The 57,671-nt window shown below is 74.6% G+C and carries 44 protein-coding genes and 5 tRNA genes (1 of these 49 cut by a window edge); 12 read left to right on the forward strand and 37 right to left on the reverse strand.

Annotation, left to right across the window (positions count from 1 at the left end; genetic code table 11):
* Positions 1–474, reverse strand: coding sequence for a pantetheine-phosphate adenylyltransferase (gene coaD, locus AUV08_RS07310; RefSeq protein WP_044659154.1), 474 nt, complete (start codon positions 472–474; stop codon positions 1–3).
* 132 nt (positions 475–606) lie between these two features.
* Between coaD and AUV08_RS07315 the strand changes: the two genes are divergently transcribed.
* A complete protein-coding gene (locus AUV08_RS07315) occupies positions 607–1,860 on the forward strand; it encodes an aminotransferase class I/II-fold pyridoxal phosphate-dependent enzyme (protein ID WP_061867856.1) in 1,254 nt (417 codons plus the stop codon).
* Positions 1,861–2,064: 204 nt separating this feature from the next.
* Here the strand turns inward: AUV08_RS07315 and rsmD are convergent, their stop codons facing one another.
* From rsmD to AUV08_RS07335, 4 genes are read right to left on the reverse strand one after another with little or no spacing between them, the layout of a single operon-like run.
* The gene (gene rsmD / locus AUV08_RS07320; protein ID WP_020621716.1) at positions 2,065–2,628 is read right to left on the reverse strand and encodes a 16S rRNA (guanine(966)-N(2))-methyltransferase RsmD; all 564 of its coding nucleotides are present in this window, start codon (positions 2,626–2,628) and stop codon (positions 2,065–2,067) included.
* A 3-nt stretch (positions 2,629–2,631) separates the two neighbouring features.
* The gene (locus AUV08_RS07325; protein ID WP_061867857.1) at positions 2,632–4,824 is read right to left on the reverse strand and encodes an ATP-dependent DNA helicase RecG; all 2,193 of its coding nucleotides are present in this window, start codon (positions 4,822–4,824) and stop codon (positions 2,632–2,634) included.
* Positions 4,814–5,854, reverse strand: a complete 1,041-nt coding sequence (locus tag AUV08_RS07330) for a DAK2 domain-containing protein (RefSeq protein ID WP_061867858.1) — start codon at positions 5,852–5,854, stop codon at positions 4,814–4,816. The genes AUV08_RS07325 and AUV08_RS07330 overlap by 11 nt, the downstream gene beginning before the upstream one ends.
* The gene (locus AUV08_RS07335; protein WP_061867859.1) at positions 5,851–6,975 is read right to left on the reverse strand and encodes an LCP family protein; all 1,125 of its coding nucleotides are present in this window, start codon (positions 6,973–6,975) and stop codon (positions 5,851–5,853) included. The genes AUV08_RS07330 and AUV08_RS07335 overlap by 4 nt, the downstream gene beginning before the upstream one ends.
* Before the next feature lie 89 nt (positions 6,976–7,064).
* On the opposite strand from AUV08_RS07335, the gene AUV08_RS07340 reads away from it, so the two are divergent.
* On the forward strand, positions 7,065–7,544 hold the full coding sequence (locus AUV08_RS07340; protein ID WP_036312910.1) for a DUF3515 family protein: 480 nt from the start codon (positions 7,065–7,067) through the stop codon (positions 7,542–7,544).
* Positions 7,545–7,572: 28 nt separating this feature from the next.
* Here AUV08_RS07340 and AUV08_RS07345 read toward each other — a convergent pair whose 3' ends face one another.
* From AUV08_RS07345 to leuC, 6 genes are all read right to left on the reverse strand, one after another.
* Entirely contained in the window at positions 7,573–8,712 is a 1,140-nt protein-coding gene (locus tag AUV08_RS07345; RefSeq protein WP_061867860.1) for a D-alanine--D-alanine ligase family protein, read from the reverse strand.
* Positions 8,709–9,746 (reverse strand): NAD(P)H-dependent glycerol-3-phosphate dehydrogenase, encoded by a 1,038-nt coding sequence (locus AUV08_RS07350; RefSeq protein WP_036382068.1) that lies wholly within the window; start codon positions 9,744–9,746, stop codon positions 8,709–8,711. Before AUV08_RS07350 ends, AUV08_RS07345 begins: the two co-directional genes overlap by 4 nt.
* The gene (locus tag AUV08_RS07355) at positions 9,743–10,399 is read right to left on the reverse strand and encodes a 1-acyl-sn-glycerol-3-phosphate acyltransferase (protein WP_231862131.1); all 657 of its coding nucleotides are present in this window, start codon (positions 10,397–10,399) and stop codon (positions 9,743–9,745) included. The genes AUV08_RS07350 and AUV08_RS07355 overlap by 4 nt, the downstream gene beginning before the upstream one ends.
* A gap of 98 nt (positions 10,400–10,497) precedes the next feature.
* The gene (murA, locus tag AUV08_RS07360) at positions 10,498–11,826 is read right to left on the reverse strand and encodes a UDP-N-acetylglucosamine 1-carboxyvinyltransferase (RefSeq protein ID WP_002856412.1); all 1,329 of its coding nucleotides are present in this window, start codon (positions 11,824–11,826) and stop codon (positions 10,498–10,500) included.
* A gap of 172 nt (positions 11,827–11,998) precedes the next feature.
* Complete coding sequence (leuD, locus tag AUV08_RS07365) at positions 11,999–12,604, reverse strand: 3-isopropylmalate dehydratase small subunit (RefSeq protein ID WP_036338085.1); 606 nt, start codon at positions 12,602–12,604, stop codon at positions 11,999–12,001.
* A gap of 3 nt (positions 12,605–12,607) precedes the next feature.
* Complete coding sequence (gene leuC, locus AUV08_RS07370) at positions 12,608–14,062, reverse strand: 3-isopropylmalate dehydratase large subunit (protein ID WP_060973445.1); 1,455 nt, start codon at positions 14,060–14,062, stop codon at positions 12,608–12,610.
* 229 nt (positions 14,063–14,291) lie between these two features.
* On the opposite strand from leuC, the gene AUV08_RS07375 reads away from it, so the two are divergent.
* Both AUV08_RS07375 and AUV08_RS07380 read left to right on the forward strand, forming a co-directional pair.
* A complete protein-coding gene (locus AUV08_RS07375; RefSeq protein ID WP_002856418.1) occupies positions 14,292–15,068 on the forward strand; it encodes an IclR family transcriptional regulator in 777 nt (258 codons plus the stop codon).
* A 123-nt stretch (positions 15,069–15,191) separates the two neighbouring features.
* On the forward strand, positions 15,192–16,658 hold the full coding sequence (locus AUV08_RS07380; protein ID WP_061867861.1) for a UDP-glucose/GDP-mannose dehydrogenase family protein: 1,467 nt from the start codon (positions 15,192–15,194) through the stop codon (positions 16,656–16,658).
* A 27-nt stretch (positions 16,659–16,685) separates the two neighbouring features.
* On the opposite strand, the gene AUV08_RS07385 is transcribed toward AUV08_RS07380, so the two are convergent.
* The 22 genes from AUV08_RS07385 to ilvD form a co-directional block, all read right to left on the reverse strand.
* The gene (locus tag AUV08_RS07385) at positions 16,686–17,834 is read right to left on the reverse strand and encodes a thiamine-monophosphate kinase (RefSeq protein WP_061867862.1); all 1,149 of its coding nucleotides are present in this window, start codon (positions 17,832–17,834) and stop codon (positions 16,686–16,688) included.
* A complete protein-coding gene (locus tag AUV08_RS07390) occupies positions 17,831–19,591 on the reverse strand; it encodes a GTPase (RefSeq protein ID WP_061867863.1) in 1,761 nt (586 codons plus the stop codon). Before AUV08_RS07390 ends, AUV08_RS07385 begins: the two co-directional genes overlap by 4 nt.
* A complete protein-coding gene (locus AUV08_RS07395) occupies positions 19,588–21,396 on the reverse strand; it encodes a dynamin family protein (RefSeq protein WP_061867926.1) in 1,809 nt (602 codons plus the stop codon). Before AUV08_RS07395 ends, AUV08_RS07390 begins: the two co-directional genes overlap by 4 nt.
* Before the next feature lie 106 nt (positions 21,397–21,502).
* A tRNA-Glu gene (locus tag AUV08_RS07400) sits at positions 21,503–21,575 on the reverse strand.
* Between the two features lie 129 nt (positions 21,576–21,704).
* Positions 21,705–21,777 (reverse strand) — tRNA-Glu (locus tag AUV08_RS07405).
* A 55-nt stretch (positions 21,778–21,832) separates the two neighbouring features.
* A tRNA-Gln gene (locus AUV08_RS07410) sits at positions 21,833–21,904 on the reverse strand.
* A gap of 119 nt (positions 21,905–22,023) precedes the next feature.
* A complete protein-coding gene (locus AUV08_RS07415) occupies positions 22,024–22,821 on the reverse strand; it encodes an HAD family hydrolase (protein WP_061867864.1) in 798 nt (265 codons plus the stop codon).
* A complete protein-coding gene (gene gltX, locus AUV08_RS07420; RefSeq protein WP_061867865.1) occupies positions 22,818–24,395 on the reverse strand; it encodes a glutamate--tRNA ligase in 1,578 nt (525 codons plus the stop codon). The genes AUV08_RS07415 and gltX overlap by 4 nt, the downstream gene beginning before the upstream one ends.
* Before the next feature lie 49 nt (positions 24,396–24,444).
* Complete coding sequence (locus tag AUV08_RS07425; RefSeq protein ID WP_036338067.1) at positions 24,445–25,239, reverse strand: fumarylacetoacetate hydrolase family protein; 795 nt, start codon at positions 25,237–25,239, stop codon at positions 24,445–24,447.
* A 188-nt stretch (positions 25,240–25,427) separates the two neighbouring features.
* Complete coding sequence (locus tag AUV08_RS07430; protein WP_061867866.1) at positions 25,428–25,673, reverse strand: YbdD/YjiX family protein; 246 nt, start codon at positions 25,671–25,673, stop codon at positions 25,428–25,430.
* Between the two features lies 1 nt (position 25,674).
* A complete protein-coding gene (locus AUV08_RS07435; RefSeq protein ID WP_061873169.1) occupies positions 25,675–27,936 on the reverse strand; it encodes a carbon starvation CstA family protein in 2,262 nt (753 codons plus the stop codon).
* Between the two features lie 25 nt (positions 27,937–27,961).
* Positions 27,962–29,011, reverse strand: a complete 1,050-nt coding sequence (locus tag AUV08_RS07440; protein ID WP_061867927.1) for a branched-chain amino acid aminotransferase — start codon at positions 29,009–29,011, stop codon at positions 27,962–27,964.
* A 187-nt stretch (positions 29,012–29,198) separates the two neighbouring features.
* The gene (locus AUV08_RS07445; protein ID WP_061867868.1) at positions 29,199–30,275 is read right to left on the reverse strand and encodes a 3-isopropylmalate dehydrogenase; all 1,077 of its coding nucleotides are present in this window, start codon (positions 30,273–30,275) and stop codon (positions 29,199–29,201) included.
* Positions 30,276–30,346: 71 nt separating this feature from the next.
* Positions 30,347–31,972 (reverse strand): methionine--tRNA ligase, encoded by a 1,626-nt coding sequence (metG, locus tag AUV08_RS07450; protein ID WP_061867869.1) that lies wholly within the window; start codon positions 31,970–31,972, stop codon positions 30,347–30,349.
* Positions 31,973–31,983: 11 nt separating this feature from the next.
* Positions 31,984–32,823: a hypothetical protein gene (locus tag AUV08_RS07455; RefSeq protein ID WP_231862132.1), complete on the reverse strand. Its 840-nt coding sequence runs from the start codon at positions 32,821–32,823 to the stop codon at positions 31,984–31,986.
* 64 nt (positions 32,824–32,887) lie between these two features.
* Positions 32,888–34,483: a phosphoglycerate dehydrogenase gene (gene serA, locus AUV08_RS07460; protein ID WP_044659180.1), complete on the reverse strand. Its 1,596-nt coding sequence runs from the start codon at positions 34,481–34,483 to the stop codon at positions 32,888–32,890.
* Between the two features lie 149 nt (positions 34,484–34,632).
* The gene (ilvC, locus tag AUV08_RS07465) at positions 34,633–35,664 is read right to left on the reverse strand and encodes a ketol-acid reductoisomerase (RefSeq protein WP_036338342.1); all 1,032 of its coding nucleotides are present in this window, start codon (positions 35,662–35,664) and stop codon (positions 34,633–34,635) included.
* Positions 35,665–35,700: 36 nt separating this feature from the next.
* Positions 35,701–36,210 carry an acetolactate synthase small subunit gene (ilvN, locus tag AUV08_RS07470; RefSeq protein WP_002854209.1) on the reverse strand — a complete coding sequence of 170 codons (510 nt, stop codon included), beginning with the start codon at positions 36,208–36,210 and terminating at the stop codon, positions 35,701–35,703.
* 12 nt (positions 36,211–36,222) lie between these two features.
* Positions 36,223–38,124 (reverse strand): acetolactate synthase large subunit, encoded by a 1,902-nt coding sequence (locus tag AUV08_RS07475; RefSeq protein ID WP_061873170.1) that lies wholly within the window; start codon positions 38,122–38,124, stop codon positions 36,223–36,225.
* A gap of 291 nt (positions 38,125–38,415) precedes the next feature.
* Positions 38,416–39,570: an N-acetylglucosamine-6-phosphate deacetylase gene (locus tag AUV08_RS07480; RefSeq protein ID WP_036313124.1), complete on the reverse strand. Its 1,155-nt coding sequence runs from the start codon at positions 39,568–39,570 to the stop codon at positions 38,416–38,418.
* Between the two features lie 110 nt (positions 39,571–39,680).
* Entirely contained in the window at positions 39,681–40,466 is a 786-nt protein-coding gene (gene nagB / locus AUV08_RS07485; protein ID WP_036312968.1) for a glucosamine-6-phosphate deaminase, read from the reverse strand.
* Positions 40,467–40,569: 103 nt separating this feature from the next.
* Positions 40,570–42,297 (reverse strand): dihydroxy-acid dehydratase, encoded by a 1,728-nt coding sequence (gene ilvD, locus AUV08_RS07490; protein ID WP_036312970.1) that lies wholly within the window; start codon positions 42,295–42,297, stop codon positions 40,570–40,572.
* A 104-nt stretch (positions 42,298–42,401) separates the two neighbouring features.
* Between ilvD and AUV08_RS07495 the strand changes: the two genes are divergently transcribed.
* From AUV08_RS07495 to AUV08_RS07525, 7 genes are all read left to right on the forward strand, one after another.
* Positions 42,402–42,950: a hypothetical protein gene (locus AUV08_RS07495; RefSeq protein ID WP_036312973.1), complete on the forward strand. Its 549-nt coding sequence runs from the start codon at positions 42,402–42,404 to the stop codon at positions 42,948–42,950.
* Between the two features lie 67 nt (positions 42,951–43,017).
* Positions 43,018–43,090, forward strand: a tRNA-Lys gene (locus AUV08_RS07500).
* A gap of 86 nt (positions 43,091–43,176) precedes the next feature.
* The gene (bcp, locus tag AUV08_RS07505) at positions 43,177–43,665 is read left to right on the forward strand and encodes a thioredoxin-dependent thiol peroxidase (RefSeq protein WP_010078986.1); all 489 of its coding nucleotides are present in this window, start codon (positions 43,177–43,179) and stop codon (positions 43,663–43,665) included.
* Positions 43,666–43,732: 67 nt separating this feature from the next.
* Positions 43,733–43,813, forward strand: a tRNA-Leu gene (locus tag AUV08_RS07510).
* A 48-nt stretch (positions 43,814–43,861) separates the two neighbouring features.
* A complete protein-coding gene (locus AUV08_RS07515) occupies positions 43,862–45,526 on the forward strand; it encodes an ABC transporter substrate-binding protein (protein ID WP_036312976.1) in 1,665 nt (554 codons plus the stop codon).
* A 99-nt stretch (positions 45,527–45,625) separates the two neighbouring features.
* Positions 45,626–47,116 carry a malate:quinone oxidoreductase gene (locus AUV08_RS07520; protein WP_205805183.1) on the forward strand — a complete coding sequence of 497 codons (1,491 nt, stop codon included), beginning with the start codon at positions 45,626–45,628 and terminating at the stop codon, positions 47,114–47,116.
* A 7-nt stretch (positions 47,117–47,123) separates the two neighbouring features.
* A complete protein-coding gene (locus AUV08_RS07525; protein WP_036312982.1) occupies positions 47,124–50,357 on the forward strand; it encodes an efflux RND transporter permease subunit in 3,234 nt (1,077 codons plus the stop codon).
* 46 nt (positions 50,358–50,403) lie between these two features.
* Here the strand turns inward: AUV08_RS07525 and AUV08_RS07530 are convergent, their stop codons facing one another.
* Together AUV08_RS07530 and AUV08_RS07535 are read right to left on the reverse strand one after the other, a co-directional pair.
* Positions 50,404–53,448 (reverse strand): AAA family ATPase, encoded by a 3,045-nt coding sequence (locus tag AUV08_RS07530; RefSeq protein ID WP_036312986.1) that lies wholly within the window; start codon positions 53,446–53,448, stop codon positions 50,404–50,406.
* Positions 53,445–54,668, reverse strand: coding sequence for an exonuclease SbcCD subunit D (locus AUV08_RS07535; protein WP_036312989.1), 1,224 nt, complete (start codon positions 54,666–54,668; stop codon positions 53,445–53,447). Before AUV08_RS07535 ends, AUV08_RS07530 begins: the two co-directional genes overlap by 4 nt.
* Before the next feature lie 66 nt (positions 54,669–54,734).
* On the opposite strand from AUV08_RS07535, the gene AUV08_RS07540 reads away from it, so the two are divergent.
* Positions 54,735–55,889: an ADP-ribosylglycohydrolase family protein gene (locus tag AUV08_RS07540; RefSeq protein ID WP_036312992.1), complete on the forward strand. Its 1,155-nt coding sequence runs from the start codon at positions 54,735–54,737 to the stop codon at positions 55,887–55,889.
* 5 nt (positions 55,890–55,894) lie between these two features.
* Here AUV08_RS07540 and AUV08_RS07545 read toward each other — a convergent pair whose 3' ends face one another.
* Both AUV08_RS07545 and AUV08_RS07550 read right to left on the reverse strand, forming a co-directional pair.
* Entirely contained in the window at positions 55,895–57,040 is a 1,146-nt protein-coding gene (locus AUV08_RS07545; protein ID WP_036312995.1) for an exonuclease domain-containing protein, read from the reverse strand.
* Positions 57,037–57,671, reverse strand: partial view of a non-canonical purine NTP pyrophosphatase gene (locus AUV08_RS07550; RefSeq protein ID WP_036312997.1) — the 3' portion only. Its footprint extends 55 nt past the window's final position; only the last 635 of its 690 coding nucleotides appear in the window; its start codon lies off the right edge, out of view; its stop codon occupies positions 57,037–57,039. Before AUV08_RS07550 ends, AUV08_RS07545 begins: the two co-directional genes overlap by 4 nt.

A 57,671-nucleotide genomic window follows, 5' to 3' on the forward strand; every position in this document is an offset into this window, starting at 1 on the left:
TCAGGCCCCGCCGTCGAGGCCGCGCAGGACCGCGGCCGGGACGAACTCGGCGACGTCGCCGCCGAGTCCGTGGACCTCCTTGATGAGCGAGGAGGACACGTGGGTGTACCGGGTGTCGGCCGGGAGGTAGACCGTCTCGACCCCGGTGAGGTGGCGGTTCATCGCGGCCATCGGGGCCTCGAACTCGAGGTCGGCGCCGCCGCGCAGCCCCTTGACGATCGCGTCCGCGCCGATCTGCCGGCAGAACTCGGCCAGCAGGCCCGGGCCCATGGGCCGGACCACGACACCGGCGAGGGAGGACACCGTCGCCTCGATCATGGCGATGCGCTCGTCCACGCTGAAGCGGTACGTCTTGGCCGGGTTGGAGGACACGGCGACCACCACCTCCTCGAAGAGGTTCGCGGCTCGCGCGATCACCTCGACGTGCCCCTTGTGGAGGGGATCGAACGAACCAGGGCAGACGGCACGACGCATGGGTGCCAGCCTAGCGGGGGCCGCGCCGAGCGGCGACGGACGCCCGTCCGGTCCGGCTCCGGCGCGTCGCGGTCGTGACGGACGCGGCGCGCGCCGCCGTGTGCGGTCCGCCGCGATGGGTACAGTGCGGCCATGGACGGAACGCAGGACACCCCCGGATCAGCACGGCACGACGTCGACGTGGACGCGCCGTGGCGACGCACGGCGGCGGCCGCGGGCCTGCTCGGCGACGCCGGCCCCGTGCCCACCGTGTTCGAGACGATGACGGGCCTCGCCGCCGAGCACGGGGCCGTGAACCTCGGCCAGGGATTCCCCGACGCCGACGGCCCCGACGCGCTGCTGCGCCTGGCGGCCGACGCCGTGCTGGCCGGCCCCAACCAGTACGCCCCCGGCACGGGCGACCCCGCGCTGCGGCAGGCCGTCGCGGAGCACCGCCGGCGCCACTGGGGCGTGACGGAGGACCCCGCCACGCAGGTCATGATCACCACGGGCGCGACCGAGGGCATCGCCGCGACGGTCCTGGCGTTCGTGCGCCCGGGCGACGAGGTCATCACGGTCGAGCCGTTCTACGACTCGCACGCCGCCACGATCGCCCTGGCCGGCGGCCGACACGTGAGCGTGCCGGTGGAGGCCCCGGACTTCCTGCCGGACCCGGCACGGGTGGCGGACGCGATCACCGACCGCACGCGCCTGCTCATCGTGAACACGCCGCACAACCCCACGGGCGCGGTCTATCCGCGGGAGCTGCTCGAGGAGCTCGTGGCCCTGTGCCGGCCCCGGGGCGTGCTGATCCTCTCGGACGAGGTCTACGACCACCTCGTCTACGAGGGCGAGCACGTCAGCCTGCGCTCGGTCGCGGGCGCGGAGGACATCGCCCTGACGGTCTCCAGCGCGGGCAAGGCGTTCGCGGTCACCGGCTGGAAGGTCGGCTGGCTGACCGGCCCGGCCGAGCTCGTCGGGGCCGCGCGCGCCGTCAAGCAGTTCCTCACCTACTCCTCCGGCCCCGCCTTCCAGCGCGCGCTGGGTGCCTATCTGCCCACCGACGACGCCGAACGGCACCTCGCCGGCCAGCGCGAGCGGTACCGCGACGCCCGGGATCGGCTCGTGGCGGGCCTGCGGGAGGCGGGCCTGGACCCGGTCGTCCCGGCGGCGGGCTACTTCGTCGTCGTGGACCTGGCCCCGTGGGGTGTGACGGACGCGGCCGAGGCCGCGGTGCGGTGGACGCGTGAGGCCGGCGTCACGGGCATCCCTGTGGGCGCGCTCTGCCGCCCGGACGGAGGCCACCTGCGGTCGTGGCTGCGGCTGGCGTTCTGCAAGTCTCCCGATGCGATCGACGAGGCGATGCGCCGCCTGGCCGATGCGGCCCCGCGGCTGCGCGCGGCCTGACCCCCGACGCTTTCGTTGACGAAACGGCGGCCCTCGGAGCACTTTCGTTCGGGAAACGGCGGTCCCCCGAGCATTTTCGTTCGGGAAACGGCGGCCGCCGTGCTCGCGGTTCCGTGCTGAGCCCAGTCCGTTCTGCCCTCCCGTCTCCCCAGTGGGAACGGGCCGAGACGCCGCCGTTTCCCGAACGAAAGCGGGTGGGCGGGGTCAGCGCTCGTCCTGCCAGAGGTACAGGGCGGTCTCGCCGTAGACGCGCACCTCGACCTCCTCGAGGCCGCGCGGCCGGCGCGGCGCCGCGTCCCGGGCCGCCCGCTCGAGCACGAGCAGCCCGCCCGGGGCGAGCCGCCCGGCCGCCGCCTCCACCACCGCCTCGAGCGGCGGGCCGGCCACCGGGTACGGCGGGTCGGCCAGGATCAGGTCCACGGGCGCGGCCTCCGCCGCGAGCGCCTGCTCCACGCTCCCGGCGCGCACGCGCACGACGTCGGCCCCGCGCGCCCGGTTGACCAGCGCGGCGTTCGCGCGGCACGCGGTCACGGCCTTCCGGTCCCGCTCGACCAGCAACACCGATGCCGCTCCGCGGCTGGCGGCCTCGCACCCCAGGGCGCCGGAGCCGGCGTAGAGGTCGAGCACGGCCGTCCCGTCCAGCCAGTCGCGGGCCTCGAGCCAGGAGAACAGGGCCTCCTTGGTGCGGTCCGTGGTGGGGCGCGTGCCGGTGCCGGGGACGGCGGTCAGGGGACGCCCGGCGGCCGCGCCGGCGATGATGCGGGACATGGCTCAGCCCTTCTCGAGGTAGTCGGCGGCGGTGAGGTGCTCGGCCTCCCAGCGGGCCACCTCGGCGGCGAGTGCCGGGTGGGCGGAGAGCCCGGGGCCGGCCGCCATGACCTGCGCGACGGCGTCGGCGGCCACGGCGATCAGCGGGGCGTCGGCGATGACGTCCACGTGGTGCAGCCCCGAGGCCAGCCCGGACTGGGCGGCGCCGAGCACGTCGCCGACGCCGCGCTGGGCGAGGTCCTCCTGCGCGATGCGCATGCCGTCCTGCTCCTGGGCCAGGACCTCGAGCCGGCGCAGCGACGGGTGCCCGTCCGGCAGGCGCGTGGCCAGCAGGCAGACCGCCGCCCCGGGCCCGCGGCCCACGCGGCCGCGCAGCTGGTGCAGGGTGGACAGGCCGAAGTCGTCGGCGTCGAGGATCGCCATGACCGTCGCGTTGGGCACGTCCACGCCCACCTCCACGACGGTGGTCGCCACGAGCACGTCCGTCTCCCCGCGCGCGAAGGCCTGCATCGCCGCGTCCTGCTCGGCCTGGTCCATGCGCCCGTGCACGGCGTCGATCCGCAGCCCCGCCAGCGCCGGGAGACCCCGCAGCCGGGGTGTCATCTCCTCCACGTTGGCGTGACCCGGGTCGGCGTCGTCGGGGTCGATGCGCGGGCACACCACGAACGCCTGGTGGCCGGCCGCCACGTGCTCGGCGATCAGCTCCCACACCCGGCCGATCACGCGCGGGCCGTGGGCCATCCGCGCCACGTGCGTGGTGACCGGCTGACGCCCCGACGGCAGCCCCTCGAGCACCGACAGGTCCAGGTCGCCGAACACCGTCATCGCCACGGAGCGCGGGATGGGCGTGGCGGACATGACGAGCAGGTGCGTGCCGGGATTGGCCCGCCGCAGGGCCTCGCGCTGGTCCACGCCGAAGCGGTGCTGCTCGTCGACGACGGCCAGGGCCAGCTCGGCGAAGCCCACCTTCTCGGAGAGCAGCGCGTGCGTCCCGACGGCGATCCCGGCCTCGCCGGAGGCCAGGGCCAGCAGCGCCTCCCGGCGCGCGGCGGTCTTGAGCGAGCCGGTGACCAGCACGACCCTCGTGGCCGGGCCGTCGCCGGCCCCGAGGGTGCCGGCCTCCGCAAGCGGGCCCATCAGGCGCAGCAGGGCACGGTGGTGCTGCGCGGCGAGCACCTCGGTGGGCGCCACCAGGGCGGCCTGGCCGCCGGCGTCCACGACCTGCAGCATCGCCCGCAGGGCCACGAGCGTCTTGCCCGCGCCCACGTCCCCCTGCAGCAGCCGGCTCATCGGGGCCTCCCGGGCCAGCTCGGCGGACAGCTGCTCCCCCACCGCCACCTGGCCGGGCGTGAGCGCGAACGGCAGTCGGGCGTCCAGGGCCTCGAGCAGGCCCCCGGGCCGCGGCGGGCGGGGCACGGCGGGCACCGCCCGCTCCCGGTCCCGGCGCCAGGCGAGCGCAGCCTGGACGAGCAACGCCTCACGCAGGGCGAGCGCGGTCCGCGCCGGGCCGGTGGCGGCGATGTCGTGCGGGGCGTGCAGGTCCCGGTACGCCTGGGCGGTGCCCGGCAGCGGCGCGTCCAGGTCGAGCGCCGCGGCGGCCTCCGCGCGGATCCGCTCGGTGAGCAGCTCGGGGATCCGTCCCAGGTCGACGGTCTCGAGCACCCGGGCGACGGCGGAGCGGACCGTCCACGACGGCAGCTTCCCCGTGGCCCGGTAGAGCGGGACCGGTCGCACTTCGACCTCCCCCGGGGCGACGTCGTCGTCCAGGAGGGCGAAGTCCGGGTTGTTCAGCGTGATCCGGCCGCGGTACTCGGTCGTGCGGCCCTGGAACATGGCGGTCATCCCGGGGGCGAGGCGGCGGCGGGCGTCGTGGCCGTTGAAGAAGGCCATGGACAGGCTCGCCCCCGGCACGCCGGCCACGGACGGGTCCGCGACGGTGACGTCCACGATGAACCCGGGCCGGCTGTGCATGCGCCGCGTGGTCACCGACTCCACGACGGCGACGACGGTCACCTCGGCGTCGTAGGGCAGCGCGGCGATGGGGGTGAGCTCGCCGCGCTCGATCCAGCGGCGCGGCACGTGGTCCAGCAGGTCCCCGACCGTGGTCAGCCCGAGCTCCTTCTCCAGGCGGGCGGGCAGCTTCCCGCCCAGCACCTCGGACAGGGGCAGGTCGGTGACGGGGGCCTCAGCGGCCATGGCACCCGTCCGGTGCGGCGTCGTCGCCGTGCGACGGCCCGGCCAGGTCGGTGACGGTCAGGCCCTCGACGTCGCCGGCGGCCCGCAGGGGGCCGATCGCGTCCTCGGCGCGGGGCACGTGCACGTGGACCCGCCACGGGACCCGGCCCTGCCCGTCACGGGCGGTGCCGAGGGGGGCCAGGATCACGGCGTCCCCCACGTCGGCCAGCCGTCGGCGCAGCCCGGCCACGGCGAGCGGGGTGAGCGTCAGGGTGCCCATCACCTCGACGGCCCCCTCGATCGGCGCCTCCGCCTCGGCGGCGTGCTCGCCCTCCGCGGCCTGGGCGCCCTCGACGTAGCCGGGGAGGGCGGTGGCCAGCTCCTCGTCCACGGGCGTGCCCGTCACGACGGAGCGCAGCGCCTCGAACACCCAGAGCAGCCCGACGGCGCCGGCGTCCACGACGTGCGCCCGGGTCAGCGGGGCGAGCAACGACTCGGTCTCCTCCACGGCCTGCACGCAGTCGGCCAGCATGACGGTCACGGCCGGGCCGAGGCGCACGGCCGGGTCCGCGTCCCCGGCCACCGCGGGCGTGTCGGGAGCCTGGGTGGACGAGCGCGCAAGGCTGCGGGCGGCCGCGGAGAGCACCGTGAGGATCGTCCCCTCGCGCGGATCCGACAGGGCCTGCCGGGCGGCCCGGTCGGCGGCCCCGAATGCCGCCGCCAGGGCGAACGCGTCGACGCGCTCCCGGCCGCGCAGGGGCTCGGCCATCCCCGCCAGGCTGACCGCCAGCAGCATGCCCGAGTTGCCTCGGGCCGAGTCCAGCGCGGCCGCGCCCGCGTGCGCGAGCACGGCGCCGACGTCGTCCTGTGCGGGGCAGGCGTCGGCCGCGGCGCGGGCCGCCGTCAGCGTGGCGAGCATGTTCGTGCCCGTGTCCGCGTCCGGGACCGGGAAGAGGTTCAGGGCGTCGAGCCGCGGCGCGGCCCGGCCCACGAGCTCCTCCGCGAGCGCGAGCCAGTGCCGTACCAACGACGGCCGGGGCGGCGTGCTCACTGCGTGACGGCCTCCCCCAGGGTGCCGGTGCGGATGCCCTTGCCCAGGCGGGCGATCGCCTCCCAGTCCGGCCACACGACGTCCTCGCCGGTGTCCGTGTAGCCCACGCCCACGGACGGCACCGTGCTGGTCACGATCGGGGCGTCGCGCGCATCGCGCAGGGACCACGCCAGGTTCGCGAGGGTGCCGGAGTCGAGCTCGTCGTCGAGGGTCAGGAAGGGGGCGAACTCCTCGACGGCGGCCTGCACGCGGCTCGGGTCCGAGAGGGTGTCGCGGGAGAGGAACGCGGCCACGATGGCCTTGACCAGGCGCTGCTGGTTCTCCACACGGTCGAAGTCGCTGCGCGGCAGGTTGTACCGCTCCCGCGCGTAGGCCAGGGCCTTGTCCCCGTCCATCTGCACGGTGCCCGCGGGGAAGTCGATGCCGCCGGTCGAGACGAAGGCGCTGGGGTTGTCCACGCTGACGCCGCCCAGGGCGTCCACGAGGCCCTTGAAGCCGGCGAGGTCCACGGCGATCACGTGGTCCACGCGTGCCTGGAACATGTTCTCCGCGGTGGCCACCGTCAGCGGGATGCCGCCGTACTGGTAGGCGGCGTTGACCTTGTGGTCCCCGTGTCCCGGGATCGGCACCCACATGTCGCGCATGATGGACATGACCTGGATCTCGCTGCGGTCCCCGGGCACGTGGACCCACATGAGGGTGTCCGACCGGCCGGCGGAGTCACGGCCCTCCGCGCCCGCGTCCTCGCCGACGAGCAGCACGTCGAGGGCCTGCTCGTCCGCCTTCTCGTCCGCGTCCGGGGCGACGGGGCCCTGGGCGCCTTCGGCGGCCTGGTCCGCGTCCATGCCGGGCGGCGGCGCGGTGGGCTGCTGGGCGGACGCCCCCGCGGCGCCCGGGCGGCCCGACTCGGCGGGGAACGCGCCGCCGTCGAAGCGCTGGGTGTCCTGGTCGATGATCCGGGCGATCCCGCCGACGTACACCGCCGCCGCGATGCCCACGGCCAGCAGCGCCACGAGCACCACCGCCAGGGCGATCAGCCACGGGCGGCGACGACGACGGCGCCGCCCGACGGCGACGTCCTCCTGCGGGGGGCGGGGGCGGGGGTCCGCGGTGCTGCTCACGTGGGCTCCTGAGGCGGGGACGGGAACGGTCCCGCCCATGCTAGGGCACGGGCCCCCGCGGGTCCCGGCGCCGCACGTATCCTGGGCGGATGGAATCCCGCCGTCTGCGTCGTCTCGTGCCCCTCCTGACCGCGATCGCCCTCGGCGCCACGGCCTGCACCGGACGGGTGGCCACGGTGGAGGCCGCGCCCCACGCCGCTGACCCGGCGTGTGCCCCGGCCATGGTGGCCATGCCCGACGCCCTGGGCGACCTCGACCTGCGCCCCACCGACAGCCAGGCGACGGCCGTGTGGGGTGACCCGGCCGCCGTCGTCCTGCGCTGCGGCGCCGAGGTCCCCGGCCCCACCACGGACCGCTGCATCTCCGTGGACGGGATCGACTGGGTCATCCGGGACGAGGACGAGAACTGGCGGATCACCACCTACGGCCGCGACCCGGCCGTGGAGGTGCTGTTCGGCAAGGACCAGGCCAGCTCGGACACCGTGATGGTGGGCCTGTCCTCGGCGGTCGCGCAGATCGAGTCCAGCGGCGGCTGCGTCAGCGTGCAGGACGCCACACCCGTCGGCTGAGACCGGCGCGGGCCGGCCGCGGGCCGCATCAGTGCAGGCCGACGCCCCGCTCGAGGGCGAGGTCCAGCAGCTCCGAGATCAGATCGTCGTAGGACAGGCCCGTCCGCTCCCACATGGCCGGGTACATGCTGATGGGCGTGAAGCCCGGCATGGTGTTGATCTCGTTGACCACCCAGCGCCCGTCCGGGGTGAAGAAGAAGTCGCAGCGGCCCAGGCCGGATCCGTCCACGGCCTCGAAGGCGCGGATCGCCAGGGCCCGCAGCCGCTCGATCTCCTCCTCCGGCAGCTCGGCCGGGCAGGACAGCTGGGTGGAGCCGGTGTCCTGGTACTTCGACTCGAAGTCGTAGAACTGCGTCTCACCCTCGTCGTGGGCCACGACGATCTCCCCCGGCAGCGAGGCACGCGGGGCCGCGGAGCCGTGCCCGTCGAGGACGGCGCACTCGATCTCGCGGCCGACGATGCCCGCCTCCACCACGACCTTGGGGTCGAAGCGACGGGCCTCCTCGACGGCGGCGCGCAGACCCGCGGGCTCGGTGACGCGGGTGATGCCGAAGGACGAGCCGGCGCGGGCGGGCTTGACGAAAAGCGGGTAGGAGAGCGCACCGGCGCGGGCGAGGGCCGCCTCCGGATCGCGCGCCCAGTCGCGGGCGGTGATGGTCTCCCACGGGCCGACCTCGAGGCCGGCGGCCTGGAAGGCGACCTTCATGAAGTGCTTGTCCATGCCGACCGCGGAGGCGAGCACGCCGCAGCCCACGTAGGGCAGACCCAGCGACTCGAACATGCCCTGGAGGGTGCCGTCCTCGCCCCAGGGGCCGTGCAGCAGCGGGAACACGACGTCCACCGGGCCCAGCGAGGAGCCGTCGGCCGCGGTCAGCTCGACGGCGCCGTCCGGCAGGGCGCGCAGGCTCACCGGGGCCTCGGGCTCCGGCACCTCCGGCAGGGCATCGCCGTCCAGGCGGAACGAGGCCACGTCCAGCTCGTCGTGCGACCACAGGCCGGAGCGGGCCACACCCACCGGCACGACGTCCCAGCGCTGACGGTCGGCCGCGTGCAGCACGCCCGCCGCGGTCACGCAGCTGATGGGGTGCTCGCTCGAGCGGCCGCCGAAGAGCAGGAGCACGCGGGGACGCGCGCCGGCGGCGGCCTTCGGGGCGGGGGTGGCGGTCATGCGGTGCGTCCTTCCGACTTCAGGTCACGGGCGAGCAGCAGCTCGGCGAGGCGGTCCACGGCCACGTCCCCGGCGACCACCCGGTCCATCAGCTCGCTGATGGGCATCTCCACACCGTGGGCGCGGGCGGCGTGCACGATGGCGGAGACGGACTTGATGCCCTCGGCCGTCTGGCTCATGGCGGCCACCGCCTCCTCCGCGCTGAGGCCGGTGCCGATGTGGCGGCCGGCCGTGCGGTTGCGGGAGAGGGGCGAGGCGCACGTGGCGACGAGGTCGCCCAGGCCGGCGAGCCCGGCCATGGTGGCCGGGTCGCCGCCGAGCGCGACGGCCAGCCGGGTGGTCTCGGCCAGGCCCCGGGTGATGACGGAGGCCTTGGAGTTGTCCCCCAGCCCCTGCCCGTCGCAGATGCCCACGGCGAGCGCGATGACGTTCTTCACCACGCCGCCGATCTCCACGCCCACGACGTCCGTGTTCGTGTAGGGCCGGAAGGTCCGGCCGGCCGTGAGGGCGGCGATGCGCTCCGCCGTCGCGCGCGAGGCCGAGGCGACCACCGTGGCGGTGGGCTCGCCGCGCGCGATCTCAAGGGCGAGGTTGGGTCCGGAGACCACCGCGAACCGGTCCGGGCTGAGGCCCAGCTCCTCCGCGCAGACCTGCGACATCCGCGCGTCGGTGCCGCGCTCGAGGCCCTTGACGAGGGAGACCACGACGGCGTCCGGGGCCAGGTCGGCGCGCACGGTGCGCAGGGTCTCGCGCACGTGCTGCGCGGGCACGGCCACCACCACGACGCCGGCGCCCCGGACCGCCTCGGCGGCGTCGGTGACGGCGCGCACGCAGGTGGGCAGGGTGATGCCGGGCAGGTACTCGGGGTTCTCGTGTCGCTCGGTGATGGCCTCGGCGACCTCGGCCCGCCGGGACCACATCACGATCTCGGACGCGCGGGCAGACTCGGGGCTGGTGCTCAGGCCCAGGACGCGGGCGAAGGCCGACCCCCAGCTGCCGGCCCCGAGGACGGCGACGGTGCGCGGATCGCTCATGCCCCGGTCACCCGCGCTCCGGTCGTGGGGTCCCAGCGGCCCTCCGGGGCCGGTTCTCCGCGCAGCTCGGCGACCAGGTCGGTGATCGCGGCCATCATGCGGCCGGTGCCCTCACGCAGGGTCGCCGCCGTCACGGGGCGGTCCCGCAGGTCCGCGAGGTCGACGGGCGCGCCGACCCGGATCCGGGCGGTCTTGCGCGGGAGGACGCGGAGGGAGCGGCCGCCGTACGGCAGCAGCTCCTGGATGCCCCACTGACCGACGGGGATGAGCGGGGCGCCGGTCTGCAAGGCCAGGCGCACGGCCCCGTTGCGCGCGGCCATCGGCCAGCCGTCGGGATCGCGGGTGACGGTGCCCTCCGGGTACACGATGATCGCCCGGCCCGTGGCGACGGCCTCGCGGGCGGCGGCGAGCGAGCGACCGCCGTCGCGGGTGCGCTCGACCGGGATCATGCGGGTGGCCTCGAGGACCTGCTTGAGCACGGGCACCTTCCAGAGCTCGGCCTTGGCGAGGAAGGTCGGCAGCAGGCCCTGGTTGTAGACCATGTGGGCCACGGAGAGCGGGTCCACCTCCGAGATGTGGTTGACGGCGAGGATCGCGCCGGTCTCGGGCAGGTGCTCGGTCCCCTCCCACACCTGGCGGACGAGGGCACGCATCGCCGGTCGCACGATCACCCCCGGGATCACGTAGGGGGCCCGCGCGGCACGCGTCGGACGACCCCCCGCGGCGGCAGGGCTCTGCGCGTCCACGCCGCTCACCGGTCGCGTTCGGTCAGCTCGACGTCGGCGCCGAGGCCCTCGAGCTTCGCCATGAAGTGCTCGTAGCCGCGGTTGATGATCTCCAGGCCCGTCGCCGTGGAGGTGCCCTCGGCGGTGAGGGCGGCGATCAGGTGGGAGAAGCCGCCGCGCAGGTCCGGGATGTCGAACTCGACGCCGTGCAGCGGCGTCGGGCCGGAGATCACGGCCGAGTGCAGGAAGTTGCGCTGACCGAAGCGGCACGGCACGGAGCCGAGGCACTCGCGGTGCAGCTGGATGGAGGCGCCCATCCGCACGAGGGCGTCGGTGAAGCCGAAGCGGTTCTCGTACACGGTCTCGTGCACGATGGAGACCCCCTTGGCCTGGGTCAGCGCCACCACGAGGGGCTGCTGCCAGTCGGTCATGAAGCCGGGGTGCACATCCGTCTCGAGCACGAGCGGGTTGAGATCGCCGCCGGCGTGCCAGAACCGGATGCCGTCGTCGACGACGTCGAACTCGCCGCCGATCTTGCGGTAGGTGTTCAGGAACGCCGTCAGGTCGCGCTGCTCGGCGCCGCGGACGTAGATGTCCCCGCGGGTGGCCAGGGCGGCGGAGGCCCACGAGGCGGACTCGTTGCGGTCGGGCAGCGCGATGTGGTTGTAGCCGCGCATCTCGCTCACGCCCTCGATGCGGATGGTGCGGTCCGTCTGCACGGTGATGATCGCGCCCATCTTCTGCAGGACGGCGATGAGGTCGTGGATCTCCGGCTCGACGGCGGCGCCCTTGAGCTCGGTGATGCCCTCGGCCTTCACGGCGGTCAGCAGCACCTGCTCGGTGGCGCCGACGGAGGGGTACGGCAGCTCGAGCTTGGCGCCGTGCAGGCCCTTGGGGGCGGAGATGGAGATGCCGCCCGGGCGCTTGTCCACGACGGCGCCGAAGTTGCGCAGCACGGCCAGGTGGTAGTCGATCGGGCGGTCGCCGATCTTGCAGCCGCCGAGGTCGGGGATGAAGGCCTCCCCGATCGCGTGCATGAGCGGGCCGCAGAAGAGGATCGGGATGCGCGAGTCGCCGGCATGGGCGTCGATCTCGGCGGTCAGGGCCGACTTCACCCCGGCCGGGTCCATCGTGATCCGCCCGGTCTCCTTGTCCCACTCCACGGACACGCCGTGGATCTCGAGGAGGGAGCTGACGACGTCCACGTCCTTGATCTCGGGGATGTTCCGGAGCACGGACGGCGAGTTGCCGAGCAGGGCGGCCACCATGGCCTTGGGCACCAGGTTCTTGGCGCCGCGCACGGTCACCTCACCGGTCAGCGGCTTGCCGCCATGGATGGTCAAGAGCTTCGCCATGCGCGTCCTTCCTCAGCGCGGCCGCAGGGCCACGGTCTCGGCCACTCCGCCGGAGCGGGGAGGTCTCTGAACGGGACCGCCCGCCGTGTGCGGCGGGCGGTCCCGGAATCGCCTCCCAGCATAGGGCGTCGCCGGGCACGGGCGGCAATGGTGCGCTCCCGGCGGCGGCCGGTCAGCCGGCCGTGCGGGCCGGCAGGGTGGTGGGCTTGTACGCGGGGCGGTCCGCCTCGTAGGCGTCGATCTCGGCCTGGTGCCCCAGGGTGACGGCGATGTCGTCCAGGCCCTCGAGCAGCCGGTGACGGGTGTCGTCGTCGATCTGGAACGGGGCGGTCACATCCCCGCACTCGACGGTGCGTGTGACGAGGTCCACGGTGACCGGGGTCCCGGGACGGTTCTCCAGCTCCTTCCAGATGCGCTCGACGTCCTCCTGCTCCACCTGGGCCGCGACGAGCCCCTGCTTGGCGGAGTTGCCGCGGAAGATGTCCGCGAAGCGCGGGGAGATCACGGCGCGGAAGCCGTAGTCCTTGAGCGCCCACACGGCGTGTTCGCGCGAGGAGCCGGTGCCGAAGTCCGAGCCCGCCACGAGCACGGTGCCCCCGCTGAACGGCTCGGTGTTCAGGATGAAGTCGGGGTCCTGGCGCCAGCCTGCGAACAGGGCGTCCTCGAAGCCCGTGCGGGAGATCCGCTTGAGGTACACGGCCGGGATGATCTGGTCCGTGTCCACGTTCGAGGCGCGCAGCGGCACGCCGACGCCGGTGTGGGTGGTGAACTTCTCCATGGCTCAGGCCTCCTGGGGGGTGAGGGCGGGCAGGTCGGACGGGCTGGCGAGGCGGCCCAGCACGGCGGTGGCCGCGGCGACCACCGGGGACACCAGGTGGGTGCGCCCGCCCTTGCCCTGCCGGCCCTCGAAGTTGCGGTTGGAGGTGGACGCGCAGCGCTCCCCCGGGGAGAGCTGGTCCGGGTTCATGCCCAGGCACATGGAGCAGCCGGCGAACCGCCACTCGGCCCCGAAGTCCTCGAACACCCTGTCCAGGCCCTCGTCCATCGCCTGCAGACGCACGCGCGCCGAGCCCGGCACGACCATGACGCGCAGCCCCTCGGCCTTGCGCCGGCCCCGGACGACCTCGGCGAACGCCCGCAGGTCCTCGATGCGGGAGTTGGTGCACGAGCCCATGAACACGGTGTCGACCTCGACCTGCTTCATCGGGGTCCCGGGGGCCAAATCCATGTAGGACAGCGCCTTGCGGGCCGCCTCCTGGGCCACCGGGTCGGCGAAGTCCTCGGGCGCGGGGACGGTGTCGTTCAGGCTCACGCCCTGCCCCGGGTTGGTGCCCCACGTGACGAACGGCTCCAGCGTGTCCGCGTCGATGACCACCTCGGCGTCGAACTCCGCCCCCTCGTCCGTGGCGAGGGTGCGCCAGTGCTCGACGGCGGCGTCCCAGTCGGCGCCCTCGGGGGCATGGGGCCGTCCCTTCAGGTAGGCGAAGGTGGTCTCGTCCGGGGCGACCATGCCGGCGCGGGCGCCGGCCTCGATGGACATGTTGCAGATGGTCATCCGGCCCTCCATGGAGAGGTTCCGGATGGCCTCACCGCGGTACTCGAGCACGAAGCCCTGGCCCCCGCCCGTGCCGATCTTCGCGATGACCGCGAGGATGATGTCCTTGGCCGTCACACCCGGGCGCAGCGTGCCGTCCACGGTGACCGCCATGGTCTTGAAGGGCTTCAGCGGCAGGGTCTGGGTGGCCAGGACGTGCTCGACCTCGGAGGTGCCGATGCCGAACGCCAGGGCGCCGAACGCACCGTGGGTGGAGGTGTGGGAGTCGCCGCAGACCACGGTGAGGCCGGGCTGGGTCAGGCCCAGCTGGGGGCCGACGACGTGGACGATGCCCTGCTCGGCGTCGCCCAACGGGTGCAGGCGCACACCGAACTCGGCGCAGTTGGCCCGCAGGGTCTCGATCTGGGTGCGCGAGGTGGGATCCGCGATCGGCTGGTCGATGTCCAGCGTCGGGGTGTTGTGGTCCTCCGTGGCGATGGTCAGGTCGGGCCGACGCACCGGACGCCCGGCCAGACGCAGCCCCTCGAAGGCCTGCGGGCTCGTCACCTCGTGCACGAGGTGCAGGTCGATGTAGAGCAGGTCGGGGGTGCGGGAGGCGCCCTCGCCCTCGCCACGCACCACCACGTGCTCGTCCCAGACCTTCTCGGCCAGCGTCCTGGGCCGCGTCGTCGCCGTCGTCATGTGCCGCACCTTCCTGCTCACGCACCTGTCGGTCGTCGCCCGGCGCGGGGCGCCGGTGCTCACGGACCACTGTGGGGCGCGGCGAGGCCGTTCTCGACCACGCGGCGCAATATTCCATATCGTGAGATTTCGTCTCATATGCCGGACCCGGCGCCGGCCGGCGCGGTCACATGCGACGCACACCGACACCCCCGGTCCGTCCGAGCAGTGAGACGACTACGATCACCCCATGACCACCGAGCCCGTGCGCCCGCCCACCGAGGACGACCTCATCGGCCCCTCGCTCCACCGGCATCCCAGCGGCGTCGGCGTGGTGGACAAGTCGGTGGCGATCCTCGACGCGCTCGAGTCCGGCCCGGCCACGCTCGCCCAGCTCGTCACCGCCACCGGGATCGCGCGGCCCACGCTGCACCGGCTCGCGGCCGCCCTCACGCACCACCGCATGGTGGGCAAGGACCTGCAGGGCCGCTACGTGCTGGGCACCCGCCTGGCCGAGCTCGCCTCCGCCGCCGGCGAGGACCGGCTCACCACGGCCTCCGGCCCGGTGCTGCTGTGGCTGCGCGACGCCACGGGAGAGAGCGCCCAGGTGTTCCGTCGGCAGGCGGACTCCCGCGTGTGCGTGGCCAGCGCGGAGCGGCCCTGGGGCCTGCGCGACACCATCCCCGTGGGCGCCCGCATGTCCATGAAGGCCGGCTCCGCCGCGCAGGTGCTCCTGGCCTGGGAGGACCACGAGCGGCTCGTCGAGGGACTGGCCGGCGCCGTGTTCACACCCACCGTCCTCGCGGCGGTGCGGCGGCGCGGCTGGGCCCAGTCCCTGGCCGAGCGCGAGCCCGGGGTCGCCTCGGTGTCCGCACCGGTGCGCGGCCCCAGCGGACGCGTCATCGCGGCGGTCTCGATCTCCGGCCCCCTCGAGCGGCTCTCCCGCCAGCCGGGCCGACTGCACGCGGACGCCGTCGTCTCCGCCGCGACGCGACTCACCGAGCTCATCCGCGCCGGCGAGGCCTGAGGCCCGCCCGCGCCACCGACGGGATGCGCCGCGGAGACACCCCGTTCTTCCCGCGTTCACCCGCGGGGCCTAGCGTCAGCCAAGTCCCCGACCGCCGCCCCCCGCACCACCGAGGAGTCCGCCGTGACCGAGACGACCGCGCCCGCCGCCCCCGCCGAGCAGGAGGCCGCGCCGCGGCTGTCCGTGATCGGCACGGGCTATCTGGGCGCCACGCACGCCGCCTGCATGGCCGAGCTGGGCTTCGAGGTCCTCGGCGTGGACGTGGACCCGGCCAAGATCGAGCGCCTGGCCCGCGGCGAGGTGCCCTTCCACGAACCCGGCCTGCCCGAGCTGCTGCGCACCCACGTCGCCTCCGGGCGGCTGCGCTTCACCACCGACGTCGCGGAGGCGGCCCGCTGGGCGGGCGTCCACTTCATCGGCGTCGGCACCCCGCAGAAGGTGGGCGAGACCGCGGCGGACCTGAGCTACGTGGACGCCGCCGTCGCCTCCCTCGCCGCGGCGATCGACCGCGACGCGCTGATCGTCGGCAAGTCGACCGTGCCCGTGGGCACGGCGCGCCGCCTGGCCGAGCTCGTGCGCACCGTGCGCGCCGAGGCCGGACTGCCGGGCGAGGTCGAGCTCGCCTGGAACCCCGAGTTCCTCCGGGAGGGCTTCGCCGTGAGGGACACGCTCACCCCGGACCGCCTCGTCATCGGCACGCACGGGCCCCGCGCCGAGGGCATCCTGCGCCGCGTCTACGCGCGGCAGCTCGCGGCCGACACCCCGTGGATCAGCACGGACCTCGAGACGGCCGAGTTGGTGAAGGTGGCCGCCAACGCCTTCCTGGCCACGAAGATCTCGTTCATCAACGCGTTCTCGGAGATCACCGAGAACGTGGGCGGGGACATCGGCACCCTCGCGGACGCGATCGGCCACGACGCGCGGATCGGACGCCGGTTCCTCAACGCGGGCGTGGGCTTCGGGGGCGGCTGCCTGCCCAAGGACATCCGAGCGCTCCAGGCCCGCGTCTCCGAGCTGGGCCTGGACCGGACCATGCGGTTCCTGGCGGAGGTGGACGACATCAACCTGCGCCGCCGTGACCGCGTGGTGGACCTGGCGGTGCAGGTGCTCTCCGCGGCTCGCGACGGCCGCGTCCGCCGGGCCGACGCCTCCGGGCCCGCCCCCACCCCCGCGAGCGTGCAGGTGCTCAACGGCACGCGGATCGCCGTGCTGGGCGTCACGTTCAAGCCGGACTCCGACGACGTCCGGGACTCCCCCGCCCTCGACGTCGCCAACCGTCTCTACACGGCCGGCGCCGACGTCCGGGTGTACGACCCCGAGGGCAATGCCAACGCGGCCGCCCGCTTCCCGCGGCTCGACTACGTGGACTCTCTCGAGGCGGCCGTGGACGGCGCCGAGCTGACCCTGCTGCTGACCGAGTGGCGCCAGTTCCGCGAGATGGATCCGAACGCCGTGGGCGCACGCGTGGCCTCCCGCCTGCTGATCGACGGGCGCAACGTCCTGGACGTCGCCGCGTGGCGCGAGCACGGGTGGGACGTCATCGGCCTCGGCCACCGCTTCGACCCGGAGCGACTCCTCCGCGCGGCCTGACCCGCCCGCGGACCCCGGCCCGGGCGCTCAGCCGGCGAACGGGTCCCAGCCGGACTCGGACAGGGGCCGGTGCCCGGCCGGCGGCCGGGCCCCGGCCGGCACGAGCCGGCCGATCCGCGTGAACCCCCGGGGCAGCTCGGTCTCGGGCCACGCCAGCCCCAGGAGGCCGTAGTCCTCGCCCCCGCCGGTCACGAGCGCCTCCGGGCTGGTCCCGGCCAGGGCGGCCACGCGGCGCAGGGGTGCGGCGGCCTCCGCCAGCCAGGCCTCGCCCAGCCACGGTGCCGGCGCGGGGCCGGCCCCGCCGGTGGCGGCCGCCATGCGGTGCGCGTCCTTGCCCAGGCCGTCGGAGACGTCCATGAGGGTGAGCAGGCCGGCCGTCACCGCGGCGGGCCCGAGGGCCAGCGGCGGGCGGGGTCGCAGCTGGGCGCGGACGGCGCGGGCGAGCTCCCGCGGTGACGGCCGGTCGGCGGCGGGGAGGGCGTCCGCCCGTCGCTCCAGCTCCGCGCGGTCGGTGAGCAGCAGGGTGAGCCCGGCGGCGGCCCACCCCGGCCCCGGGGGCGCGGCGGCCCGGGGACCTCCCGGCACCACCTGGGCATGGACGAGGTCGGCGCCCTCGGCGAGCACGCGGTCCCGGTCCGCCGCGGCCGGCGTGCGGCACAGCACGCCGCCGGGGTGCGGGTCCCCGAGCACCGTCACCGCGGCGTGGACCCGTCCGCCGGTGCCCAGGTCGCCCCCGGCCACCCGGCAGTCCGGCGCGCCGAGGTGACGCACCGCGCCCACGATGCCCGCGGCGAACGACCGCACCCAGGCGACCGACGTCGTCGGCGGCAGGGTGAGGGCGGTGACGAGCGCGGAGGCGGTCCCGCCCATCGCGTTGACGTCCGAGAGGTTCTGGGCGACGGCCTTCCAGCCGGCGTCGTGGCCGCGGGTGCGGGGGCCGGCGGGCCAGCGGTGCAGGAAGTCCGTGCCCTCCCCCATCGCGTCCGTGGAGATGAGCGTCCCGCCGCGGGGCGCGGGCACGAGGGCGGCGTCGTCGCCCGGGGCGACGGTGCCGGCGGGCCAGTGGCCGTCCCGGACGGCGGGGGCGAGCCCGGTCAGGACGACCTCCAGCAGCTCGGCCTCCGTGAGGTCGCCGACGGTCGCCCCCGCCGCGGCCGCGGGGTCGCACACCGTCATCGGCGGCCCCGCCGGACCGGGACGCCGGAGGCCCGGGCGAGGGCGTCGCGGAAGGCGTGGAAGCGGTCCACCTCGGCGCGCACCGGGTCGACGACGAGCCGTCGGCCGACGTCCGTGGTCGCCTCCTCGAGGCGGCGGCGCGCGCGGCGTCCCCGCGCCGCGGCGGTCCACCGGGTCAGGGGGATCGCCAGCAGGGCCAGCAGCACGCCGAGCGCGAGGCCGCCGACGAGCAGCAGCGTCGGGAGGGGGAAGCCCTCGACCGTGGGCGCGGGCGGCAGGGGGAACTGCAGGTACCCGGCCAGGGCGAGGACGCCCAGCCAGCCGGCGCCGACAACGGCGGTGAGGAGGGCGAGCCACTGCAGCACGTCGAGCACGGGGTGCCACCAGCTGCCCCGACCGGCCCCGAGGTCGGTGGCCGCGATCGCCTGGTCCACGGCGCCGGGGAGCTCCTCGGCGTGCTCCCGGCCCGCGCGGCGGATGGCGGCAGCCCACGGCTCGGCGGCCCCCGCGCCGGCCGCGGCGGCCAGCGTGCGGACCGCGCCGTCGACGACGGCCCGCTGGGTGCCCGAGCGCTCGGGCAGGGAGGTGCGGTGCAGCGCGGGGTCGCGGGCGACCTCGTCCCGGTCGCGGCGAGGCGCGGCGCTCTCAGGCATCAGGTGCAGGCGCCGCAGGGGGTCCGCGCGGAAGGAGTGCATCCAGCGCAGCACGGGCCAGCTGGTGCGCTTGGCCGAGCGCAGCCGGTACGAGCCCTCCACCGCCCGGACGACGGCCGGCACACCGCCGGCCACGGCCAGCTCGCGCCCGAGCCGCTGCTCGTCCCCGGGCCCGACACCGGCCGGCTCGCCCTCGCCCGAGGCGGCGGCGAGGTCCGCGGCACGGGCCGCGACGTCCGCGCCCAGGCGTTCGGCGGCCGCGCCGCGCTGGGCGACGATCGCCGCGACCTGCCGGCCGACCTCCTCCAGGCCCTCCCCCGTGCGCGCGGACACGGGCAGCACCCGGACGTCGCCGAGACCGTGCCCCGAGAGCATCCGGCGCAGCGAGGCCAGCACGACGTCCCGGTCACGCACCGAGAGCCGGTCCACCTGGTTGAGCAGCACGAGGGTCACGGCCGCGTGCGAGCCCATGGTCGCCAGGAACTCGCGGTGCAGCACGGCGTCCGCGTACTTCTCCGGGTCCACGACCCACACCAGCACGTCCACGTGGCCGGCCAGCCGGGAGGTGATCTCGCGGTTGCCCCGCTCGACCGAGTCGATGTCCGGCAGGTCCAGCAGGATCAGGCCGGTGGCGTCGGCGCCGTCACGGCGGCCGAAGCCGAGGAAGCCGGGGCGGCCGTCGTCGAGCACGGGCGCCTCGTCCAGCAGGTGGCGGCGGCGCACGCCGAGCCAGTCGAGCAGGGCGGCCGCACCGCCGCCCTCGCCGGTGCCGTCGCCGTGCTCCGCGTCCGGGTCCAGCCCCTGTCCCCGGCCCACGCCCCAGACCGCGGCGAGCGGCTCGGACGTGGTGGGCCGGGTGGCGGCCACGCGGGCCAGGTCGCGGCCGGTGAGCGCGTTGAACAGGGAGGACTTGCCGGAGCCCGTCGCCCCGAAGAACCCGACCACGGTGTGCTCCGCGGAGAGTGCCTGGCGCTCCCCGGCCGCGCGCACGACGGCGTCGGCCCCGGCCACGACGTCCTCGGGCAGGCGACCCGCGGCCAGCTCGGCGGCCTCGCCGAGGGCGTCCAGGCGGGGGGCCAGGGCGGGGGTGTCGCGGCGGCTCATCGGGGCTCCTCCCCCGCCTCGGCGGCGGACGGGGCGTGCTCGGGCCCGGTCGGGCCGTCGACGCCGGCGGCCACCCCGCGGCGCAGCACCGGCACGAGGGCGCGCAGCTCCTCGGTGGCCTGCGGCTCGCGCTCGAGGTGGAGCAGCGGCAGGAAGCGGTCCGCGAGCACGGTCTCGAGGAAGGCCCGCACGCGGAGCTCGAGCAGCTCATCGGCCCGCCGGGCCATGCGGCGCACGGCGTCCTCGCCGAAGATCGACTCGAGCAGCTTCTGCCCGACGACGGCGGCGCCGCCGGCGATGCCGACCTCGATGCCCGCGAGTCCGCCGGTGGAGGCGAACGAGATGATCATGAGGGCCACGGCCGCGCCGTTCACGCCGGTGGCCGCCAGGCGGGCGCGCGTGCGCTTGCCCGCGCCCTCCTCCTGGATCAGCGCCAGCACGTCCGACTGCCAGTCCCGCACGACGTCGGCCGCCCGCGCCGACGCGTCCGGCGTCAGGGCACCCAGGTCGCGCCCGGCCACGAGGGCCCGGCCCGCCGGCTCGGACGCCCAGCGCCGCTCGATCTGCTCGGCGGCTGCGGCGGCCGCCTCGACCATCACGGCGTGCAGGCCGGTCTCCAGGGCGGTCTCGACCTCCTCGGGCGGTGCCGGGCGCCCGCGCACGAGGGCGCCGAGGCGGTCCCGCAGCCGGCCGATCGTGGTCTCGACGCCGCGGAAGAACTCCCCCGTGCCGACGAAGTCCTGCCAGCGGGAGAGCACCTCGCCGCGCAGCAGCGTGCCGTCCGAGGTGGCCTCGCGGACCCGGCCGACGGCCTGGTCCGTGGAGTCCCCCACGATCCGGGCGAGCAGGTCCGCGGCATGCCGCTGCTCCTCCTCGGCGCGGGCCAGGTCGGCGACGCGGGCGGCCAGCTGGCCCAGCACGCCGTCCACGGTCCGGCGGGCGACGGCGCCGCGCGCCTGGGCGTCGGCGGCGAGGGTCTCGAGCCAGGCGCGCAGGCCCGCGACGTGCTCCTGCGGGAGCAGGCCGCGCTCGTCGAAGCGGGTCTCGGGGATCACGTGGATCCGGGCGTCGGCGAGGCCGCGCTCGGTGAGCATGCGCCGCAGGTCCGGGGTGATGTCCTCCGCCGCGCCCTCGGGCACGCGGCCGAGCACGACGGCCACGGTGATGTCGCGGTCGGCGGCCTCGTCCAGCAGCTGCCAGGGCACGGCGTCGGCGTAGCGGTGCGCCGTCGTCGTGAAGATCCACAGGTCGGCGGCTTCGAGGAGCTGCCGGGCCAGCGCGCGGTTCTGGTCCGCCACGGAGTCGATGTCCGGGGCGTCCACGAGGGCGATGCCCGAGGGCAGTGCGGGCTCGGCCACGAGCGCGACCGTGTCCATCGCGGACTGGTCGGGTTCGACGGGGCCGGCGGCCGCGTCGCGGTGCACGCTGACGCGGGCGAGGTCGGGCAGCACCCGCGGGCCCGTGAACCAGTGGGTGTCGGCGGGGTTGTGCAGCAGCAGAGGCTGCCGCGTGGTGGGCCGCAGGGCGGAGGAGCGGGAGACCTCGTGGCCGACGAGCGCGTTCACCAGCGTGGACTTGCCCGCACCGGTGGAGCCGCCGACGACGGCCAGCAGCGGCGCGTCGAGCGAGTCGAGGCGGGGCAGCACGTAGTCATCGATCTGGTGCAGGGTGCGCTCTCGCTCGGCGCGGTCCTGCCCTGCGGTGACGGTCTCGAAGGGCAACTCGAGCGCGGCGAGGTGCTCGCGCACGCGGCGGACGGCCGTGTCGACGCCGAGGTCTGGGGCGTTCTGATCCGTGTGTGGCACGTGGGCCATCGTCTCACGGGCGCGCGCCGGCCGCCCATCCCGCCGGCCCGGCGGACGGAGACGACGGAAGCCCGGTCCGCAGGGACCGGGCTTCCTGTCACTCGGGTGACCCCAGCGGGATTTGAACCCGCGTTACCGCCGTGAGAGGGCGGCGTACTAGGCCGCTATACGATGGGGCCGAGCGCGCTGTCCGCGTGTGCGGAAGCGATGCCGTGGAGACCTTCTGCTGCGCCTGCGTCTCCTGTTCAGGCGACGGATGCGTTCATCCGCCCGTGCCGTTCCGGTCCGAGGACCGGGCGGCGACTGCGTGACCCCAGCGGGATTTGAACCCGCGTTACCGCCGTGAGAGGGCGGCGTACTAGGCCGCTATACGATGGGGCCGTGCGCCACGTCCGAGCGTCTCCGCCCGTGCGCGTTCACTGAGTCCGAAGACTCGCTGGGGTACCAGGACTCGAACCTAGAATGACGGTACCAGAAACCGTTGTGTTGCCAATTACACCATACCCCACTGTCGGTCAAGCATGCCTGACCGATGTGCATCATATTCATGAGCTCGGTGTTCCCGGATCTCTCCGGCAACGAGAAAGAACTCTACACCCTCCGGGCGGCACGTGCAAAATCGGCGGGTCAGGCCGCCAGCCAGGTCTGCAACCCGCCGATCGCCCGCATCCGCCAGCACGCGTGCTCCTCGTCCCAGAGCGGCTCCTCCGCCCCGCCGTGGGCGGGGGCGTCGGGGCTCATCCACACCGGGACGAGCCCCGCCGACCGGGCCCCCTCGACGTCGTGACGCAGACTGTCCCCCACCATGAGGGTGCGTCCCGGGTCCGTGCCCAGGCGGGAGCAGCCGGCCAGGAAGGGGGCCGGGTCCGGCTTCGGGGCCCCGGCCGTGTCCGAGCCGATCAGCACCTCGACCCACTCCAGACCGAGGGCGTCGGCCTTGCCGCGCTGGTAGGCCTCCACGTTGTTCGTGACGATCCCCACGCCACGGCCTGTTCCCCGCACCTCGGCGAGGACGTCGGCGGTCGCGGGGAACAGCGCCCAGTGCCCGCGCACGACCTCTTCGTAGTCGGTGGTCCACAGGCCGTCGAGCGGGGTCGCCGCGTCCTCGGGCACGCCGAGCGCGCGCAGGGCGTCGGCCACGCGGGCCAGCCGCTGCTCCTCGAACGTCAGCTCCCCGGCCACGTAGCGCCCGAAGTGGCCGCCGGCGTCGGACGCGAAGGCCTCGGTGGCCTCGGCCAGCACCGCCGGATCGACGTCGGCGGCCCCGGCCCACTGCCGGCGCACCGTCGCGTCGAACGCGGCGTGCTGGGCGGAGCGCAGATCCAGCAGCGTGTCGTCCAGGTCGAAGAGGACGGCGTCCCAGGCCGGCGGCGCGGGCGCGCCCGCGGACCCGCCGGCCGGCGTCGTGCTGGCGCCCCGGCTCATGCGTCGGCGGGCTGGTCCTGGTCCAGGCCCTGCTCCGCGGCGAAGCGGTCCAGGCGGGCGAGCGCGGAGTCCCGGCCCAGGATCTCGAGCGACTCGAAGAGCGGCGGGGACACCTTGCGGCCGGTCACCGCGACGCGCACGGGGCCGAACGCCTGGCGCGGCTTGAGGCCCAGGCCGTCGATGAGGGCGGCCCGCAGCGCCGCCTCGATCCGCTCGGTGGTGAACTCGTCCTCGGGCAGGGCGGCCAGCGCCTCCCGGGCCGCGGCGACGGCGGCCCCCAGGTCCGCCGGCATGCCCTTGAGGGCGCCCTCGGCCGTCCGGACGTCCCGGTCCGCCGTGAAGAGGAAGGCGAGCATCTCGACGGCCTCGCCGAGCAGCTGCACGCGCTCCTGCACGAGCGGGGCCGCGGCGGTGAGGATCTGCATCTCCCGCTCCGTCAGGTGCTCGCCCACGAGGCCGGCCGCGTGCAGGTAGGGCACGAGACGGTCGCGGAAGTCGGCCACGTCGAGCATGCGCACGTGCGTGCCGTTGATCGCGATCGCCTTCTTCTCGTCGAAGCGGGCGGGGTTGGCCAGCACCTTGTGCACGTCGAAGTGCTCCACGAACTGCTGCGGGGTGAAGATGTCCTCGTCCGCGGAGAGGGACCAGCCCAGCAGGCCGAGGTAGTTCAGCAGGCCCTCCGGGATGAAGCCGTTGTCCCGGTGCAGGAACAGGTTGGCCTGCGGGTCGCGCTTGGAGAGCTTCTTGTTGCCCTCGCCCATCACGTAGGGCAGGTGGCCGAACACCGGCATGTACCGGGCGACGCCGATCGCGTGCAGGGCGCGGTAGAGCGCGATCTGGCGCGGAGTCGAGGAGAGCAGGTCCTCACCGCGCAGCACGTGGGTGATGCCCATGAGCGCGTCGTCCACCGGGTTCACGAGGGTGTACAGCGGCGAGCCGTCCGCGCGCACCACCACGAAGTCCGGCACGGAGCCGGCCTTGAAGGTGATCTCCCCGCGCACCAGGTCGGTGAAGGTGATGTCCTCGTCCGGCATGCGCAGCCGCCAGACCGGCGCGCGGCCCTCGGCCTCGAAGGCGGCGATCTGCTCGTCCGTGAGGTCACGGTCGTAGCCGTCGTAGCCCAGCTTGGGGTCGCGGCCGGCGGCCCGGTGACGGGCCTCGGTCTCCTCGGGGCTCGAGTAGGACGGGTAGATGTATCCGCCGGCCTTGAGCTTCTCGATCACGTCCGCGTAGATCTCCCCACGCTGGGACTGACGGTACGGCTCGTGCGGACCGCCGACCTCGACGCCCTCGTCCCAGTCGATCCCGAGCCAGCGCATCGCCTCGAGCAGCTGCTGGTAGGACTCCTCCGAGTCGCGCTTGGCGTCCGTGTCCTCGATGCGGAACACGAGGGTGCCGCCGGTGTGCCGCGCCCAGCCCCAGTTGAACAGGACGGTGCGGATCAGCCCCACGTGGGGGGTGCCGGTGGGCGAGGGGGCGAAGCGCACGCGCACGGGGGTCTCGGCGTCCACCTGGGGGACGTCGGCGAAGGGGGCGGGGGCGTTCTCGGACACGGGAGCGGTGGCGTCAGTCATGATGCCCCGAGTCTACGCGGGGCCCGGACGCCGTCGTCGGGCGCCAGCGTCAGCGGCGGAAGACGGTGGCGAGGACGCCGATGCCCTCGACCTCGGCCTCGACGCGCTGGCCCTCCTGGACCGTCCCGACCCCGCCCGGGGTGCCGGTCAGGATCACGTCGCCGGGCAGGAGGGTGAACATCTCCGAGGCCGCGGCCACGAGCTCGCGGACGCCGAAGACCATGTCCGCCGTCGTGCCGTCCTGGCGGGTCTCGCCGTCGAGCCGAGACGTGATGCGCAGGCCGCCGGCCGGCTCCACGTCCAGCTCGGTCTCGATCCACGGGCCCAGCGGGCAGGCGCCGTCGAAGCCCTTGGCGCGGGCCCACTGCAGGTCGGTGCGCTGGGCGTCGCGGGCGGTGAGGTCGTTGCCCACGGTGTAGCCGAACACGACGTCGTCCACGCGGCTCACCGGCACGTCCTTGCAGATGGTGCCGATGACGACGGCGAGCTCGGCCTCGTAGGAGACCTCGTCCGACCAGCTCGGCAGGGTCACCGGCTCGTTCGGCCCCACCACGGCGGTGTTCGGCTTGAGGAAGAACTGCGGCGAGGCGGGGACCTCGTTGCCGAGCTCCTTCGCGTGGTCGGCCCAGTTGCGGCCGACGCCCACGATCTTCGAACGCGGGATGATCGGGGCCACGAGGCGCACGTCCTCGAGGCGGTGCGTGGTGCCGGTGGGCTGGATCCCGTGGAAGAACGGGTCGCCCTGCAGGGCGGTGATGCTCAGCTCGGCGGGGTCGGCGTCGGCCGGGCCCTCCACGATGCCGTAGGTCGGTTCGGCCTGGTCCACGAAACGGGCGATGCGCATGGGGGTCAGCGTAGTGGGTGAGCGGCGGTCGCCGTCGCCGGACACCCACTCGATTCCGGCCCCGCTGACGCCGCGAGCCAGACGATTCGGCCGCGCCCGACGGCCTGAGAAGACCGATTCGTCTGGCTCGCGGGCGGATTCGTCTGGCTCAGCGCGGCGCGGTGCGGAGCGGGGCGGGTCCAGGCCGCTCAGCAGCAGCGGCTGCCCGGATTGGCCTCCTGGCGCGCGTACTCGGCCCGCCAGAACTCCCGCTCGGTCATCGGCGCGCGCTCCGGATGGTGGGCCCGGTGGTGGGCCACGTACGCGTCGTACTTCCCCTCTCCGGAGAGCTGGCGGACCCACCAGCGCACCCGGGCCCACACCCCGGGCCGAGACGGGCCGGCCGGGCCCTCCTCGGTGGAGGGCCCGGCCGGCGTCGCGCGCGGATCGGCCACGTCAGTGACCCCGCACCGGCTGCCGGTCCGCCGGCAGGGCGTCCCACTGCCGCTGCAGCTCCTTCTCCTCGGCCGTGGCGAACAGCCCGGCCGGGGCGAAGCGCTGCGAGGGCACGTACGGGTCCTGGTGGTCGATGACCTCGGTGCCGCGGAAGGCGCGTACCGTGGCGAGCACCGACGTCGTGATGACGATCAGCGCCAACACCAGGAAGACGACGGAGAGCGTGCCCTGGATGAAGGTGTTCCGGACCACGGCCTCCATGGCCGGCACGGACTTCGCGGCGCCGAAGCTCGTCTTCCCCGCCGCCAGCGCGTCCTGGAACGCGCGATGCTGCGCCCAGTAGCCCACCGCCGGGATGGAGGAGAAGATCTTCTGGAACGACGCCACGGTGGTGACCACGGTGATGAACGCCAGCGGCAGCGCCACGATCCACAGGCCCCGGAAGTCCCGGCGGCGCGCGACGATCGTCAGGACGACGGCGAGCGCGATCGCCGCGAGCAGCTGGTTGGCGATGCCGAACAGCGGGAACAGCGTGTTGATGCCGCCCAGCGGATCGGTGACGCCCATGATCAGCACGGCGCCCCACGCGGCCACCATGATGGCCGTGCAGACCCACGCGCCCACGCGCCACGAGGTGTCCTTGAAGCGCGGGATCACGTTCCCCAGGGAGTCCTGGAGCATGAACCGGGCCACGCGGGTGCCGGCGTCGACGGCGGTGAGGATGAACAGCGCCTCGAACATGATCGCGAAGTGGTACCAGAAGCCCATGAGCGCGTCGCCGCCCACGAGCTGGCCCATGACGTGCGCCAGGCCGACCGCGAGGGTGGGGGCGCCGCCGGTGCGGGAGACCACGGTCTCCTCGCCCACGAGGTCGGCCAGGTGGGTCAGGTCCCCGGGGGCGAGGTTCACGCCGGCCAGGCCGAGGCCCATGACGAAGTCGACGGCGGTCTCCGGGGTGCCGCCGGTGAGGGCGGCCGGGGAGTTCATGGCGAAGTAGATGCCGCGGTCGAGCGAGACGGCGGCCACGAGCGCCATGATGGCCACGAAGGCCTCCATGAGCATGCCGCCGTAGCCGATGAAGCGGGTCTGCCGCTCCTTCTCCACCATCTTGGGCGTCGTGCCCGAGGCGATCAGCGCGTGGAAGCCGGAGAGCGCACCGCACGCGATGGTGACGAACAGGAACGGGAACAGCGAACCGGGCCACACCGGGCCGGTCTGGCCCGAGGCGAACTCGGAGAACGCGGGGGTGCCGATGCGCGGCTGCACGACGACGATGGCCAGCGCGAGACCCGCGATCACGCCGATCTTCATGAAGGTGGACAGGTAGTCGCGCGGCGCGAGCAGCAGCCACACGGGCAGCACGGCCGCGACGAACCCGTAGATGATCACGGCCCAGGCGATGGTGGTGCGGTCCAGGGTGAACAGGGCCGCGCCCCACTCGGTCCCGGCGACCCAGCCGCCGCCGATGATGGCCGCCAGGAGCAGGACGAATCCGATCACGGAGATCTCGGTGATGCGGCCCGGGCGGATCCAGCGCAGGTACGCGCCCATGAAGAGCGCGATCGGGATGGTCATGGCCACGGAGAACACGCCCCACGGGGACTCGCCCAGGGCGTTGACCACCACGAGGGCCAGGATGGCCGTGATGATCACCATGATCAGCAGGGTCGCGACGATCGCGGCGGTGCCCCCGACGCGGCCCAGCTCGTCCCGGGCCATCTGGCCGAGCGAGCGGCCGCCGCGGCGCATCGAGAAGAACAGGACGAGGTAGTCCTGGACTGCGCCGGCCAGGATCACGCCGACGATGATCCAGATGGTGCCGGGCAGATAGCCCATCTGCGCGGCGAGCACGGGGCCCACGAGCGGACCGGCGCCGGCGATGGCCGCGAAGTGGTGGCCGTAGAGCACGCGGCGGTCGGTGGCCACGTAGTCCCGGCCGTCGGCCCGGTACTCGGCCGGGGTGGCGCGGGTGTCGTCCGGGTGGACGATCATGCGCTCGACGTACTTCGAGTAGAAGCGGTAGCCGATCGCGAACGTCGCCACGGCGGCGAACACGAACCAGATCGCGTTGATCGTCTCGCCGCGGTGCAGGGCGAGCATGGTCCAGGCGACGCCGCCGAGCAGGGCGACGGCCACCCAGACGGCGATCTTCGCGGGCGTCCAGCGGGGCCGGCCGGCGGCCTCGGTGGGCGGGAGGTCTTCCGGCGTCGTGGCCGGGAGTGGGGCGCCCTCGGCGGGCGCGGAGGAGCGGTGCGAGCTCACGGGGGTCTCCGTTCGTGGGGTGGGGTCAGACGAGGCGGTGCAGCCAGCCGTGGCGGTCCTCGACGCGCCCGGTCTGGATGCCCTCGAGCTCGGCGCGGATCTTCAGGGCCACGTCGGCCCCGCCGGCGGACTCGATCACGTCGTCGCCGTCGAGCAGACGGCCGATCGGGGTCACGACGGCGGCGGTGCCGCACGCGAAGACCTCGGTGATCTCGCCCGAGCGGACGCCCTCGGCCCACTCGGCGAGGGTGACGCGACGCTCCTCGACGGTCAGGCCCATGTCCCGGCCGAGCTGGAGGATCGAGGAGCGGGTGACGCCCTCGAGGATCGTGCCGGTGAGTGCCGGGGTGACGAGGCGGCCGTCGGCGTGCACGAAGAACACGTTCATGCCGCCGAGCTCCTCGATCGCGTCGTCGTGGTACTGGTCGAGGAACACGACCTGGTCGGCGCCCTTGGCCGCGGCCTGCAGCTGGGGCAGCAGCGAGGCGGCGTAGTTGCCGCCGGTCTTGGCCGCGCCCATTCCGCCCTTGCCGGCGCGGGCGTACTCGCGCGAGACCCAGATGGTCACCGGCTTGAGCTCGCCGCCGAAGTAGTTGCCGGCCGGGGAGGCGATCACCATGTACCGCACCTGCCGGGCCGGGCGGACGCCGAGGAACGCCTCGGAGGCGAACATGAAGGGGCGCAGGTAGAGGGACTGGCCCGGGCCGGTGGGCACCCAGGCCCGGTCCGCCTCGAGCTGGGCCTGCAGCGAGCCGAGGAACAGCTCCTCGGGCAGCTCCGGCAGGGCCAGGCGGCGGGCGGAGCGGTTCAGGCGGGCCGCGTTCGCCTCGGGGCGGAACGTCCACACCGACCCGTCCTCGTGCCGGTAGGCCTTCAGGCCCTCGAAGATCTCCTGGCCGTAGTGCAGCACCGCGGCCGAGGGGTCCAGGGACAGCGGTCCGTAGGGCTCCACGCGGGCGTCGTGCCACGCGCCGCCGTCCTCGTCCCAGGTCCAGTCGATCGAGACCATGTGGTCCGTGAAGACGTTGCCGAAACCGGGGTCCTGGAGGATCTCGACGCGCTGCTGATCGGACATCGGGGACAGATGCGGTTGCCGCGTGAACACGGTCTCGGACACGGTGGGATCACTCCTCGTGACGGGTGACGGATGGGGACGGCTCCGGTGCCGGGCACGACGCGCGGGGGCCACGGCGCCGGGCGTGGCACACGCCACAGGCCGTCGCCCCATCCTAGACCCGGCGTCGACGCGCCGGGCCCGCGCGTCAGACCCGCGCGACGACGTCGGCGCCCACCTCGGCGGTGGTGCCCCGCGCGCCCTCCACCCGGTCCCTCAGGTGCGCCCAGACGGCGGTGCGCACGCGCGCCGCCGCGCCGGCCTCGCCCACGTGCTCGAGCAGCAGGGCGGCGGAGAGGATGGCGGCCACGGGGTCGGCGACCCCCTGGCCCGCGATGTCGGGAGCGGAGCCGTGGACCGGCTCGAACATCGACGGCGCCGTGCCCTCGACGTTGATGTTGCCGGAGGCGGCGAGCCCGATGCCGCCGGTCACGGCCGCGGCGAGGTCCGTGATGATGTCCCCGAACAGGTTGTCCGTCACGATCACGTCGAAGCGGGCCGGGTCCGTCGCCAGGAAGATCGTGGCAGCGTCGACGTGCATGTAGTCCCAGGTGACCGCGGGGAAGTCGGCCGCCACGGACTCCACGGTGCGGCGCCACAGGTGGCCGGCGTGGACCAGGACGTTGTGCTTGTGCACGAGCGTGAGGCGCTTGCGCTCGCCCGCGTCGGCGCGACGGAAGGCGTCCTCGACGACGCGGCGCACGCCGAACGCCGTGTTCACGGAGACCTCGGTGGCGATCTCGTGCGGGGTGTCCACGCGGATCGCACCGCCGTTGCCCACGTACGGCCCCTCCGTGCCCTCGCGCACCACGGTGAAGTCGATCTCGCCGGGCGCGGCCAGGGGGCTGACGGCGCCGGGCAGCAGGGTGGCCGGGCGCAGGTTCACGCCGTGGTCCAGCGCGAAGCGCAGCGTGAGCAGCATGCCGCGCTCGATCAGCCCGGACGGGATGCGCTCGTCCCCGGGCGCGGCGCCGACGGCCCCGAACAGGATCGCGTCGTGGCGGCGCAGGGACTCGAGGACCTCGTCCGTGAGCGCCTCGCCGGTCTCGAGCCAGTGCTCCGCACCCAGCGGATACGGGGTGAGCCGGGCCTCCGGACGCCCCTCGGCACGCAACGCCGCCTGCAGGACGGCGGCGGCCTGGTCGGTGACCTCGGGGCCGATGCCGTCGCCGCCGATGACGGCGATGTCCAAGGGGTCTGCGGAGCTGCGTGTGGTCTCGGTCATGGCCCTCAGGCTACGCGGGGCACGCGTGAGGACCACATCGTGTGACACCCGGTCTCACCCTCCGGACGGGCTCAGTCCTCGGCGGGCTCCTCGTGGCGCGGGAAGACCGGCTGCGGGGCGGGCAGCGGCGTGCCGGGGACCAGGTCCTCGTGGAACGCGGCGAAGGACCGCGGGCCGGTGCCGGACGCGCCGGTGCGGCCGGCGTCGCCCTCGGCGGGGACGCCGAGCAGGTCCAGCAGCCGCGAGGCCGAGCCGGGCATCACCGGCTGCGCGAGCAGGGCCACCCGGCGCACGGCCTGCAACGTCACGTACAGCACCGTGCGCATGCGCGGCTCGTCCGTCTTGCGCAGCACCCACGGGGCCTGGTCCGCGAAGTAGGCGTTGACCTCGCCGAGCACGCGCCAGGTCTCCTCGAGCGCGTCGTGGAAGTCCTGCACCGCGTACGCGGACCGGGAGCGCTCCAGCAGGGCGTCGACCTGGGCCAGGACGGCGCGGTCCGCCTCGGTGAACTCGCCCGGCTCGGGCACGGCGGCGCCGCAGTTCTTGGCCACCATGGACAGCGAGCGCTGGGCGAGGTTGCCGAGGTTGTTGGCCAGGTCCGCGTTCTTGCGGCTCACCACGGCCTCGTGGCTGTACGAGCCGTCCGCGCCGAACGGGAACTCGCGCAGCAGGAAGAAGCGGATGGCGTCCAGGCCGTACCGGGCCACCCATTCCCGCGGGTGCACCACGTTGCCCAGGGACTTGGACATCTTGGCCCCGTTGTTGTTCAGGAAGCCGTGGATCATGACGCGGCGCGGCAGCTCGAGGCCGGCCGACATGAGGAACGCCGGCCAGAAGATGCAGTGGAACCGGGAGATGTCCTTGCCGATCACGTGCAGGTCCGCCGGCCAGTAGCGCGCGAACGCCTCCGGGTCCTCGGCGGGCCAGCCCGCGCCGGTGAGGTAGTTCGTCAACGCGTCGACCCAGACGTAGGTGACGTGGTCGGCGCGCCGGTCGGCGTCGGCGGCGTCGGGGTCCGCGGGCGCCGGCAGGTCGATGCCCCACTGGAAGGAGGTCCGGGAGATGGACAGGTCCTCGAGCCCGGCCTCCACGAAGCGGATGACCTCGTTGAAGCGGTACCGGGGGGCGGCGAAGTCCGGGTGCTCGCGGTAGTGGTCCAGCAGCGGCTGCTGGTACTTGGACAGGCGGAAGAAATAGGACTCCTCCTCCGTCCACGTCACCTCGGTGCCGGTCTCGACGGCGCGGCGCACCCCGTCCTGATCCACCTCGGTCTCGTCCTCGCCGAAGTAGCGTTCGTCCCGCACGGAGTACCAGCCGGCGTAGGAGCCGAGGTAGATGTCCCCGTTGGCCTCCATCCGCCGCCAGATCTCGCGGACGGCCTCGGCGTGGTCCGTGTCCGTGGTGCGGATGAAGCGGTCGTAGGAGATGTCCAGGACGTCGTCGTCCATCTCCTTGAAGACGGCGGCGTTGCGCGTCGCCAGCTCGAGGGCGCTCAGGCCCTGCTGCTGCGCCGTCTGCTCCATCTTCTGGCCGTGCTCGTCCGTGCCGGTCAGGAAGCGCACGTCCCGCCCGTCGAGCCGCTGGAAGCGGGCCATCGCGTCCGAGGCGATGTACTCGTAGGCGTGGCCGATGTGCGGCTCGCCGTTCGGGTAGGAGATGGCCGTGGTCAGGTAGTACGGGGCGCGGGCGTCAGTCACAGTCGTCGAGTCTACCGGCGGGGCCGGGGGCCCGCGCCGAGGACGACGTCGTCCTCGCCGGCGTCCGGGACGCCGTCGGCGGTCACCTGCAGATGGCCCGGCGCAGGCCGCAGGTGGAGGTGGGCCCACGGGGCCACCACGAGCACGGACGCCCCGATCATCTCGGTCAGCTCCTCCGCGTGGGTCGCCACGTGGTAGGCCAGGGTGCTGCGCCCGATCCCGAAGACGAGCGGCACCGCCTCGAGGACGATCGCGCCGAAGAAGAACACCGCGCCGCCCGCCACCGTCAGCGCTCGGGTCCGGCGGGGCAGGGCGACGGTGCACAGCGCGAGCAGCCCGAGGACGACGATCGCGGCCGGCGCGCCGAGGATCAGCCACTGGAACGCGGGCAGCGGGTTCTCCCCCGCGAACGGCAGAACCTCCCACAGCTGGCCGGCCTGCTCGTGGATCTGCGTCGACTCGTCCAAGCTCATGGCCGCCAGCAGGGCCGCGGGGGTCAACCACGCGAGCAGGCTCCGCCGCCGATCCGCCCCCAGCGCGCGGCGCACGAGACCCACCGTGGTGAAGCCCGCGGCCCCCAGCAGGAGCAGGCCCGAGCTCCACCACGCCGTGAGGTTGGCCTCGTGGTTCACGTCGAAGACCTCGCGCCACCACGGCACCTGCCGCGGGCCCAGCCCGAACACGAAGGGGAGGGCGAACGACCAGGCGGCGAGCAGGACACTGACGCCGATCAGCCCGCCCGCCGCGCGCCGGGCCCAGCGGCCCTGCACGCCCGGAGGCGTGGCGGGGCGGGCCGCTGCGGCGCGCGCGGTCGGGGCGGGTGCGGGGCGGGGCTCGGCTGGACGCGACATGGACACCATCTCAACACAGGGCGACGCGCGCCGGCCCCGCGTTGCCCGCCCGGGCGTTGACGGGTCAGACGGAGAGGTCCACCTCGGCCGCACGGGCGGCGCCGATGGCCGCGGCCAGCGTGGCCGCGGTGTCTCCGGACAGCGCCCCGTCCAGGGTCAGCACGGCCAGGGCGGCGCCCTCGTCGTCGCGCGAGACGTCCATGCCGGCGATGTTCACGCCCTGCACCCCGAGGGCCTGGCCCAGGACGCCGATCACACCCGGGCGGTCCTGATAGGCGAACACGAGCAGGTGGTCGGCCAGCGGCACCTCGAGCTCGTGCCGGTCCACGCCCACGAGCTTCTGCACCTGGCGCGGGCCGGTGAGTGTGCCGGTGACGGCGGTCTGGGCGCCCTGCGCGGTCGCGGCGCGCACCGTGACGGTGTTGCGGTAGGACTCGGACACCGCGGTGGTGGTGAGGCGGCACTCGACGCCGCGCTGCTCGGCCAGCACGGGGGCGTTCACGTAGGAGACCTGGTCCGAGACGATGTCCGTGAACACGCCCTTCAGGGCGGCCAGGCGCATCGCGGAGACGTCGTGCTCGGCGATCTCACCGGCGATCTCCACCTCGACGGCCGTGATGGACTGCTCGCCCACCAGCGCGGTGAGCACGCGGCCCAGCTTCTCGGCCAGCGGCAGGCCGGGGCGCACGTCCTCGTGGATCGCGCCGCCGGCCACGTTCACGGCGTCCGGCACGAGCTCGCCGGAGAGGGCCAGGCGCACGGAGCCGGCGACGGCGACGCCCGCCTTCTCCTGGGCCTCGGCGGTCGAGGCGCCCAGGTGGGGGGTGACGACGGCGGAGTCGTGGGCGAAGAACGCCAGGTCCGTGGCCGGCTCGGAGCTGAAGACGTCGATGCCGGCACCCCCGATGGTCCCGGCCTCGAGCGCGCGGGCGAGGGCGTCCTCGTCCACGAGGCCGCCGCGGGCCACGTTCACGATGATCGCGGTGTCCTTCATGCGGGCGAACTGCTCATCGCCGATCATGCCGACCGTCTCGGGGGTCTTGGGCATGTGGATCGTGACCACGTCGGCGCGCTCGAGCAGCTCGTCCAGCTCGACGAGGCTCGCGCCGAGCTGCTGCGCGCGGGCGGTGGTCACGTAGGGGTCGTAGGCGAGGATCTCCATGCCGAACGCCTTCATGCGCTCGGCCACGAGCGCGCCGATGCGGCCCAGGCCGATCACGCCCAGCCGCTTGCCGTACAGCTCGACGCCCGTGTACTTCGAACGCTTCCACTCCCCCGCCTTCAGCGAGCCGTGGGCGGCCGCGATGTTGCGGGCGGCGGCCAGGATGTGGCCGCAGGTGAGCTCGGCGGCGGAGATGATGTTCGACGTCGGCGCGTTGACGACCATGACGCCGGCCTCGGTGGCGGCGGGCACGTCCACGTTGTCCAGTCCGACGCCGGCGCGCGCGATGACCTTCAGCTGCGGCGCGGCGGCGATCGCCTCGGCGTCCATCTGGGTGGCCGAGCGGATCAGCACCGCGTCGACGTCGCGCAGGTCCTCGAGGAGGCGGGCGCGGTCGGCGCCGTCCGTGCGGCGGATCTCGAAGTCGGGGCCGAGGGCCTCGACGGTGGCGGGCGAGAGTTCCTCGGCGATCAGGACGACGGGCTGGGCTGCGCTCACGGGTGCTCCTGGAGGTGTGGTGCGGTGGGATGGAAGGCGGGCCGGCCCGCGCTCCGGTCCGAGCCTAGACGCGTGACCGGACCGTGGCCGGAATGCGACGCCGGCCCCGAAGCGCGATGCCCGGGGCCGGCGTCGGGGGCTCAGGCGGCTCAGCGGGCCGCAGTGCCCTCGGTGTAGTCGTCGTCCGCGTCCTTGAGCCAGGAGAACATCTGGCGCAGCTCGCGGCCGGTCTTCTCGATCGGGTGGGCCTCGCCTCGGGCGCGCAGCTCCTTGAACTCGGGCGCACCGGCCTTCTGGTCGTCCATGAAGCGCTGCGCGAAGGCGCCGGACTGGATGTCGGCGAGGACCGCCTTCATGTTCTCCTTCACGTCGGGGGTGATGACGCGGGGGCCGGAGACGTAGTCGCCGTACTCCGCGGTGTCGGAGATGGACCAGCGCTGCTTGGCGATGCCGCCCTCGACCATGAGGTCGACGATGAGCTTCAGCTCGTGCAGCACCTCGAAGTAGGCGATCTCGGGCTGGTAGCCGGCCTCGGTGAGGGTCTCGAAGCCGTACTGCACGAGCTGGGAGGCGCCGCCGCAGAGCACGGCCTGCTCGCCGAACAGGTCGGTCTCGGTCTCCTCGGTGAAGGTCGTCTCGATGACGCCGGCGCGGGTGCCGCCCACGGCCTTGGCGTAGGACAGGGCGAGGGCGTGGGCCTGGCCGGAGGCGTCCTTCTCGACGGCGATCAGCGCGGGCACGCCGCGGCCGGCCTCGAACTCGCGGCGCACCACGTGGCCCGGGCCCTTGGGGGCGACCAGGGCGACGTCGACGCCCTCGGGGGCCTGGATGTAGCCGAAGCGCACGTTGAAGCCGTGCGCGAAGAAGAGGGCGTCGCCCTCCTGCAGGTTGCCGGCGATGTGCTGCTCGTACACGTCGGCCTGGACCTGGTCCGGGGTGAGGATCATGATCAGGTCGGCCTCGGCGGCGGCGGTGGCGACGTCGACGACGCGCAGGCCCTCGGCCTCGGCTTTGGCGCGGGACTTGGAGCCCTCGGCGAGGCCGATGCGCACGTCCACGCCGGAGTCGCGCAGCGACAGGGCGTGGGCGTGGCCCTGGGAGCCGTAGCCGATGACGGCCACGGTGCGGCCCTGGATGATCGACAGGTCGGCGTCGTCGTCGTAGAACTTCTTCACGGTCATGCTGTTCTCCTCACGGGATGGGTGGATCGGGACGGGTCAGCGGGCCAGGGCGCGGTCGGTCATGGACCGCGGCCCCCGGGCGAGGGCGAGGGTGCCCGAGCGGACGAGCTCACGCACGCCGTAGGGCTCCATCATCTCGAGGAAGGCCTCGAGCTTGTCACGGGTGCCGGTGGCCTCGAGGGTCAGGGACTCCGGGGCCACGTCGACGACGTGGGCGCGGAACAGGTCGGCCGCCTGGACGACCTGACCGCGGGTGGCGGCATCGGCGCGCACCTTGACGAGCAGGTGGTCGCGCTGAACGGAGGAGTCGGGCGTGAGCTCGACGACCTTGATCACGTTGATCAGCTTGTTCAGCTGCTTGGTGACCTGCTCGAGCAGGTCCGTGTCGGCGTCGACGACCACGGTGATCCGGGACAGGCCCTCGACCTCCGTGACGCCCACGGCCAGCGAGTGGATGTTGAACGCGCGCCGGGCGAAGAGGCCGGCCACGCGGGTCAGGGTGCCGGGCACGTCCTCGACGAGCACGGACAGGGTGTGGCGTTCCATCGGTTGCCCTCCTCAGTCTTCCTGGTCCCAGTCGGGCGTCATGCCCCGGGCCACCTGGATCGCGTCGTTGCTGACCCCCGCGGGGACCATCGGCCAGACCATGGCGTCGCGGGAGACCACGAAGTCCACGATCACGGGGCGGTCGTCGATGGCGAGGGCCTGCCGGATGGTGTCGTCCAGGTCCTCCCGGCGGTCGCAGCGCAGGCCCGCGGCGCCGTAGGCGTCGGCGAGCTTGACGAAGTCCGGCACCCGGGCGGTGTCATGGCCCGTGTTCAGGTCCGTGTTCGAGTAGCGCCCGTCGTAGAAGAGGGTCTGCCACTGGCGCACCATGCCCAGCGAGGAGTTGTTGATCACCGCGATCTTGATGGGGATGCGGTTGATCACGCACGTGGCGAGCTCCTGGTTGGTCATCTGGAAGCAGCCGTCGCCGTCGATGGCCCAGACCACGCGGTCGGGTTCGCCCACCTGCGCCCCCATCGCGGCGGGGACGGCGAAGCCCATCGTTCCGAGGCCGGCCGAGTTGAGCCACTGGCGCGGACGCTCGTAGGCGACGAACTGGCTGGCCCACATCTGGTGCTGGCCGACGCCGGCCACGTAGGTGGCCTCGGGACCGGACAGGGCCGACAGACGCGAGATCACCTCCTGGGGCGCGAGGAGGCCGTCCTCGGTCTCGGTCCAGCCCATCGGGTAGGTGTCCTGCAGGCGCCGCAGCACCGCCCACCAGTCGGCGAGGTCGGGCAGCGCCTCGGGGTCCGTCGCGAGCTCGGCCACCAGGTCCGGGATGATCTCCTTGACGTGGCCGACGATCGGCACGTCCGCGGTGCGGTTCTTGGAGATCTCGGCCGGGTCGATGTCCGCGTGGATCACGCGGGCGCCGGGGGCGAACGAGGGCAGGTGACCGGTCACGCGGTCGTCGAAGCGGGCGCCGAGCGTGATCAGCAGGTCGGCCTGCTGGAGCGCGGCCACGGCGGGGACGCCGCCGTGCATGCCCGGCATGCCCAGGTGCTGGGGGTGCGAGTCGGGGAAGACGCCGCGGGCGGTGAGGGTGGTGACCACCGGGGCGCCCGTGAGCTCGGCGAGGGCGCGCAGCTCCTCATGGGCCTCGCCGCGGGCCACGCCGCCGCCCACGTACAGCACGGGGCGCCGGGCCTCGCGGACCAGCCGGGCGGCCTCGCGGATCTGCCGGGGGTGGCCGCGCAGGACGGGGCGGTAGCCGGGCAGGTCGATCCGGGGCGGCCACGCGAACTCGAACTCGCCCTGCTGGGCGTCCTTGGTGACGTCCACGAGCACGGGCCCGGGCCGGCCCGTGGCGGCGATGTGGAACGCCTCGGCGAGGGCCTGGGGGACGTCCTCGGGCCGGGTCACGAGCCGGGAGTGCTTGGTGATGGGCATCGTGATGCCCACGATGTCCGCCTCCTGGAAGGCGTCCGTGCCGATCGCGGCGGAGGAGACCTGGCCGGTGATGAACACGACCGCCTGGGAGTCCATGTGGGCGTCCGCGATGGCGGTCACCAGGTTGGTGGCGCCGGGACCGGAGGTGGCGATGGCCACGCCGACCTTGCCGGTGGCCAGGTGGTAGCCCTGCGCCGCGTGACCGGCACCCTGCTCGTGGCGCACCAGGATGTGGCGGATCCGATCGGAGTCCATGAGCGGGTCGTAGGTCGGCAGGATGGCGCCGCCGGGCAGCCCGAACACGTCCGTGACCCCCAGCTCCTCCAGGGAGCGGATGATGCCCTCGGAACCGGTCATCCGGGTCGGCTCGACGCGGGAGCCCTCGCCGGGCACCCGCGGCTCGACGATCTCGGGCCGAGGGGCCGGACGGCGCTCCTGGACCCGGGCCGTCTCCGTCGGGCGGGAGGCCGGCGTCGGGACCTGCGGGACCGCCGCGCGGGCGTCGCGGGGGGTCGTGCTCATGGGGTCACCTCACTGCGTTCGTCGCTGCGTGTCCGTCGCGGGGGCGTCGGACGGTCGTCGTTCGGATCCGTCGGGCGTCGGGGACCGTGGCCGCGTCGATGACGGATCGGGCCGGCGTGGCGGAGTCTGAGGTGGGGACACGGGCCGCCGGGTCCTTCGGGGGTGGTCTCAGTATCGACAGCCGTGCGCCCCGCCCGCCATCGACCACCCGCCTGTCTCGCAATGTGAGATAAAGCGTCACATCGTGAGACGACCGGGCGGTCGGGATCGGATCCCGGGCCTGAGCCCACCCTAGTCAGCCGCCGCGGGGGCGGCCGCCTCCACCCACGCTCCGTGACGGAGCACCCCGCGCACCTCGAGCTCCGGGCCGAAGACGACGGCGTCCGCTCGGCTCCCGGCTCGGAGCCGGCCGACGTCGGGAAGCCCCAGGGCGTCCGCGGGCGCGGCCGTCGCCGCCCGCAGCGCGGCGTCGAGGTCGACCCCGGCGGCGACGGCGGAGCGCACCGAGCCGGCGACCGTGGCCGTGGACCCGGCGATGGCCCCGGCTGCGCCATCCGCGCCGACCACCCGCGCGACGCCGTCGTGGACCCGGGCCCGCAGGGGTCCGAGGGAGAAGTCGCCGTCGCCGCAGCCGGCGGCGGCCATCGCGTCCGAGACGAGGATCCACCGCTCCCCCGCCTCCCGGGCGACCCGCCGCACCGTGGCCGGATGCAGGTGGACGCCGTCCACGATGGTCTCGATCCCCACGCGGGGGTCCTCCAGCAGGGCGACGGCGGGCCCGGGCTCGCGGTGGTGGGCGGGCCGGCACGCGTTGTGCAGGTGGGTGGCCATCCGCGCACCCGCCTCGATCGCCGCGCGCGTGACCTCGTAGGACGCGTCGGTGTGGCCGATCGCGACGAGGACGCCCGCCTCCGCCAGCCGGCCCACCGCGTCGAGGGCGCCCGGCAGCTCGGGGGCCAGCGTCACCATCGCGAGGCTGCCCGCGCCGGCCTCGACGAGGCGCGCGACGTCCTCGGGCTCCGGAGCCCGCAGGGACGCGGCCCGGTGCGCGCCGCGGTGCAGGGGCGAGAGCCAAGGGCCCTCGAGGTGCACGCCGGCCAGGACGCCCTCCGCGCGCAGGGGCGCCAGGGCCGTCAGCTGCGCGACGAGCGCGTCGACCTCGTCCGTGACGAGGGAGGCCACCACCGTGGTCGTGCCGGCGCGGGCGTGCGCCGCGGCCGCCGCGCGGGCCGCGTCCGGACCGGACTCGACGGCGTGCCCGCCGCCGCCGTGGCAGTGCACGTCCACGCAGCCGGGCGCGAGCAGGGCGTCGCCGAGCTCGTGGACGGGGCCGTGGGTGCGCGGCGGGTCCCCGGCCCCGACCGCCGTGACCCGGCCCTCCGCCAGGGCGATCCAGCCGGGGCCGCCGAGGCGCTCGCCGTCGTGGACGCGGTCCGCTCGCAGCACCGACGGCGGCACGTCGGCCGGCGGGGTCGCCGGCTCGACGCGCGGCGGGGCGGGGTGCGGGTCGGGCACGGCGGCCTCCTGGGGTGGGTGGATCGGCGGACGGGTGACGCTCAGAGGCCCTGCCAGCGCGGCTTGGCCTCCCACATGTGGCGGTAGTCCCCCGCGAGCTCGAGCCGCCCGGCGGCGGCGTCGTCCACGAGGACGGTCACGTGCGGGTGCAGCTGCAGGGCGGTGACCGGCCAGCGGGCGCTCACGGGGCCCTCCACGAGCTGCCGCACCGCCTCGGCCTTGCCCTCGCCCCGGGCCAGCAGGACCAGGTGTCGGGCGTCGAGGATCGTGCCCACGCCCTGGGTGAGGCAGTGGGTCGGGACCTGGTCGAGGTCGCCGTCGAAGAAGCGGGCGTTGTCCCGCCGGGTCTGCTCGGCGAGCACCTTGATGCGCGTGCGGGAGGCGAGGGAGGAGCCGGGCTCGTTGAACGCGATGTGCCCGTCCGTGCCCACGCCGAGCAGCTGCACGTCCACGCCGCCGGCCTCGCGCAGCGCCTCCTCGTAGGCGGCGCAGGCGCCCGGGACGTCCGCCGCCCCGCCGTCCGGACCGTGCACGGCCTCCGGGGCGATGTCCGTGCGCGCGACGAACTCCCGCTCGATCACGGTGCGGTAGGACTCGGGGTGTCCCGCGGGCAGGCCGACGTACTCGTCCAACAGGAACGCGCGGCAGGAGCGCAGGGACAGCTCCCCGTCCCGGACCCGGCGGGCGAGCTCGTCGTAGACGGGCAGCGGCGAGGAGCCGGTGGCCAGCCCCAGGACGGCCTCGGGACGGGCCGCCACGTGGGCGGCCACCGCGTCCGCGCCGTGCCGGCCCAGGGCGGCGGCGTCGGGCAGGATGACGACCTCCATCAGCGCGCCTCCCGCCCGGGACGAGGCGCGGGTCCCCCGGCCCGGGCGTCGATCGCGTGCATGCTCATCCTCTGCTCGTCTCGGCGTGCAGGCCGACCGGGCCTCAGCCCAGGTAGGCACCCTCGGCGGCGGAGTGCACCAGCTTGGCGTACTTGCCCAGCACGCCCGTGGTGAACTTCGGCTCCACCGGCTCCCAGGACTCGCGGCGGGCGGCGAGCTCGGCCTCGTCCACGAGCAGGTCCATGGTGCGTCCGGCGATGTCCACGCGGATGCGGTCGCCGTCCTGCACCAGCCCGATCGGCCCTCCCTCGGCGGCCTCGGGGGCGATGTGGCCGATGCACAGGCCGGTGGTGCCGCCGGAGAAGCGCCCGTCGGTGATCAGCAGGACGTCCTTGCCCAGACCCGCCCCCTTGATCGCGCCGGTGATCGCGAGCATCTCGCGCATGCCCGGGCCGCCCTTCGGCCCCTCATAGCGGATGACCACCACGTCGCCGGCGGCGATGGTCCCGTCCTCGAGGGCGTCCATGGCGGCGCGCTCCCGGTCGAAGACGCGCGCGGTGCCCTCGAAGACGTCCGCATCGAAGCCGGCGGACTTCACGACAGCGCCCTCCGGGGCCAGCGAGCCGTGGAGGATCGCGATGCCGCCGTTGGGGTGCATCGCGTCGTCCATGGTCCGGATGACCTTGCCGTCCACCGGGTCCGGATCGAGCGCGGCCAGGTTCTCGGCGAGGGTCTTGCCGGTGACGGTGAGGGTGTCCCCGTGCAGCAGGCCCTCGTCCAGCAGGGCCTTCATGACCACCGGGACGCCGCCGATGCGGTCCACGTCCGTCATGACGTACTGACCGAACGGCTTGAGGTCGGCGATGTGCGGGGTGCGGTCGGCGATGCGGTTGAAGTCGGACAGCTGCAGGTCCACGCCCGCCTCCCGGGCGATGGCGAGCAGGTGCAGCACGGCGTTGGTGGAGCCGCCGAACGCCATGGTCACGGCGATCGCGTTCTCGAACGCGGGCTTGGTCATGATGTCCCGGGCCGTGATGCCCTGGCGGAGCATGTTCACCACGGCCTTGCCGGAGCGGCGCGCGAAGGCGTCGCGGCGGCGGTCCGCGGAGGGGGCGGCGGCGGAACCGGGCAGGGACATGCCGAGGGCCTCACCGATGGAGGCCATGGTGTTGGCGGTGTACATGCCGCCGCAGGCGCCCTCACCCGGGGCGATGGACTTCTCGATGCGGAGCAGGTCCTCCTCGGACATGAGACCGCGGGCGCAGGCGCCGACCGCCTCGAAGGCGTCGATGATGGTCACCTGCCTCTCGGTGCCGTCGGTCAGGCGGGCCACGCCCGGCATGATCGAGCCTGCGTAGACGAACACGGACGCCAGGTCCAGGCGGGCGGCGGCCATGAGCATGCCCGGCAGCGACTTGTCGCAGCCGGCGAGCAGGACGGAGCCGTCCAGGCGCTCGGCCATCATCACGGTCTCCACCGAGTCCGCGATCACCTCGCGGGAGACGAGGGAGAAGTGCATGCCCTCGTGGCCCATGGAGATGCCGTCCGAGACGGAGACCGTGCCGAACTCCAGCGGATATCCACCGGCGGCGTGGACGCCGTCCTTCGAGGCCTGGGCGAGGCGGTCCAGGGAGAGGTTGCAGGGGGTGATCTCGTTCCAGGACGACGCGATGCCGATCTGCGGCTTGCCGAAGTCCTCGTCCCCCATGCCGACCGCGCGGAGCATGCCGCGGGCGGCGGTGCGCTCCATCCCGTCGGTGACGTCGCGCGAGCGCGGCTTGATGTCGGGAGCGGCGGACGGGGTGCTGGGAGTCGACGCGGCGGAGTCCATGCCGCGGAGTCTAGTGAGCACGGCGCCACCGGGCCGACGCGACGTCCCCGTGTGACGGGTGCCGCGGCATGACACGTGCGGACGGGTCCGCGTACGTTGGGCCCATGGACACGCCCACCCTGCACAGACGGCTGCGCCGCGTCTTCGATGCGCGCGTGTTCAACCACGGCGACTACAACGTCGTCTACGGCCAGCCCTCGGGCTCCTCCTCCCCCCTCGTGATCGGCTACCGCCACCAGCCGCTCGAGATGCTGCTGTGCCCGTTCGACCCCACCTCCACCCCGGACGACCACGACCGCCGCGCGCCGGGCGTGGCCGAGGACGACCCGCACGGCCCGGTGACCGAGGCCTCCGCGGACCGCGCCGACGTCGTCGAGGTGGGCCTGGCCAACGTGGCCACCGTGGCGGACACGGGCAGCGGCTATCAGGTGGAGACCGTCACGGGCTTCCGGACGTGGTTCGACGTCCCGGAGCACACGCGGGTGCCGGTGGGCGACCTCACGGAGGACGGCACCGCGGAGCTCGACCAGGCCGAGGACGCCACCGACTTCCACGCCTTCATGACCGCCTTCATGGACGAACTGGACCGCCTCTACGCGACCCCGGAGACGGACGCGACGGACGTCACGCCCCCCGATTTGCACGGCGTCTGAAACCCCTGGTAGGGTTTCACCTCGTTGCACGGCGCACCGGAGAGATCCGAGAGGCGGTGCGGCACCTGCACCTCTAGCTCAACCGGTAGAGCATCTGACTCTTAATCAGCAGGTTCCGGGTTCGAGTCCCGGGGGGTGCACCCACCGAAGCGAAGGCCCCGTCTCCACGGAGACGGGGCCTGCGTCGTCCCCGCTCCCCGCCCGGGCCCACCGTAGGCTGGGGCCCATGACCGACACGACCCAGCACCGCCTCCAGCCCGGCGACACGGCACCCGCGTTCACCCTCCAGGACCAGGAGGGCCGGCCCGTCTCGCTGCGCGACAGCGCGGGCAAGCACACGATCGTCTACTTCTACCCGGCCGCGTCCACGCCCGGCTGCACCACGCAGGCCTGCGACTTCCGGGACAGCCTCGCCTCCCTGACCGCGGCCGGCTACGTCGTCCTGGGGATCTCCCCCGACCCGATCGGCAAGATCATCCGGTTCGCCGAGCAGGAGGGCCTGACGTTCCCCCTGCTCTCGGACGAGGACCACGCGGTGGCCGAGGCCTACGGCGCCTGGGGTGAGAAGAAGAACTACGGGCGGACCTTCGAGGGTCTGATCCGCTCCACGATCGTCGTCGGCCCGGACGGGAAGGTCACCCACGCGCAGTACAACGTGAAGGCGACCGGCCACGTGGCCCGACTGCGCCGCACCCTCGGCCTCGACGAGGCCTGATCCGCGCCCGCCGCGCCCGGGCGCCGCACGGTAGGATCGGGCCTCGCCCCGCCCGCGCGGGGTGTGCGCGGGCGTGGCGGAACTGGTAGACGCGCTGGATTTAGGTTCCAGTGTCCTGGACGTGGGGGTTCGAGTCCCCCCGCCCGCACTCCCCGGGCCCGCCCGACCCCGACGTCACCTGCCAGAGGAGGCCGCCATGCAGCCCACTCGCCGCGCCTTCCTCGGCGGGGGCCTGGGCCTGCTCGGCCTGGGCGTGGCCGGCTGCACGACGTCGCCCGCGGCGCCGTCCTCGGCCGCCCCGAGCTCCTCGGGCCCGGGCCGGCTGCTCGTGGTCGGCGCCCCGGCGCGGGCGCTGACGCGGGACCCGGCCCGCGCGCTGGACGTCGAGTCCTTCCGTCTGATCCGCCAGGTCTTCGAGACGCTGCTCGGCGTGGACGCGGACACCGGCGCCCCCACGCCCCGCCTCGCCGAGCGGCACGAGGAGTCCGACGGCGGCCGCCTCCACACGTTCCACCTGGTCTCCGGGGTGGTGTTCGACGACGGCGAGCCGTGCGATGCCGCCGCCGTGGTCGCGAACATCGAGCGGTGGGCCGCCGCACCTGCGCCCGTGGACGGGACCGTCTCCCCGCCCTCCTCGTTCGTCTCGGCCTTCGGCGGATACGCCGGGGACGCGGACTCCGCCTTCGCCGGCGTCGAGGCGCACGGAGAGCTCGAGGTGCGGCTGCGCCTGCACTCCCCGCGCCGTCACCTCGCGGCCGCGCTGGCCTCGCCGGCCTTCGCGATCTCCTCGCCGGCCTCGTGGGACCGCACGGTCGACGTGGACGGCTCCGAGGTCACCACCCCCGCCGGCACCGGCCCCTACCGCTGGGCCGACGCCGCGGAGACCGCCGAGCTCACGCGCGCCCACCCGGGTGCCTCGGGCGCAACGTTCCTGGTCCCCAGCGCCCGCCACCGCGGCTCCGATCCGGCGGCGCATCCGGTGGCCGTGCAGGCGTGGGGTCGGGCCTCCGTGCGCCTGCGGGAGCTGCGGCGCGGCACGGCGGACGTGATCGACGTCGTCGCCCCCGGCCAGCTGCGCCCCCTCGTCGAGGCCGGCACCCAGGTGCTGCCCCGGGACCCCCTGGGCGTGCTCTACGTGGGCATGAACCTGGACCATCCGCTCGTGCACGCGCAGTACCTGCGCCAGGCGATCGCGTACGCGGTGGACCGCCCGCGCATCGCCGGCAGCGACGTCTTCCTCGAGGGCACCCGCCTGGCCCACGACCTCGTCCCCCCGTCCCTCGGCGTCGGCGACGAGGAGGCTCGGCGCTACGACGTCAACCCGGGCCGGGCCCGCGAGTTCCTCGGCCTGGCGGGATACGACGGGGAGCCGTTGGAGTTCCTCTACCCGGCTGGCACGGCCCGTCCCTCCCTGCCCGAGCCTGAGCGGGTCTACGCGATGGTCGCCCGCGACCTCGGCGCGGTGGGGATGCACATCGTGCCCGTGCCCGTGCCGGAGGACCAGGACTACCTGCACGCCGTCGTCTCCCGACCCACCCGAGCCCTGCACCTGATGGGCCGCACCGGCGACTACCGAGACCCGCACGCGTTCCTCGAGCCCTTCGCGCGCTCGGGCCGCGCCGAGACCGGCTACCGCAACCCGCGCGTCGTCGAGGACGTGGACGCGGCGGCGGCCGAGACCGACGACGACACACGCCGCGCCCTGTTCCGCCGCGTCGTCCGGGCCATGGCCCTCGACCTGCCGGCGCTGCCGCTGGTCTATCCGATCTCGGCCCTGGCCACCGGCCCGCGCGTGGCCTCCTACCCGACGTCGCCGCAGCTGGACGAGCCCTTCTCGCGCGTCAGGCTGACCGAAGGCTGAACGCACCGGTAGTACAGTGGGAGATCACGGCGCCCGGCCCGACCGCCACTGCTCGGCCTGGTCGCACTGCGCCCACCCGCCGTCGTTCTGCTTCAGGAGTTGACCGTGCCCACCACCTCGTCCACCGCCACCCACGACGTCGTCCTGATCGGCGGCGGCATCATGAGCGCCACCCTGGGCGTGCTGCTGCAGAAGCTCGAGCCCACCTGGTCCATCGCCCTGTACGAGAGCCTCGATCAGGCCGGCCTGGAGTCCTCCGACCCGTGGAACAACGCGGGCACCGGCCACGCCGCCCTGTGCGAGCTGAACTACTCGCCCATGGACAAGAACGGACGGGTGGACGTCACCAAGGCGCTGGGCATCAACGAGCAGTTCTGGACCACCCGCCAGTTCTGGTCCTCCCTGGTGGCGGACGGCACGCTCAAGGACCCCAAGTCCTTCATCAACCCGCTGCCGCACATGTCCTTCGTGTGGGGTGACGACCACGCGGACTACCTCCGCACCCGCTATGAGGCCATGTCCGCCCAGCCGCTGTTCGCCGGCATGGAGCACAGCGAGGACCCGGAGCAGATCCGTGCCTGGGCCCCGCTGCTGATCGAGGGCCGTGAGCCGGGCCAGCGCCTGGCGGCGTCCCGCAACACCGGCGGCACCGACGTCGACTTCGGCTCCCTCACCCGCCAGCTCATCACGGCCATGGCCGGCGCCGGCGCCGAGGTGCGCTTCGGTCACAAGGTCACCGGCCTCACCCGCGGCACGGACGGCCGCTGGGAGGTCAAGGTCAAGAACAAGGCCGCCGGCTCCGAGCTCGTGGACCGCGCCCGCTTCGTCTTCGTCGGTGCCGGCGGCGGCGCCCTGCCCCTGCTGCAGAAGTCCGGCATCCCCGAGGCCAAGGGCTTCGGCGGCTTCCCGGTCTCCGGCCAGTTCCTGCGCTGCACGGACGAGTCCGTGGTAAACCAGCACATGGCCAAGGTGTACGGCCAGGCCGCCGTCGGCGCCCCGCCGATGTCCGTGCCCCACCTGGACACCCGCTTCGTCAACGGCAAGCGCTCCCTGCTGTTCGGCCCCTACGCCGGGTTCTCCACGAACTTCCTCAAGACCGGCTCCTACCTGGACCTGCCGCTGTCCGTGCGCCCGCACAACCTCAGCACGATGCTGGACGTGGCCAAGGACAACATGGACCTGACCAAGTACCTCGTGACCGAGGTGCTGAAGTCCCGGGACAAGAAGATCGACGCGCTGCACGAGTTCTACCCGGAGGCCGACGGCGGCGAGTGGGAGCTGATCACCGCGGGCCAGCGCGTGCAGGTGATGAAGCGCAAGGGCCGCTTCGGCGGCGTCCTGCAGTTCGGCACCGAGGTCGTCACGCACGCGGACGGCTCGCTCGGCGGCCTGCTCGGCGCCTCGCCGGGCGCCTCCACCGCGGCCCCCATCATGGTGAAGCTGCTCGAGCGCTGCTTCCCCGCGAAGATGGCCGGCTGGGACGGCACGCTCAAGGAGCTCATCCCGTCCCTGGGCCACACGCTCAACGACGACCCGGCGCTGCTGGACGAGGTCCGCACCGTCACGGACGCCGCACTGAAGCTGGCCTGACGCCCCGATGGGAGCGCTCGCACGGTTCTCACTCGGTCGGCGGGCGCTCGTGGCGCTCGTCACCGTGTTCATCGCGGTGTTCGGCGTCCTCTCCGCCGGGCAGCTCAAGCGGGAGCTGATCCCCCCGCTCGAGCTGCCCGTCATCTCCGTCTCGACGCTCTACCCGGGGGCGTCCCCCGAGGTCGTGGACGCTCAGGTGGGCGAGCCCCTCGAGACGGCCCTGCAGGCCGTGGAGGGGCTCGAATCCTCGCGGTCCACGTCGCAGTCCGGCTTCAACGCGGTCCAGCTGGAGTTCGCCTACGGCACAGACCTGAACCGGGCCCGGTCCCAGGTGGACCGCGTGGTGGCCAACCTGGGGCCGCAGCTGCCGGAGGAGGCGGAGACCTCGTCCTTCGCGGGCTCCGTCTCCGACTTCCCGGTGGTCTTCCTCGCCCTGTCCGGGGACGAGGACCTCAACACCCTGCGCCGCCGCGCCGAGGACGTCCTGGCCCCGCGGCTGCAGAAGATCGACGGCGTCCGTGGCGCCGACGTCCTCGGCGGCACGGACGAGAACGTCTCCGTGGTCCCGGACCCGGCCGCGCTCGCCGCCGCCGGGCTGACCACCTCCGACATCACCGACGCACTCGAGGAGAACGCCGGCCTCTTCCCCGTCGGCCAGGTCACCGAGGGGGCGACCACCTATCCCGTCCAGGCGGGCGCCGCCGTCGAGGACCTCGAGGGCCTGCGCGGGATCGTCGTCGCTCCCTCCGGCGACGGCGAACCGCGCACCCTGGACGAGGTCGCCGACGTCACCCTCGTGGCCGCGGCCCCCACGTCCCTGACCCGCACCGACGGGGTGCCGACGCTGTCCGTCTCCGTGACCGCGACCCCGGACGCCGACCTCGTGGCGGTCTCGCAGGCCGTGCGCGACGCCCTGCCGGAGCTGGCGTCCCTGGTCGGCGGCGGCGCGGACCTGACCGTGGTGTTCGACCAGGCCCCGTTCATCCAGCAGTCCATCGACACGCTGTTCCAGGAGGGCCTGCTGGGCCTGGCGTTCGCCGTGCTGGTGATCGCCGTGTTCCTGCTCTCGGTGCGCTCCACCCTCGTCACCGCCGTGTCCATTCCGCTGTCCCTGCTGGCCGCCCTCATCGGGGTGGCGGCCTTCGGCTACTCCCTCAACACGCTGACGCTCGGGGCGCTGACGATCTCGATCGGCCGAGTCGTGGACGACGCGATCGTGGTGGTGGAGAACATCCGCCGGCACCTCGGCCTGGGTGCCGACCGGCGCACCGCGATCCTGGACGGCACGCGCGAGGTCGCCACCGCGATCACCGCCTCCACCCTCGTCTCCGTGGCCGTGTTCCTGCCCATCGCCTTCGTGGGCGGCCTGGCCGGCGAGCTGTTCCGGCCCTTCGCCGTGACCGCCACGGTCGCCCTGCTGGCCTCCCTCGTCGTCGCCCTGACGATCGTGCCGGTGCTGTGCTGGTGGTTCCTGCGCTCCCCGCGGCGCGGGGCCGAGACCACGGCCGCGCCCGCCGTCCCCGGCGACCGGCCCGTGGCGGCCGGCGGATGGCTCACCCGGGCCTACCGCCCGGTGCTGCGCTGGACACAGCGGCACACCGTGGTCACCCTCGCCGCCGCCCTGGCGCTGCTGGCCGGCACGGCCGCGCTGGTCCCGCTGATCCCCACGAACCTCCTGGGCGACTCGGGACAGAACTCGTTCGTCGTCACGGCGGAGCAGGAGCCGGGGACGTCGCTGGAGACCACGGCCGCCGCCGCCGAGCGCATCGAGCGGGTGCTGCTGGACACCGACGGCGTCGAGACGGTCCAGTGGACGGCCGGCACCGCCGCCGGTCCGATGGGGGCCTTCGGCGGCTCCTCGGCGGACCGGGCGCGGTTCACGGTGGTGACCGACCCGGATGCGGACCAGGTGGCCCTCCAGGACGGGGTGCGCGCCGAGCTCACGGGTCTCGACGGCGTGGGCGACGTGTCCGTCTCCACACAGCAGGGGCCGAGCGGCGGCCAGGACATCGAGGTGGCCGTCTCCGCCCCCGACCCGCAGGCCCTCACCGCGGCCGCCGATCAGGTCGCCGAGGCGCTGCGGCCCGTCGAGGGTGCCCGCGAGGTGACGACGCCGGCTTCGGACCTGCGCCCGACGTTCCAGGTGGACGTGGACACCGTCGCCGCCGCCCGGCTCGGCCTGACCGAGGAGGCGGTGGCCGGCCAGGCCGCCGCCGCCCTGCAGGCCGTGCCCGTGGGCGACGTCCGCTTCGGGTTCGAGAGCTTCGCGGTGCAGCTGGGTGACCCGGAGCCGGTCGAGTCCCTCGACGCCCTGCGCCAGGTGCCCGTGGAGACGGCCGAGGGGCCCGTGCCGCTGGGGGACCTCGCCGAGGTCTCGCGAGTGCCGGTGCCCGCCCGGGTGACGTCCTCGAACGGCGAGCGGACCGCCGTCGTCACGGTGACCCCGGACGACGAGGACCTCGGGGCCGTCTCGCGCCGGGTCACGCAGGCCGTGGCGGAGCTGGACCTGCCCGAGGGCGTCACCGCGGCCGTGGGCGGCGCGGCGGAGCAGCAGGCGCAGACGTTCCGGGACCTCGGACTGGCGCTGCTGGCTGCCGTGGCGACCGTGTACGTCGTGATGGTGGCGACGTTCAACTCGCTGCGCCAGCCGCTCGTGCTGCTCGTGTCGATCCCCTTCGCCGCCACGGGCGTGTTCCTGGCGCTGCTGGCCACCGGCACGCCGCTGGGACTGTCCACGATGATCGGGCTGCTCATGCTGGTGGGCATCGTGGTGACGAACGCGATCGTGCTGATCGACCTGATCAACCAGTACCGCCGCGACCGCGGCATGACCTTGGACGAGGCGATCGAGGTGGGCGCGCTCAACCGCGTGCGCCCGGTGGTGATGACGGCCCTGGCCACCATCCTGGCCATGACCCCGATGGCCCTGGGCATCACGGGGCACGCGGGGTTCATCTCCCAGCCCCTCGCGGTGGCCGTGGTGGGCGGCCTGGTGTCCTCCACCCTGCTCACGCTCGTGCTCGTGCCCGTGCTGTACCGGCTCACCGAGGTCCGCGGGGAGCGCCGCCTGCAGGAGGAGCGCCGTGTCGCGGCCGAGCGGGAGGCGCAGCGCGTCGCGGCCGAGCGCGCGGCCGAGCAGGCGCGCCGGGCTGAGGAGCGTTGGGCGGCCCCGTCCGAGCTCGACGCCGGACGCCTCGGCCGACTCCGGCAGCGCCTCCGCCGGCGGTGGCGCCGGGCCTGACCTCACGCGTGGCGCGGGCCGGGGCGGCGGGGCGCACCCCCGTCGCTCAGGCGCCGTCGTGCACCGCGAGGCTCGAGCCGCGCCGGTCCTTGCGCACCTCGAGGCGCACGCCGATCTCCTGCCTCATCCGTTCGACGTGGGAGACGAGGCCCACGGTCCGGCCACCGGTCCGCAGGGTGTCCACGACGTCCAGGACGTCGTCGAGGGTGTCCGCGTCGAGCGAGCCGAAGCCCTCGTCCACGAAGAGCGTGTCCAGTTCGATGCCGCCGGCTTCGGCCTGCACGGTGTCCGCGAGCCCCAGGGCGAGGGCGAGGGAGGCCATGAAGGTCTCGCCGCCCGAGAGCGTGGCCGGGTGGCGCGTCTCGTCCACGTAGTGGTCCCGGATGACGAGTTCGAGGCCCTTGTTCCCGCGCCCGCCCACGGCGTCGGAGTACTCGATCGAATACCGCTGGTCCGTCATGGCGAGCAGACGCTCGGTGGCCGCGGCGGCGACCTCCTCGAGCCGCCCGGCGAGGACATAGCTCGTCAGGGGCATCTTGAGCAGGTTCTCCCCGCCGCCGCGGACGAGGTCGAGCAGCCCCCGCACCCGCGTGTGCTCGGCGATGAGCCCGGCGGACCGCTCCAGGACCTCGGTCAGGGCGGCCGACTGCCGGCGCACCGTGGCGACGAGCGAATCGAGCCGCCCGACCGCCGTCGCCCGGGACGAGCTCGCGGCCTCGGCCGCGGCGAGCGCCTCGGCGGCGGCGCGGGTCTGCTCCTCGGTCGGCGGCTCGACGCCCGCCTCGGCGAGGGCGCGGCCCCGGCGGACGGGCTCGCTCGCCTCGAGCTCGGCGAGGCGGGCCCGTTCGGCGTCCCACTCCTGCACGGCGGCCGTGCGGTCGGCGGCCTCCGTCTCCTCGAGGCGGGCCGCGCGCGCCGCGTCGACGTCGTCGAAGCGCTGTTCGGCCAGCGTGGCGGTGAGCGCCTGTCCGGTCTCGTCGGCGACCGCCCGGGCGCGCGCGTCCTCGTCCTGCGCCGCAGCGAGGGCGGCCAGGACCCGGCGTGCGGCGGTGACCTGGTCGCGGCGGGCGTCGAGGGTCTCGGCGTCGCCGCGGGCGGCCTCGACGGCGTCCCGCAGCTCGGTCAGCCGGGCGGCGCGGTGGGCGGCGGCCTCGGCGAGCCGGCCGTCCTCGGCCGCGAGCGCGGCGGCGGTCTCGTCGGCCCCGGCGAGCGTCTTCTCGGCGGCGGTCAGCCGGCGGCGGTCCGCGGCGAGGTCCTTCGCCGCCTGGTCCAGCGCGGCCCGTTCGGTCTCGGCGCGCTCGAGCGCCTCCCGCGCGGCCTCGGGTGCGAGCCCGGCGGCGGCCTCGCCCGCCGAGCGGAGGGTCTGCTCGGCGGCGCGCAGGGCGGTCTCGGCGTCGGTCGCGGCCCGGTCGGCCGCGGTCCGGGCCTGCTCGGCGTCCCGCACGTCCGCCTCGGTCACCGCGGTGTCCGCGGTCGCGGCCGGGGCCGGGTGCTCGGGCGAGCCGCACACGGCGCACGGCTCGCCGGGCACGAGCCGCTCCGCCAGTTCGGAGGCGGCCTGCTCGTACCGGGCACGCAGCAGACCGACGTGCCGTTCGGCGGCCTCACGTCGCCGCTCCTGTGCCTCCCGGTGGGCCCGGGCCGCGGTCTCGACCTCGACGGCGCGGGCGGCCGCGGCCTCGGCGGCCGTGCGGCGAGCGGCGGCCTCGGACACGGCGCGGTCCACGGCCTCCCGGGCGCCGAGACGCTCGGTGCCGCGTTCGACGACCGCGCGGTGTGCCGCGACGGCCGCCTCACGCTCGGGGCGGGACTCGACCAGGGCGGCGCGGTCGCGGTCGATCTCGGCCCGACGCTCCGCCGCGGCGGCCGCCTCCTGCTCCAGCTCGCGCATCCGGTCACGGTCCCGGACGGCGCGCGCCACCGCCTCCGCGGCGCGCTCGGCCTCCCCCAGCGCCTGGCGGGAGGCGGGCGCATCGGCGGCCCCGTCCGCCCGGGCGGCGGCGAGCCACGCCGCCGCGGTCGGCTCGTCCTCGACGTGCGCCAGGGCCTCCGTCACCGCCTCCGACGCGGTGCCGGCGGCGTCCGCCGCCGCGGAGGCCCGCTGGGCGGCCGCGAGCACCCGCCCGGCGCGCTCATGGGCGTCGACGGCGCGGCGCCGCGCCGCGGCGGTCTCGGCCTCGGCGTCGTGGTCGCGTCGACGGCTCGCCCACGCCTCGGCCGCGGCCAGGTCCCGCCCGCGGGTCTCCAGCTCACGCGCCGTCACCCGGGCCCGCTGCTCCGCGGCGCGGGCCGTGGCGAGGTCGGCCCGCGCGTCCTCGTGGGCGCGACCTGCGCGCTCGGCGGCGAGGGCGAGCAGCCGGTCGTCCGTGTCCGGTGACGGCTCCGGCGCATGCCAGTCCGGGCCGAGCGCCTCGTGGAGCGCCTCGGCCAGCTGTGCCCGCGCGGTCCGGGCCACGTCCGCGTCCACGGCCACCGCGGTGTCCAGCCGGGCCGTCTCGACGCGCAGGTGCTCCTCGACGCCGTCGAAGCGCTGCGTGCCGAAGAGCCGCCGCAGCAGGACGCGGCGCTCATCCGACTTCGCGGTGAGGAACTGGGCGAACTGTCCCTGGGGCAGCAGGACCACCTGTATGAACTGCTCGGCGTCCAGGTGCAGGACGGCCGCGATCTGCTGGCCGACCTCGTCCGCCCGGGTGAGCGGCGCCGTCCATTCCCCGGCCACGCGTTCCCGCAGGGAGACCGTGGCCTGCGTGGTGACGGTGGCGCCCCCCGCTGCGCTGCGTCGCCGGCGGGGCCGCTCGTGCTTGGGTGAGCGGACCACCTCGAAGCGCCGGCCCTGCACGGTGAACTCGACCTGCACCTCGGGGATCACCGCGCCCGGCTCGCGCAGCGTGGTCACGAGCGACTCGGCCGACCGTCCGCCTGGCACGGTCCCGTAGAGGGCGAAGCACAGCGCGGCCAGCACCGTGGACTTGCCCGCGCCGGTGGGCCCGTCCAGCAGGAACAGGCCGGCCGCGTTGAGCCGGTCGAAGTCGACGTCCTGCGCCTGGGCATAGGGCCCGAGCCCCTCCAGGCGCATCCGATGGATCCTCATGCGCGCACCTCCGCCGCACGGGCGGCCTCGAGGGCGTCCCGCAGCAGGTCCTGCTCCGCCTCGCTGGCCGGCCGCTGCCGGACGTGGTCCACGAAACCGACCGCGAGCGCGTGGTCCGAGGGTGCCTGCCGCAGGACCTGGGCGTAGGTCCGCTCCCGGGCCCGCCTCCCGCCGGCCGGTTCGTGGCGGAAGACGAGCACGGAGGGGAACCGGGTCTTCAGGCGCTCCAGGGCCCGCTCGGGGCGTTCGTCGTCGGTGACGGTGACCTGCACCCAGCACTGCTCCGCCCACGCGAACTCCGGGGACTCCAGCAGGTCCTCGATCGGCCCGGACAGCACCGCCAGGCGCCGTCCGGCGTCCCAGTCCACGGCCTCGACGTCGGTGACGGCCCCGCCCGTGACGTGGACGAGCCAGCCGCCCTTGCGGTGGCCCGCCTCGGCGAAGGAGTACGGCAGCGGTGAGCCGGAGTACCGCACGTGCTCTGCCAGCCGCTGGCGGCCGTGCAGGTGGCCCAGGGCCGCGTAGTCGAGCCCGTCGAACACGGAGACCGGCACCTGCCCCAGCGTGCCCACCAGCATCTCGGGCGGGGCGTCCGGCTCAACGTGCTCGCCCTCGCCGATGTCCCGTTCGGACTCGGAGCCGTGGCCCCCGGCCGCGAACAGGTGGGCCAGCACGACGGCGGCCACCGGCTCCGGCGTCTCGGCGCGGCGGGCGGCCAGATCGGCGTGGACGCGGCGGACCGCCTCCGTCAGCACGGCCGTGTGGTGGGGCTCCACGCCCCAGGCCGGTCCCTGGTGGCGCGGTTCGAGGTAGGGGATGCCGTAGACGGCCACGGTCTGGCCCGCACCGCCGTCGACCCCGGGCTCGGTGAGCAGCACGGGGCGGTCCAGCTCCGCCGCGTCCGCGCGCACGTGCACGCCCGCGGCCGCCAGGAGTCCGCCGCCGAAGCCGAGGCGCACCGCCGAGTCGTGGTTGCCGCTCGTGAGCACCACCTGGGCGCCGGCCGCGTGCAGCCGGGTGAGCGTCCGGTCCAGCAGCCGGACGGCGTCCGCCGGCGGCAGCGCGCGGTCGTACACGTCCCCGGCCAGCAGGACGGCGTCCACGCCGCGCTCCGTCACGGTCGCGACGAGGGCGTCCAGGACCTCCTCCTGGGCCTCGAGCAGTCCGGTGCCGTGGAACGACCGGCCCAGATGCCAGTCCGAGGTGTGCAGCAGGATCATGCGGCCCACTCTAGGGAGGGTGTGGACGGGATAAGCACGACGCGGTGCAGCTCGTACGATGGCGGCATGTCCGCCACCGCGCCCGAGCCCACCGCCTCCTCGTCCACGCCCCTGCCCGGCCCCGAGCACGCCGACCGGGTCCTGGCCCTCCTCGCGGCCGGTGCCGCCGGGGACGCGCTGGGCGGCGTCGTCGAGTTCACCCCCGCGTCGGGGATCGCGGCGGTGCACGGCCCCGCCGGCGTCACCGACGCCGCGGACCTGCTCGCCCAGCAGGGCGCCCACGCCCTGCCGATCACCGACGACACGCAGCTGACGCTGTACGTGCTCGACGGCCTGCTCGAGTGGATCGAGTGGCAGAACGACGGCGTCCCGGCCGATCCTGCGGCGTGCGTGTGGCTCGCGTGCCTGCGCTGGTTCGCCACGCAGGACGGCGCGCTGCCCGAGGGCGCTCCCCCGGCCCCGCCCCGCTGGATCGACGCGCACGCGGAGCTGAAGGTGCGCCGCGCGCCGGGCACCGCGTGCCTGAGCGGGCTCGCCGAACCGGGGATGGGCCTGCCGGGCGACCCGCACAACCCGGGTTCGAAGGGCTGCGGGACGGTCATGCGCTCGGCCCCGTACGGAATGGTGCCGGGGCTCGAGGACCCGCACGTCGTGTCCCTTGCCCGCCAGGGGGCCGTCCTCACGCACGGCCACCCCACCGCGTGGGTCGCGGCGGCCGCGTACGCCCTCGTCATCGCGGCCCTGCTGCGCGGCCTGGACCTGGCCGCCGCGGTCGCGCACGCCCGCGCGTGGCTCGACACCCTGGGCGAGGAGGCCGAGGAGACCCGCGCCGCCGTCACCGCGGCGGTCGACCTGGCCGGCACCGTCGACGCCGACCCCGGCGCCCCCGGCGCCCTCCCCACCGCGCTCGGCGAGGGCTGGGTCGCGGAGGAGGCCCTGGCCATCGCGCTGTATGCCGCGCTCACCGCGCAGGCGGCGCACCCGGCCGATCCGGCGGCGGCGCTCGCCCTGGCGCTGCGGATCGGCGTGAACCACGACGGCGACTCCGACTCCACGGCCTCGCTGGCCGGGCAGGTGCTCGGCGCGGCGCACGGCACCGCCGTGTTCGGCGCGCACGACCCCGCGGACCGCGCCGCGGCCGAGGCCTCCGTCCCGGGGTGGATCGCCGAGCGCGAGGTCGTCCTGGAGGCCGCCCGGCGCTGGAGCGCCGCGACCACCTGAGTGGTTCAGCGCGCGGCGTCCGGCCAGTTCCCGTCGAGCATCTGCAGGAACTCCCCCTCGGAGACCAGGGCGATGGCCTGCCCACGGTCCCGCCGGCGCAGGGCGTCCCGCGTCTTGCGGTGCGCCAGCGCCGTGGTCACGGCCTGCGGTGCCCCGTCCTCGGCGCGCGGGCGGTGCAGGTCCGCGGCCTCGAAGCCGTCCCCCACGACGAGCATCGTGGTGGCCGCGCCCACCCGGTTCGCGGTCTGCGCGCCGTGCGCGGCCGCGCGCGTCTTGGCACTCTGACGCGACATGCCGATGCCGCCCGTGAACACCACGGTCTGGCCGAACAGGGGGTGACCCGGGTCGGCGGTCGGGTTCGGGGGCGGATTGACGCCCTCGTCCGGCCAGCGCATGAAGTCGGGCATGGCGCGTTCGTCCCGCAGCGGGACCCGCGCGTCGAAGACGCCCTCAGTGCGCCGGGCCTGGCGGGTGGCCTTCGACTCGGCGCCCGATCCCGCCGCCCGGGGGGCGAGGACGCTGACGCCCAGCCCCTGGGCCCGCATCAGGCGGTCGACGCCGCGGCCGGCCGGCGCGTCGGTCAGCCCGGGCAGAATCTCCGCGTCGGCCGGCGGCGCCCCCAGCACGCGCCGGCCGATGTCCACGAGGATGGCCGCGCAGGCCTCGGCGTCGGCCAGTGCGTCGTGGTGGCGTCCCGGGGTGAACCCGGCCTCGCGCGCCGCGGAGGGCAGGGCGTACGAGGGCAGGTCGTAGACGCGGCGCGCCAGCACCAGGGTGCACACGAACTCCAGGCCCGGCACGTCCCGGCCGGAGACCTCGAGGCCGGACTCGATGACGCCGACGTCGAAGCCCGCGTTGTGCGCCGCGAGCACGTCCGTCCCCACGAAGTCCGCGAGCTCGTCGTACACCTGCGCGAACCGGGGGGCGTCCAGGACGCGGTCCTCGGTGATGCCGTGGATGCGCACGTTGCGGGGATCGAACCGGTCGAAGCCGACGGGCGGACGGATCAGCCACTCCGCACGGTCCACCATGACCCCGTCCCGCACCCGGACGGCGCCCACGGCACACGGGGAGCCGCGGAAGCCGTTGGCGGTCTCGAAGTCGATCGCGGTGAAGTCCAGCCCCGGCACGGGGGCGCGCCCGCCGCTCACGGGCGCGCGTCGAGCGCGTCCACCAGGTAGGGCAGCAGGGCGCGGAAGGCGTGCCCCCGGTGGCTGATCGCGTTCTTGTCCTCGGGGCTCAGCTGCGCGGTGGACACGTCCCGGCCCTCGGGGCGCAGGATCGGGTCGTAGCCGAAGCCGCCGTCCCCCACGGGCTCGCGCAGCAGGGTGCCGGGCAGGCGGCCGTGCTCGACGTGCTCGACGTGGATGGCCCGGGCGCCCGCGGCGTCCGGGCCGCTGGGGACCGCGAGCGCGGCGGCGCACACGAACTGGGCACCCCGATGCTCGTCCGGCACGTCGGCCAGCTGGGCCAGCAGCAGCTCGAGGTTGGCACGGTCGTCCCCGTGGCGCCCGGCCCAGCGGGCCGAGAAGATCCCGGGGGCGCCGTGCAGCACGTCCACGGCCAGACCGGAGTCGTCCGCGACGGCGATCAGCCCCGTGTGCGCGGCCACGGCGCGGGCCTTCTTCAGCGCGTTCTGGGCGAACGTGACGCCGTCCTCGACGACGTCCGGGGCGCCCACGGCGCCCGCGTCCACCACCGCGGCCTCCACGTCGAGGCCGGGCACGGCGCCGGCGAGCAGCTGCCGCAGCTCGCGCACCTTGCCCGCGTTGTGCGTGGCGA

This window comes from Micrococcus sp. CH7 (assembly GCF_001595485.1).
GTDB lineage: Bacteria > Actinomycetota > Actinomycetes > Actinomycetales > Micrococcaceae > Micrococcus > Micrococcus luteus.

Bases quoted from the DNA above. Each gene is read 5' to 3' on its own strand.
- coaD (WP_044659154.1), bottom strand. From the start codon at position 474: ATGCGTCGTGCCGTCTGCCCTGGTTCGTTCGATCCCCTCCACAAGGGG.
- AUV08_RS07350 (WP_036382068.1), bottom strand. From the start codon at position 9,746: ATGAGCGATCCGCGCACCGTCGCCGTCCTCGGGGCCGGCAGCTGGGGG.
- AUV08_RS07445 (WP_061867868.1), bottom strand. From the start codon at position 30,275: ATGACCGAGACCACACGCAGCTCCGCAGACCCCTTGGACATCGCCGTC.
- AUV08_RS07415 (WP_061867864.1), bottom strand. From the start codon at position 22,821: ATGAGCCGGGGCGCCAGCACGACGCCGGCCGGCGGGTCCGCGGGCGCG.
- AUV08_RS07340 (WP_036312910.1), top strand. From the start codon at position 7,065: ATGGAATCCCGCCGTCTGCGTCGTCTCGTGCCCCTCCTGACCGCGATC.
- AUV08_RS07345 (WP_061867860.1), bottom strand. From the start codon at position 8,712: ATGACCGCCACCCCCGCCCCGAAGGCCGCCGCCGGCGCGCGTCCCCGC.
- AUV08_RS07535 (WP_036312989.1), bottom strand. From the start codon at position 54,668: ATGATCCTGCTGCACACCTCGGACTGGCATCTGGGCCGGTCGTTCCAC.
- leuC (WP_060973445.1), bottom strand. From the start codon at position 14,062: ATGACGACGGCGACGACGCGGCCCAGGACGCTGGCCGAGAAGGTCTGG.
- AUV08_RS07525 (WP_036312982.1), top strand. From the start codon at position 47,124: ATGGGAGCGCTCGCACGGTTCTCACTCGGTCGGCGGGCGCTCGTGGCG.
- nagB (WP_036312968.1), bottom strand. From the start codon at position 40,466: ATGGAGGTCGTCATCCTGCCCGACGCCGCCGCCCTGGGCCGGCACGGC.
- AUV08_RS07325 (WP_061867857.1), bottom strand. From the start codon at position 4,824: ATGGCCGCTGAGGCCCCCGTCACCGACCTGCCCCTGTCCGAGGTGCTG.
- AUV08_RS07455 (WP_231862132.1), bottom strand. From the start codon at position 32,823: ATGTCGCGTCCAGCCGAGCCCCGCCCCGCACCCGCCCCGACCGCGCGC.
- gltX (WP_061867865.1), bottom strand. From the start codon at position 24,395: ATGACTGACGCCACCGCTCCCGTGTCCGAGAACGCCCCCGCCCCCTTC.
- murA (WP_002856412.1), bottom strand. From the start codon at position 11,826: ATGGCGAAGCTCTTGACCATCCATGGCGGCAAGCCGCTGACCGGTGAG.
- AUV08_RS07540 (WP_036312992.1), top strand. From the start codon at position 54,735: ATGTCCGCCACCGCGCCCGAGCCCACCGCCTCCTCGTCCACGCCCCTG.
- ilvD (WP_036312970.1), bottom strand. From the start codon at position 42,297: ATGGACTCCGCCGCGTCGACTCCCAGCACCCCGTCCGCCGCTCCCGAC.
- AUV08_RS07440 (WP_061867927.1), bottom strand. From the start codon at position 29,011: ATGTCCGATCAGCAGCGCGTCGAGATCCTCCAGGACCCCGGTTTCGGC.
- ilvN (WP_002854209.1), bottom strand. From the start codon at position 36,210: ATGGAACGCCACACCCTGTCCGTGCTCGTCGAGGACGTGCCCGGCACC.
- AUV08_RS07390 (WP_061867863.1), bottom strand. From the start codon at position 19,591: ATGAGCCGCCGCGACACCCCCGCCCTGGCCCCCCGCCTGGACGCCCTC.
- AUV08_RS07355 (WP_231862131.1), bottom strand. From the start codon at position 10,399: ATGCGTGCCCTCGTCCGCCAGGTGTGGGAGGGGACCGAGCACCTGCCC.
- AUV08_RS07385 (WP_061867862.1), bottom strand. From the start codon at position 17,834: ATGACGGTGTGCGACCCCGCGGCCGCGGCGGGGGCGACCGTCGGCGAC.
- AUV08_RS07515 (WP_036312976.1), top strand. From the start codon at position 43,862: ATGCAGCCCACTCGCCGCGCCTTCCTCGGCGGGGGCCTGGGCCTGCTC.
- AUV08_RS07315 (WP_061867856.1), top strand. From the start codon at position 607: ATGGACGGAACGCAGGACACCCCCGGATCAGCACGGCACGACGTCGAC.
- rsmD (WP_020621716.1), bottom strand. From the start codon at position 2,628: ATGTCCCGCATCATCGCCGGCGCGGCCGCCGGGCGTCCCCTGACCGCC.
- AUV08_RS07495 (WP_036312973.1), top strand. From the start codon at position 42,402: ATGGACACGCCCACCCTGCACAGACGGCTGCGCCGCGTCTTCGATGCG.
- bcp (WP_010078986.1), top strand. From the start codon at position 43,177: ATGACCGACACGACCCAGCACCGCCTCCAGCCCGGCGACACGGCACCC.
- ilvC (WP_036338342.1), bottom strand. From the start codon at position 35,664: ATGACCGTGAAGAAGTTCTACGACGACGACGCCGACCTGTCGATCATC.
- AUV08_RS07425 (WP_036338067.1), bottom strand. From the start codon at position 25,239: ATGCGCATCGCCCGTTTCGTGGACCAGGCCGAACCGACCTACGGCATC.
- AUV08_RS07530 (WP_036312986.1), bottom strand. From the start codon at position 53,448: ATGAGGATCCATCGGATGCGCCTGGAGGGGCTCGGGCCCTATGCCCAG.
- AUV08_RS07375 (WP_002856418.1), top strand. From the start codon at position 14,292: ATGACCACCGAGCCCGTGCGCCCGCCCACCGAGGACGACCTCATCGGC.
- leuD (WP_036338085.1), bottom strand. From the start codon at position 12,604: ATGGAGAAGTTCACCACCCACACCGGCGTCGGCGTGCCGCTGCGCGCC.
- AUV08_RS07475 (WP_061873170.1), bottom strand. From the start codon at position 38,124: ATGAGCACGACCCCCCGCGACGCCCGCGCGGCGGTCCCGCAGGTCCCG.